59 protein-coding genes (1 of these 59 running past the window's edge) are annotated in these 57,671 nt (G+C 35.5%); 25 read left to right on the forward strand and 34 right to left on the reverse strand.

Going from position 1 to position 57,671, the window contains the following annotated elements:
• The 17 genes from BBH99_RS18435 to tssO form a co-directional block, all read right to left on the reverse strand.
• Positions 1-802, reverse strand: an 802-nt coding sequence (locus BBH99_RS18435; RefSeq protein ID WP_131799231.1) for an AAA family ATPase, incomplete at its 3' end; no start/stop codon positions are given.
• Between the two features lie 277 nt (positions 803-1,079).
• Positions 1,080-1,751 carry a hypothetical protein gene (locus tag BBH99_RS18440; protein ID WP_066699210.1) on the reverse strand — a complete coding sequence of 224 codons (672 nt, stop codon included), beginning with the start codon at positions 1,749-1,751 and terminating at the stop codon, positions 1,080-1,082.
• A gap of 299 nt (positions 1,752-2,050) precedes the next feature.
• Positions 2,051-2,380 (reverse strand): hypothetical protein, encoded by a 330-nt coding sequence (locus tag BBH99_RS18445; RefSeq protein ID WP_066699215.1) that lies wholly within the window; start codon positions 2,378-2,380, stop codon positions 2,051-2,053.
• Positions 2,381-2,428: 48 nt separating this feature from the next.
• Positions 2,429-4,132 (reverse strand): lipase family protein, encoded by a 1,704-nt coding sequence (locus BBH99_RS18450; RefSeq protein ID WP_066699218.1) that lies wholly within the window; start codon positions 4,130-4,132, stop codon positions 2,429-2,431.
• A gap of 39 nt (positions 4,133-4,171) precedes the next feature.
• Positions 4,172-4,849: a hypothetical protein gene (locus tag BBH99_RS18455; protein WP_066699221.1), complete on the reverse strand. Its 678-nt coding sequence runs from the start codon at positions 4,847-4,849 to the stop codon at positions 4,172-4,174.
• Positions 4,849-6,213, reverse strand: coding sequence for a zinc metalloprotease (locus BBH99_RS18460; protein WP_066699229.1), 1,365 nt, complete (start codon positions 6,211-6,213; stop codon positions 4,849-4,851). The genes BBH99_RS18455 and BBH99_RS18460 overlap by 1 nt, the downstream gene beginning before the upstream one ends.
• Before the next feature lie 118 nt (positions 6,214-6,331).
• The gene (locus BBH99_RS18465; protein ID WP_228390842.1) at positions 6,332-6,919 is read right to left on the reverse strand and encodes a hypothetical protein; all 588 of its coding nucleotides are present in this window, start codon (positions 6,917-6,919) and stop codon (positions 6,332-6,334) included.
• 24 nt (positions 6,920-6,943) lie between these two features.
• Complete coding sequence (locus BBH99_RS18470) at positions 6,944-7,549, reverse strand: toxin-antitoxin system YwqK family antitoxin (protein WP_228390843.1); 606 nt, start codon at positions 7,547-7,549, stop codon at positions 6,944-6,946.
• A 47-nt stretch (positions 7,550-7,596) separates the two neighbouring features.
• Positions 7,597-8,220, reverse strand: a complete 624-nt coding sequence (locus BBH99_RS18475; protein WP_066699230.1) for a toxin-antitoxin system YwqK family antitoxin — start codon at positions 8,218-8,220, stop codon at positions 7,597-7,599.
• 24 nt (positions 8,221-8,244) lie between these two features.
• Positions 8,245-8,781 (reverse strand): hypothetical protein, encoded by a 537-nt coding sequence (locus BBH99_RS18480; RefSeq protein WP_066699231.1) that lies wholly within the window; start codon positions 8,779-8,781, stop codon positions 8,245-8,247.
• Between the two features lie 71 nt (positions 8,782-8,852).
• A complete protein-coding gene (locus BBH99_RS18485; protein WP_228390844.1) occupies positions 8,853-10,127 on the reverse strand; it encodes a hypothetical protein in 1,275 nt (424 codons plus the stop codon).
• A gap of 131 nt (positions 10,128-10,258) precedes the next feature.
• Positions 10,259-12,190 (reverse strand): type VI secretion system Vgr family protein, encoded by a 1,932-nt coding sequence (locus BBH99_RS18490; protein WP_066699239.1) that lies wholly within the window; start codon positions 12,188-12,190, stop codon positions 10,259-10,261.
• A 169-nt stretch (positions 12,191-12,359) separates the two neighbouring features.
• The gene (gene tssD, locus BBH99_RS18495; RefSeq protein WP_066699241.1) at positions 12,360-12,767 is read right to left on the reverse strand and encodes a type VI secretion system tube protein TssD; all 408 of its coding nucleotides are present in this window, start codon (positions 12,765-12,767) and stop codon (positions 12,360-12,362) included.
• Positions 12,768-13,172: 405 nt separating this feature from the next.
• On the reverse strand, positions 13,173-15,578 hold the full coding sequence (gene tssR, locus BBH99_RS18500; protein WP_066699243.1) for a type VI secretion system protein TssR domain-containing protein: 2,406 nt from the start codon (positions 15,576-15,578) through the stop codon (positions 13,173-13,175).
• A gap of 47 nt (positions 15,579-15,625) precedes the next feature.
• Positions 15,626-16,537, reverse strand: coding sequence for a PKD domain-containing protein (locus BBH99_RS18505; RefSeq protein WP_066699246.1), 912 nt, complete (start codon positions 16,535-16,537; stop codon positions 15,626-15,628).
• Between the two features lie 51 nt (positions 16,538-16,588).
• Complete coding sequence (locus BBH99_RS18510; protein ID WP_066699249.1) at positions 16,589-17,116, reverse strand: type VI secretion system transmembrane protein TssO; 528 nt, start codon at positions 17,114-17,116, stop codon at positions 16,589-16,591.
• Positions 17,117-17,128: 12 nt separating this feature from the next.
• Entirely contained in the window at positions 17,129-17,638 is a 510-nt protein-coding gene (gene tssO / locus BBH99_RS18515) for a type VI secretion system TssO (RefSeq protein ID WP_228390845.1), read from the reverse strand.
• Between the two features lie 204 nt (positions 17,639-17,842).
• Between tssO and BBH99_RS18520 the strand changes: the two genes are divergently transcribed.
• From BBH99_RS18520 to BBH99_RS18545, 6 genes are all read left to right on the forward strand, one after another.
• The gene (locus BBH99_RS18520) at positions 17,843-18,514 is read left to right on the forward strand and encodes a response regulator transcription factor (protein WP_066699253.1); all 672 of its coding nucleotides are present in this window, start codon (positions 17,843-17,845) and stop codon (positions 18,512-18,514) included.
• Between the two features lie 261 nt (positions 18,515-18,775).
• Positions 18,776-19,066: an HU family DNA-binding protein gene (locus BBH99_RS18525; protein WP_002984212.1), complete on the forward strand. Its 291-nt coding sequence runs from the start codon at positions 18,776-18,778 to the stop codon at positions 19,064-19,066.
• Positions 19,067-19,434: 368 nt separating this feature from the next.
• Positions 19,435-20,997, forward strand: a complete 1,563-nt coding sequence (locus BBH99_RS18530; protein WP_066699255.1) for an Rne/Rng family ribonuclease — start codon at positions 19,435-19,437, stop codon at positions 20,995-20,997.
• Positions 20,998-21,066: 69 nt separating this feature from the next.
• Entirely contained in the window at positions 21,067-22,458 is a 1,392-nt protein-coding gene (locus tag BBH99_RS18535; protein ID WP_066699257.1) for a T9SS type A sorting domain-containing protein, read from the forward strand.
• Positions 22,459-22,580: 122 nt separating this feature from the next.
• Positions 22,581-23,057 carry an OsmC family protein gene (locus tag BBH99_RS18540; RefSeq protein WP_066699266.1) on the forward strand — a complete coding sequence of 159 codons (477 nt, stop codon included), beginning with the start codon at positions 22,581-22,583 and terminating at the stop codon, positions 23,055-23,057.
• Between the two features lie 379 nt (positions 23,058-23,436).
• Entirely contained in the window at positions 23,437-23,925 is a 489-nt protein-coding gene (locus BBH99_RS18545; protein ID WP_228390846.1) for a response regulator transcription factor, read from the forward strand.
• A gap of 254 nt (positions 23,926-24,179) precedes the next feature.
• Here the strand turns inward: BBH99_RS18545 and BBH99_RS18550 are convergent, their stop codons facing one another.
• The 6 genes from BBH99_RS18550 to BBH99_RS18575 all read right to left on the reverse strand — a co-directional run bounded on the left by BBH99_RS18550 (position 24,180) and on the right by BBH99_RS18575 (position 29,648).
• Positions 24,180-25,691, reverse strand: coding sequence for a carboxypeptidase-like regulatory domain-containing protein (locus BBH99_RS18550; RefSeq protein ID WP_066699269.1), 1,512 nt, complete (start codon positions 25,689-25,691; stop codon positions 24,180-24,182).
• Between the two features lie 11 nt (positions 25,692-25,702).
• A complete protein-coding gene (locus BBH99_RS18555) occupies positions 25,703-27,067 on the reverse strand; it encodes a CsgG/HfaB family protein (RefSeq protein ID WP_066699272.1) in 1,365 nt (454 codons plus the stop codon).
• 26 nt (positions 27,068-27,093) lie between these two features.
• On the reverse strand, positions 27,094-27,504 hold the full coding sequence (locus tag BBH99_RS18560; RefSeq protein WP_066699273.1) for a curli production assembly/transport component CsgF: 411 nt from the start codon (positions 27,502-27,504) through the stop codon (positions 27,094-27,096).
• Between the two features lie 11 nt (positions 27,505-27,515).
• The gene (locus tag BBH99_RS18565; RefSeq protein ID WP_228390847.1) at positions 27,516-28,250 is read right to left on the reverse strand and encodes a curli production assembly/transport protein CsgE; all 735 of its coding nucleotides are present in this window, start codon (positions 28,248-28,250) and stop codon (positions 27,516-27,518) included.
• Positions 28,251-28,257: 7 nt separating this feature from the next.
• Positions 28,258-28,656 (reverse strand): hypothetical protein, encoded by a 399-nt coding sequence (locus BBH99_RS18570; RefSeq protein WP_066699274.1) that lies wholly within the window; start codon positions 28,654-28,656, stop codon positions 28,258-28,260.
• A 173-nt stretch (positions 28,657-28,829) separates the two neighbouring features.
• Entirely contained in the window at positions 28,830-29,648 is an 819-nt protein-coding gene (locus BBH99_RS18575; protein ID WP_066699281.1) for a hypothetical protein, read from the reverse strand.
• Positions 29,649-30,044: 396 nt separating this feature from the next.
• Here BBH99_RS18575 and BBH99_RS18580 point away from each other — a divergent pair, with 396 nt between their 5' ends.
• The 4 genes from BBH99_RS18580 to BBH99_RS18595 are packed head-to-tail and all read left to right on the forward strand — an operon-like array spanning position 30,045 to position 33,305.
• Positions 30,045-30,674 carry an NUDIX hydrolase gene (locus BBH99_RS18580; protein ID WP_066699282.1) on the forward strand — a complete coding sequence of 210 codons (630 nt, stop codon included), beginning with the start codon at positions 30,045-30,047 and terminating at the stop codon, positions 30,672-30,674.
• 27 nt (positions 30,675-30,701) lie between these two features.
• A complete protein-coding gene (locus BBH99_RS18585) occupies positions 30,702-31,508 on the forward strand; it encodes a lysophospholipid acyltransferase family protein (protein WP_066699286.1) in 807 nt (268 codons plus the stop codon).
• Between the two features lie 15 nt (positions 31,509-31,523).
• Positions 31,524-31,961 (forward strand): hypothetical protein, encoded by a 438-nt coding sequence (locus BBH99_RS18590; protein WP_066699288.1) that lies wholly within the window; start codon positions 31,524-31,526, stop codon positions 31,959-31,961.
• A 6-nt stretch (positions 31,962-31,967) separates the two neighbouring features.
• Positions 31,968-33,305, forward strand: a complete 1,338-nt coding sequence (locus tag BBH99_RS18595; protein ID WP_066699291.1) for a UDP-N-acetylmuramate--L-alanine ligase — start codon at positions 31,968-31,970, stop codon at positions 33,303-33,305.
• Positions 33,306-33,389: 84 nt separating this feature from the next.
• Here the strand turns inward: BBH99_RS18595 and BBH99_RS18600 are convergent, their stop codons facing one another.
• The 3 genes from BBH99_RS18600 to BBH99_RS18610 form a co-directional block, all read right to left on the reverse strand.
• Positions 33,390-34,001, reverse strand: coding sequence for a hypothetical protein (locus tag BBH99_RS18600; protein WP_066699294.1), 612 nt, complete (start codon positions 33,999-34,001; stop codon positions 33,390-33,392).
• Positions 34,002-34,139: 138 nt separating this feature from the next.
• Positions 34,140-35,198: an NAD(P)H-dependent flavin oxidoreductase gene (locus tag BBH99_RS18605; protein ID WP_066699297.1), complete on the reverse strand. Its 1,059-nt coding sequence runs from the start codon at positions 35,196-35,198 to the stop codon at positions 34,140-34,142.
• 175 nt (positions 35,199-35,373) lie between these two features.
• Positions 35,374-36,249, reverse strand: a complete 876-nt coding sequence (locus BBH99_RS18610; RefSeq protein ID WP_066699299.1) for an aldo/keto reductase — start codon at positions 36,247-36,249, stop codon at positions 35,374-35,376.
• A gap of 455 nt (positions 36,250-36,704) precedes the next feature.
• Between BBH99_RS18610 and BBH99_RS18615 the strand changes: the two genes are divergently transcribed.
• The gene (locus BBH99_RS18615) at positions 36,705-37,172 is read left to right on the forward strand and encodes a GNAT family N-acetyltransferase (protein ID WP_066699301.1); all 468 of its coding nucleotides are present in this window, start codon (positions 36,705-36,707) and stop codon (positions 37,170-37,172) included.
• Here BBH99_RS18615 and BBH99_RS18620 read toward each other — a convergent pair.
• Together BBH99_RS18620 and BBH99_RS18625 are read right to left on the reverse strand one after the other, a co-directional pair.
• Positions 37,146-38,045 carry a LysR family transcriptional regulator gene (locus BBH99_RS18620; protein ID WP_066699304.1) on the reverse strand — a complete coding sequence of 300 codons (900 nt, stop codon included), beginning with the start codon at positions 38,043-38,045 and terminating at the stop codon, positions 37,146-37,148. The genes BBH99_RS18615 and BBH99_RS18620 overlap by 27 nt on opposite strands.
• A gap of 40 nt (positions 38,046-38,085) precedes the next feature.
• A complete protein-coding gene (locus BBH99_RS18625; protein WP_066699306.1) occupies positions 38,086-38,832 on the reverse strand; it encodes a metallophosphoesterase family protein in 747 nt (248 codons plus the stop codon).
• A 298-nt stretch (positions 38,833-39,130) separates the two neighbouring features.
• Here BBH99_RS18625 and BBH99_RS18630 point away from each other — a divergent pair, with 298 nt between their 5' ends.
• From BBH99_RS18630 to BBH99_RS18655, 6 genes are all read left to right on the forward strand, one after another.
• Entirely contained in the window at positions 39,131-39,745 is a 615-nt protein-coding gene (locus tag BBH99_RS18630; protein WP_066699309.1) for an NAD(P)H-dependent oxidoreductase, read from the forward strand.
• A complete protein-coding gene (locus tag BBH99_RS18635; protein ID WP_066699315.1) occupies positions 39,745-40,032 on the forward strand; it encodes a putative quinol monooxygenase in 288 nt (95 codons plus the stop codon). The genes BBH99_RS18630 and BBH99_RS18635 overlap by 1 nt, the downstream gene beginning before the upstream one ends.
• Before the next feature lie 80 nt (positions 40,033-40,112).
• Positions 40,113-40,790, forward strand: coding sequence for a type 1 glutamine amidotransferase domain-containing protein (locus BBH99_RS18640; RefSeq protein WP_066699447.1), 678 nt, complete (start codon positions 40,113-40,115; stop codon positions 40,788-40,790).
• 280 nt (positions 40,791-41,070) lie between these two features.
• Positions 41,071-42,054, forward strand: a complete 984-nt coding sequence (locus BBH99_RS18645) for an aldo/keto reductase (RefSeq protein WP_066699319.1) — start codon at positions 41,071-41,073, stop codon at positions 42,052-42,054.
• Positions 42,055-42,422: 368 nt separating this feature from the next.
• A complete protein-coding gene (locus BBH99_RS18650; protein WP_123873222.1) occupies positions 42,423-43,391 on the forward strand; it encodes a cyclase family protein in 969 nt (322 codons plus the stop codon).
• Between the two features lie 100 nt (positions 43,392-43,491).
• Complete coding sequence (locus BBH99_RS18655; protein WP_066699322.1) at positions 43,492-43,980, forward strand: VOC family protein; 489 nt, start codon at positions 43,492-43,494, stop codon at positions 43,978-43,980.
• Between the two features lie 179 nt (positions 43,981-44,159).
• Here the strand turns inward: BBH99_RS18655 and BBH99_RS18660 are convergent, their stop codons facing one another.
• The 3 genes from BBH99_RS18660 to BBH99_RS18670 all read right to left on the reverse strand — a co-directional run bounded on the left by BBH99_RS18660 (position 44,160) and on the right by BBH99_RS18670 (position 45,676).
• Positions 44,160-44,603, reverse strand: a complete 444-nt coding sequence (locus BBH99_RS18660) for a carboxymuconolactone decarboxylase family protein (protein ID WP_066699327.1) — start codon at positions 44,601-44,603, stop codon at positions 44,160-44,162.
• 5 nt (positions 44,604-44,608) lie between these two features.
• Positions 44,609-45,040 carry a DoxX family protein gene (locus tag BBH99_RS18665; protein ID WP_066699329.1) on the reverse strand — a complete coding sequence of 144 codons (432 nt, stop codon included), beginning with the start codon at positions 45,038-45,040 and terminating at the stop codon, positions 44,609-44,611.
• Positions 45,041-45,103: 63 nt separating this feature from the next.
• A complete protein-coding gene (locus BBH99_RS18670; RefSeq protein WP_066699331.1) occupies positions 45,104-45,676 on the reverse strand; it encodes a Crp/Fnr family transcriptional regulator in 573 nt (190 codons plus the stop codon).
• A 65-nt stretch (positions 45,677-45,741) separates the two neighbouring features.
• Between BBH99_RS18670 and BBH99_RS18675 the strand changes: the two genes are divergently transcribed.
• Complete coding sequence (locus tag BBH99_RS18675) at positions 45,742-46,107, forward strand: DUF1304 domain-containing protein (protein ID WP_066699334.1); 366 nt, start codon at positions 45,742-45,744, stop codon at positions 46,105-46,107.
• A gap of 110 nt (positions 46,108-46,217) precedes the next feature.
• Here the strand turns inward: BBH99_RS18675 and BBH99_RS18680 are convergent, their stop codons facing one another.
• Positions 46,218-46,595, reverse strand: a complete 378-nt coding sequence (locus BBH99_RS18680) for a winged helix-turn-helix transcriptional regulator (RefSeq protein WP_066699452.1) — start codon at positions 46,593-46,595, stop codon at positions 46,218-46,220.
• 102 nt (positions 46,596-46,697) lie between these two features.
• Between BBH99_RS18680 and BBH99_RS18685 the strand changes: the two genes are divergently transcribed.
• Together BBH99_RS18685 and BBH99_RS18690 are read left to right on the forward strand one after the other, a co-directional pair.
• Positions 46,698-47,690 carry an NADP-dependent oxidoreductase gene (locus tag BBH99_RS18685; protein ID WP_066699337.1) on the forward strand — a complete coding sequence of 331 codons (993 nt, stop codon included), beginning with the start codon at positions 46,698-46,700 and terminating at the stop codon, positions 47,688-47,690.
• 4 nt (positions 47,691-47,694) lie between these two features.
• Entirely contained in the window at positions 47,695-48,171 is a 477-nt protein-coding gene (locus BBH99_RS18690) for a cupin domain-containing protein (protein WP_066699338.1), read from the forward strand.
• 300 nt (positions 48,172-48,471) lie between these two features.
• Here BBH99_RS18690 and BBH99_RS18695 read toward each other — a convergent pair whose 3' ends face one another.
• Together BBH99_RS18695 and BBH99_RS18700 are read right to left on the reverse strand one after the other, a co-directional pair.
• Positions 48,472-48,897 (reverse strand): thioredoxin family protein, encoded by a 426-nt coding sequence (locus BBH99_RS18695; protein ID WP_228390848.1) that lies wholly within the window; start codon positions 48,895-48,897, stop codon positions 48,472-48,474.
• 50 nt (positions 48,898-48,947) lie between these two features.
• Positions 48,948-51,017: a TonB-dependent receptor plug domain-containing protein gene (locus BBH99_RS18700; protein WP_066699345.1), complete on the reverse strand. Its 2,070-nt coding sequence runs from the start codon at positions 51,015-51,017 to the stop codon at positions 48,948-48,950.
• A gap of 122 nt (positions 51,018-51,139) precedes the next feature.
• Here BBH99_RS18700 and BBH99_RS18705 point away from each other — a divergent pair, with 122 nt between their 5' ends.
• The 5 genes from BBH99_RS18705 to hppD all read left to right on the forward strand — a co-directional run.
• Entirely contained in the window at positions 51,140-52,291 is a 1,152-nt protein-coding gene (locus BBH99_RS18705; protein WP_066699347.1) for a homogentisate 1,2-dioxygenase, read from the forward strand.
• A gap of 184 nt (positions 52,292-52,475) precedes the next feature.
• Entirely contained in the window at positions 52,476-53,987 is a 1,512-nt protein-coding gene (locus BBH99_RS18710) for a succinate CoA transferase (RefSeq protein WP_066699351.1), read from the forward strand.
• A gap of 297 nt (positions 53,988-54,284) precedes the next feature.
• Positions 54,285-55,559, forward strand: coding sequence for an acetyl-CoA hydrolase/transferase family protein (locus BBH99_RS18715; RefSeq protein WP_066699356.1), 1,275 nt, complete (start codon positions 54,285-54,287; stop codon positions 55,557-55,559).
• 138 nt (positions 55,560-55,697) lie between these two features.
• The gene (locus tag BBH99_RS18720) at positions 55,698-56,492 is read left to right on the forward strand and encodes a hypothetical protein (RefSeq protein WP_066699360.1); all 795 of its coding nucleotides are present in this window, start codon (positions 55,698-55,700) and stop codon (positions 56,490-56,492) included.
• Between the two features lie 236 nt (positions 56,493-56,728).
• A protein-coding gene (hppD, locus tag BBH99_RS18725) for a 4-hydroxyphenylpyruvate dioxygenase (protein ID WP_066699362.1) crosses the window boundary here: on the forward strand, positions 56,729-57,671 show its 5' portion. Its footprint extends 188 nt past the window's final position; the window shows 943 of its 1,131 coding nt (coding positions 1-943); its start codon is at positions 56,729-56,731; its stop codon lies off the right edge, out of view.

Below are 57,671 nucleotides of genomic sequence, written 5' to 3' on the forward strand. Positions count from 1 at the left end.
CTTCTATTGCTCCTTTATAAGAAGTTCCTGCTAATAATGCTCCAGTGTTCAGTTCCAAAAGAGTTCCGTTTTTAAGCATTTCCGGAACGTTTCCTTTTGTAATTTCGATAGCAAAACCTTCTACCAATGCTGTTTTCCCAACTCCAGGTTCCCCAATGATGATGACGTTCGGCTTGCTTCTTCGGCAAAGGATTTCTACCAGCATTCTCAATTCTTTATCTCTACCAATGATGTTTTCAAGATCTCCTTTTCTGGCCTGTGCTGTTCTGTCAACACAATAGCTTTTAATGGATGGAAGGGATGAATCTGTAAAATCTGACCCATTGGAAAATAATGAGGCAAAGTCTCCGTTTTCAGAAACGGTAAACGGAGTATCTTTTCTATATAAGTTGAAAATTTCATGTTCTCTCAGTGGCAATGATTTCAATTGCTGAAGTGAAAACACTACCTGAGGTTTTACAATGGCAGTAAGAATACAGATTGGAGTGATCTCATCCAATCCCAGTTTTAAACGGATATCATCGGCTTCTTCTATAAGGGTATCTACAGCATCATCCTGCCCAACCTCATCAGGTAAATGGCTGGTTTTAGGATATTCTTCAATACGTACATCTGCCCATTCGTAAAAATAGCCGGGATCTTTATCTATGCTTTTTAAAAATTCATTAAGACCAATATCTTTATGCATCAGGGCCTGCAGAATGTGCGGGCCTCCATAAGTGCCATTATAATTTTCCCTCGCTATCGACTGAGCAATATGAAATAGCTGCTTTACTGTTTCGTTGGTTACTAGTACTCCCATTTATAATTTTTCTTATATTAATATTTGCGTTCTGTTTACTATTCTTCCAGATAATTTGATGTTCTTTTCTTTTTTTTGAACCTGGGCTTTGATTACTGATGTTTCAGAAATCAAAAGTGGTTCTTTTATTTTGCTAAAATTAAATATTTTATTCTAATTGTGATAAAGATAGTTAATTCTTCAATTAGAGAAGTAATAACCGTCGTTTTTTATCTTCTCAACTTTTTTGAACTGATTATTAAATCCCATATTCCCTTTCTCAGAACTTAATTTCCCTTTATATATCCAGAAAATACAGCAGAATAAGACTTAGCCACTGAAGTCCGATATAGATATAGAAAATCATGGCTGAAGGTTCTGCCAATTCATGTAATTTTTCGATCAATTTGGTCTTGATGATGTCATAAAAGTCTACATTTTCACCTCCTAAATTCAATTCATCAAATTTCACTTTATTTAAAGCATAGCCTAACACCCGTTTAAGAATTTTATTTTCTGAACTATTTTTGAATTCATTAACCAATCTTACTTTTGCCAATGCATAATCTGTACTATTGCGTACCACCACAGGCTCGTTGTTTTTGATTTTACCAACCACCTTATCAATAAAGGGAACTAAAATTGTCTTGGAATGATCCTGAACAAGTCTGCTGATAATTCTCGACATTCCATATTTTGTAGAGAAAATAGCAATACAAAAGGGTGCTGCAATCATTAACAGATAAAACAAACCTGCAGATAGGGGTTTGGCCATCACAGTTACCGTCAGAAATGCAAGGGTGCCACTATGTCCTAATGATGAGCCTAAACTTTCTGCCATTATATAAATTCCCAGAGAGAAAGTAATAACTGTTGAAAGGATTCCTATGGCATAAATCTTAAAGAGACTGAAGATAAATACAGCTGATAGCTTAGAAAGGTATTTAAAATGATCTGTGATCTTATTCATTAGTGTTTAATTTGATAACATGGTTTTTGTTTGTAAAAAATACAAGCTTTTTTACAAGTGGTACAATATAATGAATATTTTTATTGTAAAAGAATCCGTAATAATCCCATATTTTGGTAGAACATTTTATGAATAACTAACGTATTGCTGTATACTGAAACCTGAGCCTTACTATTAAAAGCCACTATCATCAATAATAACAAGAAAAGAAATATTGCCTACCTTGACTTCATAAAGCATTATTAGCATAAGGTAAATAAATGGTCTTACGTTTTATACAGCCACTCATCCCTTCATATTTATTTAGCCAAAGGATCATCTATCAGGCCGCTGATTCCTACATACCAGAAAAAGGCATGGTACATAAAATACAGGGCAGCTACTACAATGATTGCTATCAGAATCTTCAAAATGGTGTTTTTTGCCACTCTCATAAACAAAAAATGAGCTGCCGTTAATAACAAAGAAACAGGAATTGAAAATACAACTCCAAATTTCAAAATAATTGTTACAATAGATCCTGCATTTACTTCTACTTCAGGCAGGTCAATGCACAGGAATGCTACTATAATGACATTAACGAGTAAGAAAAGTATCAGAAATTCGGCAATAAAAGATTTTAAGCTCATGACAATATTGTTTTAAATCCGGAATTATTATTTTGTGTAAAGTGCAAGTTATAATGTCGCTTTTTTCTTATAGCCTGGATTTACTCCTGAACTGAATGCACTTTTTAATCCCTGCTCTACCTCCGGCCAAAACTGAGTATGGCTTAAACTGTGTGCAGCCATCGCTAAATAAGGTACCGTACCTGGTCTCTTCATCATATCTTTGATCTCTTTTTCATCTTTGGCGGTTACCAAACCAGCATTGTATTGTTTTACAAGTTCAATATAAACGCCCAGGTTTTTCCTTAATATTTTGATCTGTGCATCAATTTCTCCTGTAAAATAGATTTCTGCCCCATGCAATGCATAAGTTACATATCTTGCTTTCTTAGGATCTACAAACTGGCTCAATAGTCTCATTAAAACTTCCTGAAGGTTATTTTTCTGAACTGCATTTGATGTATCTGCAATAAACTTACTGCAAGCAGCTTTTTTGTTTCTGCTGTGATAATCATCTTTAGTTGTAATATTGACATCTAAAATCGGAAGGGCTTTTGTCTGAAGCTTCGGAGACCAGGAGGTTACTTCGATACTATCGGTAATTCCTGATTCTGCGGCAAAGACTTTGGCTAAGAAATTCAATATAAAACTATCTGTAACTCCTGTTGTTATACTGAAAAGATTATTGATAACCCTGATTCCGGCTGCAAGGTCTAAGTCTTCAAAAAATTCAGATCTACCGTAACCTCCACGGCGCCCAACACGGTTTGCATTGAATCTGCCATGACTAACAAAGGTCCAGTGCTGGAAAGTTTTCAACAATGTGATAAACTGATCCATTTCCCTTGTTAAGTTCGGTTTGGTTGGTTTTATATTTTCAAGATACTTGACAAATTCTGCTGTGAGCTGATTAATTCCTGATAATCCTCTGGCTGTTGCCGTCCAGAGTTCCGGTCCTTCGGTATCATTATCAATCCAAACATTCAATAAATGTTTAAAAGCAGCTGTATCTACCGTTCTTAAAGTATCTATCCCGGTCTGAAAGCTACTCATCTGGAAGTTTCTCAGGAAAATTTCCAGGTTTACCAGACTGAAATCTGCAATCAGCTGCTGAGTCAGATCATATTCGTTATGAACATTGATGATCTTACACTCTTTATGCAGTTTGCTATGGTTTAGCTGATGTTTTTTCTTGAAGAATGGTGTTGATAAATAAGTAATACTCTTCACCTTCCATGGTTTAGGATATTTTGAATCTGTAGCAATAAGTTCTGTAAACTGATTGATCACATTTCCTCCATGTGAATGCCCTATAAGATGGATATGAACTTCCTGGTTTTTCCAGAATTTATATACTCTTAAAAAAAGATCTAATAACCGCTCAGCAGCTAAGTTTCTTTCTTTTGTATCATTATCACCTGACCAGCTGAAGAAATCTCCTTCAATGTGAAGGTCTAAATATTGTGGTTTAAGGTCTTTTATTTTATTCCAAAAGTTGGTTTTACTGCTTCTCCAATAGTCTGTATTGGCCTGATGCTTTAACCCTGCTGTGTTTATAGGGTCTGTTGTTCCGGCAACAAACATGACAATATCAATGACTCTTTTTTCTGTCTTTGGCGGGCTTTTAGGATCCCCATATCTTACCCCCTTCCCTACTCCAGTTTCGGTTACGGTCTCTCCGGCAGAAGTAATAATACTTTCTTTGGCATACATATTATGCCCTTCCTCAGAAATTTTGGTATAAGTTCCTTTTACAATTCTCGTCCTGCTCATAGCTTATTGATATTACAGTTTTCGTAATGATCTTAAATTTTATTTTTCACTGATGATTTTGCCGGTATTGGCATCCATCTTATAGACAACGGGCTTCCAGACATTAGGCTCACCAGGAGATGTTTTCATGATTTCCAGCAATTCTTTTTCTGAAAGTCTTTTTCCTTGAGTTATTGAAATATTCCAGACAGGAACATCCTGATCGTATACAATATCATATTTATTCGTTCCGTCATCATTTAATCTTCCTTCCCCAGTTTTAAGGTTAATATATCCTTTTTTATCCAAAAAACTCAATACATCCTGATATTTGATCTTTCCATAGTTTTGATCTTCATCTACTGTTTTTTCAAGATTTCCGTCTTTATCATAGTATTCGGATTTTTCTACTTTCACGGTTTCACTTATCCTGGTTTCTTTTTTCTTCAGATTTCCGTTAGGGTAAAACTCTTTATAAACATATAGAAATGATGGTTTAGGAAGTAACTCTTCCAAAGTTCCCGCTTCATCTTTTTCCGGAGCAGACATAGATAAAACAGTATATCCGTTTTTCAGTTCCAATGTTCCGTTGCTTTCCTGATATTTTTTAAACAAAGCAAAATCAAATTTTTCAACCATGGTACTCGTTTTATTATTTTTATGAGTCTCTTCTTTTTTAGACTGGCAGGTACATATTACAAAGCATAATATGGAAAGGTAAATTAATAATTTTTTCATTACAGCATAATTTTAGAGTTCAACACTTTCCATTGCCACTTAAAAACACTGATTCTTGGGATTTGTATATGATGACAATAGTCCATAAGGTTATTTGTTTTATAAGCTTCATAGGTATATTTGGCTGGAGCATTTCCATCAAAAGTATGGGGTAATCCTAATGCATGCATTAATTCATGGGCAACCGTTTCTTTTGAATGGGTATAAAACTGAACCGTAAAAGTGGTATTAAAAAATGAGAAACCATTAGTATATGAAGCAATTTTACCATTCTTCCATCCCGGATATATATCTTCTATAAAAAAGACTTTAAAATGTGAATCGTATTGGCTGCCATATTTATCCCGGAATTTCTCTTCCAGATAGTCTCTTAAGCCACTGGAGTTGTTTATATAATACTTTCCATCAATCTTTTTACAGAATTTGAATCTGAAGGCATTATACAGGAAGTTCCCCGTACAGTCAATAGAAAAAGAATTTTGAATGGTTGGAGAGACCAATGCCTGATTCAGACATTGTGTAAAATATTGCTGACTACCCGGTTTCGGTTTTCCAACCTTAATCACATCATCAATATCTGTTTTTACAGAAATAAAAAGGGCAGAAATCTTTTTGACATGAGCAGCAGAGTTGGGATGAATGATTAAGGCACCACAGATTTCTCCATCTGCTTTTACATACAGCATCTGTTCTTTGCTAAACTGTTCCTTACAGGTTATTTTCAGATAATTGGGCTTGTCATATTTCCCTACTTTAATGACTCCGATCTCTTTAAGATTGAGTGAAAGGTATTTTTCTGCATCTTTATCTTTGAACTCAAAAGTCAGCTTTTGAGGTTTCTCTTTAATTTCAATTTTAAGGGTTAACAATGCTGATTTTCCTTTCAGTAATGTCAAGACCGGTATTGGATACAGGTAAGGTTTTTTATTGACTTTCTTCCAGGAAATGGAAAGACTTTTATAGCTTTTCAGCTTTTTGTCATACATATTGAGATCTTTGTGGAAATTGGTATTCCAGCTATTCCCATTTTTAAAAACGGTAACATTATCAGCTTCATAATATTTTCCCATGACGGCCCCGAACCAATTATCTCCCGGCTGCCCTGAGTCTCCTTCTCTTAACCAATCAAAACCAAAATCAGGATTATCTTGATATTTATCATGAGGTCTGAATTTCACTACACATTTAGCCACTACTTTTCCGGCAGGTGGCATTGAGGGGTTTCCAAAATTTACCCCATCAGTGACACCGGTTTCAGTAATAGCAGCTCCGGCGGTAGTAATAATATTCTCGTTAGAATACATACTGTGTCCTTCCTGAGATATTTTGGTATAAGTGCCTTTTACGATTCTCGTCCTACTCATGGCTTAATATTAAAAAATTTCCGTAATTATGATTACTCTTTTTTACATTTTGTGATAAAAAGCTACTCCAAAATAGCATTTTATTAGTTCTATTCCATAAGTCTTATTATAATATTCATTAGCTGCTTACAAAAGGAACTACTTTTTTCTCCAACTCTTTACCTGTTTGCCCATCTAAAACTACTCTTTGTATATCTCCACCCGGGATAAGATATTTTATTACCCATACTTTTTTACCATTAAGTGTTTCCTTTCTTACCTTAGTATAGTAACCAGATTCATGATATCCCTTCGGAAGCTCAATTTTATTCTTTTCACAATATTCTACTACTTTTTCTGGAGTAAAGCCATACCCTTCATCTGTATTTTCTTCCTTTACAAGCTTACCTGACTCATCAAAATAATACCAGATGCCAACCTGAGAACCTTCATTGAAGGCGATACCTTTGTTTTCAATATTTTTAGAGGAATAGTAGTTTTTTACTATTATAAAATAACTATCCTTAAAATATTCTGTATAGCCAGAGCCTATTTTAGCAGAAACAAATGTTGCTGTTTTGTTATCATTAATAGTAATATCTTTCAGCTCTTCTGTATTGATTATTTCAAATTTATTATCAACAGTTGGTATAATAGTTTTATTTATCTTCTGCGATTTACAAGAAAGAAACATCAATAAACTTAGAAAAAACATTACCTTTTTCATGAAATTGTATTTTGAAAATATTCACTAGCTGCTTACAAAAGGAACTACTTTTTTCTCCAACTCTTTACCTGTCTGCCCATCTAAAACTACTCTTTGTATATCTCCACCCGGAATAAGGTATTTTATTACCCATACTTTTTTACCATTAAGAATTTCTTTTCTTACCTGAGTATAAAAACCCGATTCATGATATCCTTTGGGAAGCTCAATTTTATTCTTTTCGCAATACCCTACTACTTTTTCAGGAGTAAACCCATATCCTTCATCTGTATTTTCTTCTTTAACAAGCTTACCTGACTCGTCAAAATAATACCAGATGCCAACCTGAGAACCTTCATTGAAAAGCAATCCCTTACTTTCTATATTACCATCACTATAAAAGAATTTATTTAGCTTAAAAAAGGAAGAATTTATATATTCTCCTTGTAAATATCCTTTGCTTTGCTTATCCTGACGTAACGTACAAACATTCGTCATTATAAAATAAGTTCCTCTAACTGCATTACTTTTAAACGCTTCAACATCAAACTTTTCAAATTTACTATCAACAGTAGGTAATATATTTTTTCTATTCTGAGATTTACAAGAAAGAACAATCACTAAACTAAGGAAAAACAATATTTTTTTCATACAGTTCAATTTTGTATTGTTATTAGCTCCTTTCTGTAAAAACAAAATTAATTATTAATAAATTCAGATTCTCTTCGTGAGATTATTTTACCAGAAGTACCATCCAAAATTATGCTTTCAACAATATTAAATTTCTTTTTCCATTCTATTTCCCAAATAGGTTTTTCTTTTTCTATTCTTCGGGTAATTGTGGTATGAAATCCTGTACTTTGCAATACAGGTCCTTTTGTTAAAGGAATGCCTTCTTTTTCACAGAATTTCAGAATATCCTCAAATGTGAACTTATAAGGTTTATCATAATCAATCTCCTTGATAAGCTTTCCATTTTCATCAAATTCATACCAGATACCTATTTGTAAACTTTCAGTATTATTTGAAATACCTTTAGTTTTAATATTACCATTTGGAAAATATACTTTTGTTAATGTATAATAAGAATTTTGTAAAGTCATAGAATAACTCTTGCCATAATTCGCGACATTCATTTCTAAATAAGAACCATTATCTAAAGTTTCACTGGGATAACTAGGGTTTTTATTATACAATTTCTTATATAGAATTGTATCAAAAACTTCAAATTTACTATCAATAGTAGGTAATATATCTTTAATATTCTGCGATTTACAAGAAAAAACCATCAAGAAACTTAGAAAAAATATTACCTTTTTCATGAAATTGTATTTTGAACATATTCACTAACTGCTTACAAACGGAACTACTTTTTTCTCCAACTCTTTACCTGTCTGACCATCTAAAACTACTCTTTGTATATCTCCACCCGGAATAAGGTATTTTATTACCCATACTTTTTTATCATCAAGGGTTTCTTTTCTAACCTGAGTATAAAAACCCGATTCATGATATCCTTTGGGAAGCTCAATTTTATTCTTTTCGCAATACCTTACTACTTTTTCAGGGGTAAAATCATATCCTCCATCTGTATTTTCTTCTTTAACAAGCTTACCTGACTCATCAAAATAATACCAAACACCTATGGGTGAACCTCCATTAAAAGCAATCCCTTTTTCTTTTATATTCCCACTTCTATAAAATAGAATATTCTTATTGAACATACTATTATTATCATATTGTTGCCTTATGTAGCCAAATGACTGTCTGTCTTCAATAATTATATCATTATCAATGTTTTTTACAAATGTTCCTCTTGTAGAATTTTTCTCAAAATATTCCACATCGAATTTCTCTAAAGATCTATCAATTGTTGGTATCATTTTATTATTTTTTTGAGACTGGCATTGTATAAATATATTAATCAATACCATTAGAATAATTTTCCTCATATCTACTTAATTGAATTGTTAGCCTGTTTCCATTGCCAATAAAATAGTGAACACCTATTACTGTTGTTGCCCGAGCCTAAACGATGTGAATAATCTAAAAGATTGTCAGTTTTCTTAAACTCATATGTAAACAACGCATCTGATGTAGTTTTTTTATTGGTGAAAGTATGAGGTAAATTCATTGCATGCAGAAATTCATGAGCTGCAGTCTGGTCATTTTTACTTTTGAATACAACAACATAATCAGCTCCAGGAGATGAATACCCTGATACATGCCCTCCCGCTGGATTATAGCCATTTTCATCAAAATAAAAGGCTTTAAAATGCTTATTATATTTACCTGGATATGTTTTCTCTAATTTATTTTTTAAATAGCTAACTAACGACTTACCTCCGCTAGATTTACCAGAATCAATCTCACTATTCGTAATAAAATCATTAAAGTCTTTTTCAGCGGTAAGATCTAACTCCACGATAATAGAAGAATCAGAAAGTTGGATATAAGCCTGTTCAAGATATTGATTAATTCGGCTTTTCTCAAGAGTAGCATTTGGCTTTTCTTCTTTTTTTGACGATATAGCAGGTGTTCTTATTTCAACAAAAACAACATCTTTCTTCTTATGTTTTGCTGCATCATTAGCCCAGACGCTTATCTTTCCTACTATTGCTTCTACAGTTGTTCCCTTATCGTCCTTAAAGGCTTTTAACTCTATTGTCTGATCTGTAGTAAACTCTTTAATGCATTTAATAGTTACTTCAAAATCATTCAAAGAGATTTTTTTCTTTCCTTTAATTTCAATTTTATTAGGAGTATAGGTGAAATAATCAGACTTTGTAAACTCCAGATAATCTGCTTCATCTTTAATCTCCGCAAAGAAAGTTATTTTTGCTTCTCTATCTTTCTTCAGCGAAAGCCATGGAATATAATATTCTTCTGCTACTTCTTTTCCGGCTTTATTTTTATATGTTTTCCAAGGTATAGAAAAAGGTTTATACTCTTTTTTTAAAGTATTAAACATAGTTTCATCAGCCTTAAAAGCTCCATCATATTTGTTAACATAAGTAGGTTGGGAATTATCTACTAATTTTTTATATGTTGAATCAAAATACTGATAAGCAACTACATCTTTAAATGAATTATCATTAAAAAGTTTAGTATCGTCTAATCTTATCCAGTCAAAACCAAATTCCCCTTTCCAGTTTTTATTGGGACGAAATTGCACAATCAACTGTATAAGCTGTTCTAATGGTGGAGAATCAGGCTCATTGAAGCTCACCCCTTTAGATTCTCCTTTTTCAGTAAACCATTTAAAAGCACGGGAGATAATACTCTCCTGTGAATACATATTATGGTCTTCCTGAGTTATTTTATTGTAAGTACCCTTTACAATTCTTGTGCGGCTCATCGCTAATGGGCTTTAGATTTCTCACCACTATTATTTTGTACTTCCTGTTGTGCATGTTTATTGATAGAGGCATTGGATGTAATATTCATTTCTTTTTCAGAAATTTCATTACGCCCTTTTTTGGTTTCGCTGTGTACATCTCCCTCAATAATTTCAGTCAGTTTTCCGGTAATAAACGTACTAGCATTTCCAATAACTGAGGTAAGTTTCATTGCCCCTACACTTTCAGTATTATTCAGCCCTATGCTGTCAGATTTATTCATTCCTACTGTTGTTGTCATGTTTTCACCAACGTTGATGTTCATGTTCTTACAGTTCAGGGTCATCGTTTCCGGTGCAGTGATATTGATATTGCTTCCGGTAGTATCCAGGTGGATTTCATTGCCACTTTTATCTGTGATAATGATGCTTTCATCTTCAGTGAAAACAATTCTGTGCCCGCTTCTTGTCTGGATCGATTTTACACGGTTGTCTGCACCACCACCAAGGCCAATTCCACCATGGAACATTCCTCCCATAACAAACGGACGGTCCGGATGACTGTGTACAAAGTTCACCATTACCTGATCTCCTACTTCAGGAATTGCAACATACCCACGGTTTTGGGTAATCTGGTCAGTTCCCCCGGCATCAGGACTCATTACTCTTACAAAGTGAGTAGTATCATTCATCTGCCAGTCGAATCTAACCTGTACTCTTCCCTGTCCTTCCGGATCTGCATTGGCAATTACCGTTGCAATCTGTGGTTGTGCAATAGGAACTGTAAATTCAGGTTTTGGTAAAAATCCTGTATCTGCAGCTATAGATTCAAAGCTTCCTTTATAGTGTCCGATGGTATCAATTTCGTGAACAGCTTCGGTTACCATCACTTTGGTAAAATAAGATGTTTCGTTGCTGTCCGGTTTTCTCATATGAATATCTACCACACATCCTGGGTGAAGAAATGGTACTGTAGTAGAACCTGAAACAGAAAATACACTCACAGCTTCACTTCCGGCAGCACTTTTCTGAGAGTTTTCTACATCCAGATGGGTTGATGCCTTAATAGGAGCCACCTGAAGAGCCGGCGTTTTATATATTTTATCGTTATGGCTGTATGCTGTTTTGGCCAGATCTCCCAAATGGTTGATTGGAGTTTCACCGGACGTCAGCTTTTCATTTTTACTGCTGTTATAGCCGTAGTATTGTGGTTTTGTATGAACTGCTTTTAGCTCTACCCTGATGTCATCAGCATTACTCCCATAAGTAAGCTTTATAGGCTTGTTCTGAGGGGGAAGTTTTCCAAAGTGAAGAACTTCTCCATCGTAGTAAAATTGTTCTCCATAGGCTTCTGCCATTCTTGCAAGATAGTTATAGTGTGTCTCATTGTATTGGCTGCTGTAGATAATCTGAGAATAATCATTGGTATCCACTCTGATATCAAAGCGTCCTTTATCAATTCCCTGTTTGATTACTTCTTCAGCAATGATTCCCATATTAACTGGTTGTCCACCACCAAAACTCTGGATATGCGGTGCACCATCTAACAGAATTGTTGGGCTGTATCCTGAAAGCACAATATTTCCAAGACTCATCTTTTCCTGGCTGAATCCTACTTTGGTAATCAATCCTACGAAGTTTCTTTCGGGACTGTTATCAATATCTTTATAGGAAATAATAGCGGTAAGACGTTTCCCCAGAAATTTATTGGCTTCCTCAAGGGTATGGCTTTGTCTGTCTCCCAATGCATCGTGAGCAAGGGTAAGACTGAACTCGTGATGGTGACTCGCTTTTTGCTTAAGCGTGAAGTGTTTGTAATATTTAATAATTTTTCCCTCCACAACCAGTGAAAGTTTTACCAACCGGTTGATCCCTGCATGGTGGTTTTCGGATACCCCATCTGCATTCTGTGATGGACGGAAAGAAGAACCCTTTGTCTTTGTTTCGGTTTTCATATGCTTGTGTTTAGTTTAGTATTAAAGATAGTAATATTTTACGAAACAGCCAATATATCAATGATATATGAATAATTAATCAATATAAAATTTGATGTCAGGCAAAAAAAGACCGTCTTTAACAGTGACAGTCTTTTTTTCGTATGAATGTTGATAATGTGTAACAATTTTAGCTTGTTGGCCAAAGTCCGGCATATTCAGAATTACCATAAGTGATGGTTTCAGCACTTACTACGAAGCTGATGAACATACTGTTGCTGTCTACAGCATCAAATTCCACCTGGTGCTGGATAACATACCCGTTTTGCCAGTTCAATGTGATTAATGTTCCTTCTTCGTGAGATTTATTGAAAGTAATTTCTCCTACTGTTGGCTTATATTTTCCGTTCAGTAAACTTTCTAAGATATCTGATTTTTCAGTAGCTTCTACTGTAACTTTGATTAGAGCGTTAGAAGGATCTGATGCTACACGTCCTGATACGTCTGTTGATCTTGATACGCTGTAGTTCATTTTTAATAATTTCTGACCTTCTCCGTTATTGAATTTTAAGATTCCTCTCGAATTTCTTTCTGCCATGATTGTAAATTTTAACCGTTAGTAATATTTTGTGATTCAGTGATTGTATAGCAAATATAAAGGGTCTTTTCCTCTAAAAAAAACTTTTCACCATAAATTTGAAAAATTGTAGTAGTTCTACGACTTTTTGTAGTAATTCTACGATTCTGGATTTATAAATCATCGCACAACTGTCATGAATAAAGCATTTTAACATTTCTCCCCAGTTAAGAAAAAAATATACTTTTACACTAAGTCGAGAAATAAACAATACTATCTATTGAAAAAAACGTTTTTTTTACTTAAAAATGTTCCATCAAAAATCACAGAGAAAACCATTGTGTAAAATAATATAAAATAACCTCTGTATGTAAACAAAAAAGCAGAAGTAAGTTACTTCTGCTTTTATTATGATAAAACTAACAATTAATGTTTAGTATATTCCGGAGCTTCTGTTTGTGTCATGGTTGGAGTAAAGTATTCGTTCAACCAATAGAATGTTTGCCCGTTTTGCTGAATCTTCACTGCCGGATTATTTCTGTGATTCAACATTCTTTCTGCCAGATCCTTATAGTGATGGAAATAAGTCCTTACCGTTTCGTTACGAACTATTTTTGATTTCTTCCATCCTTTCAGTTTGTACTTGGCCAATATCTCTTCTTCAGAAAGATCAAATCCGGTACTCATACCAATAGCATAAGACATTGGCAGTTCATAAAGGTCTCCTTTGTCCAGGAATTTGATGGTTGGATTGTATTTTTTCAACAACCTAACATATTCTTTAATAGCTTTTGACTGGCTGAAACCTGGTTTATCTGGTTCTGTATTTCTGTATACTTCAGAATAGAAAGCTTTAAGATTATCAAATTCAGATTCAGAAATAAGGATTCCTTTTTCTATACTTGGAGTAATTTCTTTCAGTTCTTTCGGTAAATACCCTTTCACAAGGAACGGGTTTCCGTAATTAATCAGCTGTGCGGCAATTCCAGCAGAAACAGGGTTAGTAAGTCCCGGATACAGATATTTGTATTTCAAATCCACATCTGTTTTTCCTGCTCCTACAGAAGAATGGAAATAGGCATTAAGGGATTTATCTACATTCTGATTATCTAAAGTAACCTGTGCAATAAGACTGTCTACTGATTTCTTAAGGAATCCAGGAGTGGCTACATCTCCTTTCTTAGGGAAAATAACAAATCCCTGAGACATACTTTGTTTAGGATAATCCAAAGAGAAAAATCCTTCATCACCTTCTATCAGACTGAAATTGTTCTTGGTAAGAACATCAGATTGATTAATAATCTTTTGCTTTTTAAGTTCAGCAATATTTTTAGCAGTATTGGTTACTACGTTTTCTGCCATCAATACAAAATCATTATAAGTATCTGAAGATCTTGCACTGGTCTGGAACATAATTAATCTTGCCTGAGCCTGAGTAAGCGAACCGATTACACTGTACATATTTCCACTTTGGTTAGCAGAAGTTCCCACAGTAACTACAATATTGGTTTCATCCGGAACATTGGAAAGTAGATTTCCGGCTGCAGAAAGAGCTTCTCCTACAGGTTGGTAACCATTATTGCTGGCACAGTTCATTTCATTCGTTTTCTGATCAATAAATGTTGTTATCTTACTGTAATCAGTACTTAGGTTGGAAGCTGCAATATTATTACCACAAGGGTTGTTTTTGTATAAAACAACTCCATATTTTACATTATTGAAATACGATGGTTTTTCAAATCTAAGCTGAAGATCCTGTAATAATGATTTTACAATTGGAGCATAAGGTGCATTTCCGGCACTGATATCCAATGCAAAAACGATGTTAATATTTTTATCTCTATCTGTAATCTCTCTGTAACGATCAAAATAAATAGGCTCTCCTAAAACATTAAAAACATAGTTCTTGCTATAATCAAGAATATTGGTGAAATATTTGGTTTTGGAATCCGGAGTGGGAGTTTCGTTTAAAGCAAGGGTTACCGGGAAAATATTTTCCAATGGTTTTCTCTTATTGACATCTGTAAGGAGAATAGCAGTTCTGTTCTCTGCATCTGATCCTGAAGCTCCCGGATATCCTTCATGCACTCCCAGCTCAGTATCTGTGATACCTGTTGGATTTTTAAGCTTAATGGCCGAACGCTCACCCCATGTAGAAATTACGTTTGAACTTACCCATCCGTAAAGGCTCTTACCAATACTATCGATATCAACAGACGGCTTTTTACCTACCAGGAATCTTTTGTTATTTTCAGCCTGCTTGTAAACGTATACCATCTGGCCGTTAGGGATCTTAACATTAGCGGCTTCAATAAGGCTTGGTGAATTAAACACCATGATAGAATCATTCTTATAGTATCTTTCAGCGCTTCTGATAACCTCACTGTTATTAGGCACTACTGCTACTCTTACAGGATATCCTGTTCTTTCACTTTTTAGAGAGTGATTCCATAAAAGCAGGTCAGATTCATGAATCCAGCCATAGGTTTTAATAGATTTTGAGGAAACTTTTTTCATTAAGGCATCCGGAACATATTCCGCTACCTTCACCATTCCGTCTCTATGTTTCAGAACCATTAAAGGTTCCAGGAATTTTACTTCTTTATATGATTTTTCGTCATCTTTATCCAAATAAGCCGTATTTCTTGATCTGTCTGAAATAACGATCCATGGAACGGATTTTTTAGGATAACCGTTGACAACTGTTGAATTATCTACCTGCCCATATTGAGAAGGTTCAGGTGTTTTTTTTGACGGAAGCTTTACCTGGCAACTCGTCAATAATACTGATAATCCTATGTAATATGCTGCTAGAGGAAATTTATTTTTCATCCTATTTTATCTTTTTATGATTGGCGCATCCGGAGAACCGGATGGTATTATTTGCTTTGGTTTATATCTACTTTCGTTACACAATTTTGCGTATCATCTAAATTCACCTTTACAGTCTGAATGACAGTATTTTTGTCAAACTGAAGACCTGCACAGTACATATAGAAGTTATTTACTTTACTGTCATTTACTTTTACCACTGTGTTTTCATTATTACACAGGTAAGTTTTTAACAGGTAATTGTAATGCATATTAAAACTGTTACCATTCGCGATCTGCTGTAGGTGGTATTTGAAATCGTTATCAACTTTTGCATAAGAATCTTCTACTGATACTTCATCCTGCTCCAGAGAGTTATATGCCGGAAGGATTTTGATACGGTGATAAATAGGTTCCTGACTTTCTTCTGTATACAGGGTTACCACATAGTCTCCCGGTTTTTTATAAGCATAGATAGCCAGCTTGTCTTTAGAGTCTGTATTTCCCGTTTCACCAAATTTCCATGCAAATTGTGATGCATTGGAAACAGCACGGAACTGTACGTTCTCATTTTGCATTGCCTGTGTCTGAGCTTCTATGGTTGTTTTAGACTTTACACTATCCTTAGGCTGTTTGACGCTTCTTGCCGTCACCATTACCGGAAATGATTTGGTGTATTTGTTGTCAACAATCAAACTTACCTGATAGTATCCAGGTTTATTATAGAAGTGGATCCCACTGTTTTTATCAGAAGTTGTTCCGTCTGCAAAGTTCCATCTTTTGGTTTTGGCAAACTGGGTTTTATCTTCAAATAAAAGAGTATCTCCTACCGACAATGTAGATGGATAAACTACTGCAACAATATCATCCGCAGAATGGATCACTTTTTTCTGCAGCCATAATGCAACAAGTGCTGCGATGAGCAATGTTGCAATAACACCGATAATAATGTTCTTTTTGTTTTTTTGAAAATAATTCATAGTTAATAATTGTGATGTGTTTTATTTAAAGTTCCTAAATTCATTCTCCTTTTACTGGGTACGAGCATTCAGCTCACTTTGGCGTCGATAAATTTTCTCCTGCTTATCTTTAAATCCTATTCTGCATTCTTCAACTTGCTTTTCAAATCTCTTGATATCTTCTGAAGTGGTTGAAATTACCTTTTTATCTTCGTAGTACATTTTGTAAAATTTGGCAATTTGAGGATAAGCATCTTTTCGGGTATCAATAATATTATCATGACGTTTAAAATAGTCATTCAGATCATTCACACCTACAAAGATATTGTTTTCCACAAAAGGCTGAGGAGCTTCATCGGTAAGCTTCGTGATCATGGTATATGTACTGTCCATGATCGGAATAATGATCTTTTGGTGCTGTTCAAATTCAGCTTTCTGTTCAAGATTCTGAATTCCTCTTACATCTTCGTCGGAAAAAGGAGATTCAAATCCTTTTAAAAAGATAACCCCTAGAAATAACATGGCAGTGATAAGCATCAGTATTAAATAAAAAAACTGATAATGCCTCTCCTTTTTAGATAGTGTAATTTGTCCTTGCATATCTTTATTTTTTTATCTTCTTTTACCTCCAGTGAAATGTCTTGTAGGATCTTTTCTAAGCTCATTATTGGCTCTGTTTACTTTTCCCATACATTCATCCAGATCTCTGAGAACAGTTTTCTTTTTGTATTCTACATCGCTAATCTTAGTTTTCAGTGCAAGCATAGGTTCTATCTGCTTCATTAATGCTGCATAATGCTTAAAGCTTTGGGTACTGTCTTTTCCCATAATACTTTTAACACCTCCTACGTTATCCATAATACTGGTTCTGAGAAAAACCTCATTCTCCACCTTGTTGATATCAAGCTGGGTCATTTTTTCGTAAATTTCATCTACATTACTCTTCAGCAGATCACTTCTACGCATTAGTTCCCTGTAAGCTTCAGCTTCACGACTTATCCCCTCACGTTGTATATCATAGCTCTTAAAGAAGAGGTACAAACAACTAAAGGATACCATAGACAAAACGACAAAAGAAAGGATAAACTTCCAAATGCCCGTTCTGACGTCAGATTTGTTCAATTTTTTTTCCCTGTTCGAAGACATATATTTGCGATTTGTTTGGCCTGTGAAAGTATAAAAAAAATTTTTTATGCACAATACGTATTTTCCCCACTACGGTTTCGTGAAATCCCGGTTTAAATTAATATTAATTTTCTCTTTAATAAGTTTTTCATAAATTAGGCCTCTAAATTTTAAATATCATTCGCCAAATCGATATTAAGAATGAGTAAAATATTATCTAATACCGTGCGCTTTTCTATAGCAGACAGCGATTTTTATTTTAAGAAAATAATGATCAAAACCCTGATGGAAAACCCTTTCTATATGCTGTTGAACGACTGTAACAATGGCCACGAGCTGGTGAACAGAATATACAGAAGACAGGAAGATGTATTCATTATTGAGCTGTTTATGCCGGTATTGAGTGGAATTGAAGCCATTAAATATATCAGGAAAAACAACTCAGAAACACCTATCATCACTTATTCCGGTACTTACCAGGAAGATATGGCTGAGATTCTGTCGAAAATTCCTAATATATACTACTGTCAGAAAAACAGCACCATTATTAAGGATATTATTAAGGGGAGCATTGCTTCTGACGAGTTTGATTACAACGCTTATTCAAAGGAATGGGAACAACAGCCGCTTGCCGTACAAGAATATATGGACAGGCAGAAGAAAGGACAGGAAGAACTTTCTCCGGCTGAGATACAACTGATGAGATTCTGCTATGAAGGTTTCAGTAATAAGGAAATTGCAGAAAAACTGAACCTGAGTACAAGAACGATTGACACTTACATTAACCGACTGACGGAGAAACTGGGATTAAAAACGAAACTTCATCTTATCCGTTTTTGTGTGGAAAATGGATACTACAATTCCAGTATGTAGTGATGATGAGATAGATGAAATATAAAATGGAAGCCTTTGATAAATTGACTGTTATATATTTCTCATTTTAATCATGATTGATAATTTTTCACCATGATAGTGTAATATTATTTTATTGTTAAATTATCTCCAACCTGCGTTAATATAGCATATGCATTAATAGCTCAACTGTTTGAATAAAAATATTTTGCCACTAATTTGCTAGTATTCAATTTTTTTAACTAAATTTGCACACCTAAAATTTAAAATTAAAATAAGGAAATGACAAAGGCAGAATTGGTAAACACCATCTCAAATAAGTTGGGAACAGAAAAGAATGAAACACAGAAAGTTGTAGAAGCTTTTATGCAGGAGATCAGAACTTCTATGTATAATGGGGATAACGTTTATCTGAGAGGTTTTGGATCTTTTATCATTAAAACAAGAGCTGCTAAAACAGGAAGAAATATTTCTAAAAACACTGCGATTGAGATTCCTGCTCATAACATTCCTGCTTTCAAACCTTCAAAATCTTTTGTTGAGAAAGTAAAAACGAAAGTTGCAGTAAAATAAGAACATTAACTGAATATTAACTAGTTACTAAAAAATTAAAATTATGCCAAGCGGAAAGAAAAGAAAAAGACACAAGGTTGCGACTCACAAAAGAAAGAAAAGAAGAAGAGCGAACAGACATAAGAAAAAATAATCTCTTTTTTTCGAGATTTACAATATAATAATATAGTTGGTGGTTTTAAATTTTTAAAGTTCGCCGACTATATTTTTGTTTGCAACTATAAGATTCCGCGGAAAACGGATGGTTTCAAATATTATTTTAACAAAAATATAATGGTTTTCATTCTAAATCCTTATATTTAATAGATGAATTAATCTAGAACAATACCAATTTCCTAAAATCTTAACAATTTTTATCTGATAACAAAATGAAGAAAGAACTAATAGTTTCGCATGAAGATGATCTTACAAAGATTGCACTGCTGGAAGACGGAAGACTATGTGAACTTCATGAGCAAGAGGACAAAAGCGATTTTATAGTTGGAGATCTGTTTATTGGAAGAGTAAAAAAACTGGCCCCTAACCTGAATGCAGCATTCGTAAACATAGGATATGATAAAGATGCATTCCTGCATTATCAGGATCTGGGACCACAATACCTTACCTACAGGAAGTTTTTAAAAGATACGATCTCTAAAAAACAAAACTCTTCAAGCTTAAAAAATTTCGAGATACAGCCCGAAATAGATAAAAACGGAACGGTAGACAAAGTTATTGCAAAAGACGATCTTGTTCTTTTACAAATTACCAAGGAACCTATTTCTACAAAAGGTCCCAGAATTTCTACCCAGGTTTCACTTACAGGACGTTTTTTGGTTTTAATTCCATTCGACAATAAGGTTTCCATTTCTAAAAAAATCAAAAGTTTTGAAGAAAAGGAAAGATTAAGAACTCTGATTGACAGCATTAAGCCTGAAGGTTTTGGAGTCATTATAAGAACTGTAGCCGAAGGAAAAAAGGTAGCTGACCTCCATAACGATATGAATCAGCTGATTCAAAAATGGGAAAGCACCTTTAAAAACATCCAGAAAAACAAAGTTCCGTCTAAAGTTTTAAGCGAAGAAGACAAAGCTTCAGCTATTTTAAGAGACAATTTTAATCAGGATTTCGTGAATATCATCTGCGACGATGAGCAAATGGTGAATGAAATGACAAATTACGTTGAAGTAATTGCGCCTGAAAAGAAAAATATTGTCCAGTTTTATGATTCTCATATTCCACTTCTGGAATATTACAATGTTGAAAAACAGCTTAAACAGAGCTTCGGAAAGCATGTAAACATACCAAGCTCCAAAGGTGCTTATCTTGTTATTGAGCATACAGAAGCCCTTCACGTCGTAGACGTTAACTCCGGAAATAATATTACAACCGGAACCGCTGTCAATAAAGAACACGCTCTTAAAGTGAACAAAATGGCAGCCACTGAGATTGCCAGACAGCTCCGCCTCCGCGATATGGGAGGTATCATTGTGATCGATTTTATCGACATGCCTAACTCAGAGCACAGAAGAGAGCTCTATGAACACCTTAAAGAGGAAATGAAGCGCGACAAAGCCCGCCACAAAATCCTTCCTCCAAGTAAATTCGGTCTTATCCAAATTACCAGACAAAGAAACCGTCCGGAAAAACAGATCGAAACCAAAGAAGAAAACCCGAACAAAGACGGAGAAATTGTAGCTCCTATTGTAATCGTGGAAAGAATGGGTGAAACATTAAGAAATATCCTGCAGAAAGAGAAAGGAAAAATCTACCTGCATGTACATCCGTTCGTAGAAGCTTATCTAACAAAAGGCTTCCTTAAAAGCATCCAGATGAAATGGTTCATGAAGTATAAAAAATGGGTAACCATTGTTCCAAGGGATTCTTTTAAATATTTAGAATACAGAATTTACAATTCCAAAAAGGAAGAATTGATAGAATTCTCTAATTAAGACAAAATTTAAACCTTCAGTTTGACTGGAGGTTTTTTTATTATATTTGCAACAGAAAACTCAAACAAAATGAAAAAAATTTTATTAATGGCTACTTTGGTAGTGCAGGGTATTTCTGCCCAAATTATTTCTAAAGACCCAACTTTCGCCACCAATGGTATTTATTCTATAACAGAAAATATAGCATGGTCTCAAATTGTTCAAAATTCTGATGGCAGTATTTTTTTCACTTATGATAAAACCAATGCTACAACCGGGCTTAGGGAATCTTATTTATCAAAGCTTACTGTAAACGGAGCTATAGATCTTTCTTTTGGAACCAACGGAAATATCCAACTTCCCTATTCTGCCAACAACAATCAATTAAAAAAACTATCTGATGGAAAACTTCTGACTTTTGGCTTTTCTGAAGCAGGAGCTCACGTAACCAAAATACTTCCTAGCGGACAACCTGATACTAGTTTTGGGAGCAACGGCACCTCAATGGTACCTGCCCTATATTCTGATGGCAATGAACGTTCTTACGGACTTGTACTCCAAAATGATAAAATCATTGTTCATGGAATTGATTTTTCAAATGAGCAGGCTCACCAACATAGAATATACAGATTAAACAGTAACGGAACTATTGATACCACTTTTGGAAACAATGGCTCTGTCTTTATACAGGGAACCTGGTCAATAGGATCATTTGTATTACTTGATAATCAAAATAATATCACAACACTTACTAATGGTGGTATTATGGAGAAGTTCGATTCCAATGGTAACCCTATCACCAGTTTCGGGAATAATGGTGTTTTACAGATGTCTTCAGGATTAGGCTTTGCGGGTACGGTAATGATGGACAGCAATAATAAGATTGTATATTCAAATCTTCAGGATGAAATCTTCAGAATTAATTCAGATGGTACTCCTGACCCTACTTTTAATTACAATCTACCTGCCTATTCAGGAATTAATGGAGGTGCCTGGATTTTAAACATTATTGAAAAAGATGGTTACTACTATATTGGCGGAAGTGGTGAAGTAGATTTCCCTCATACAGCATTTATTTCAAGGCTTACCCAGAATGGAAATATAGACCCCGGCTTCAGTTATTACTCTGAAGGAGACTCCAATTTGGGGGGAATTGTTGATATGGTCGTAAATAACAATAGTATTATTACAATTGGTGGTCTACATGTTGTAAAATATATAATAAACAATACAACGCTTGCCACAAAAGAAATTATAAAAAAGAATAATGATATTACTTTTGAAAATCCCGTTAAACAAAATCTGATTTATCAATCTAAAGAACAAGTAGTAAAAATAGAAATAGCTACTGCCGACGGAAAGCTTATAAGAACCATAAAAGACTCCGGGTCTTCTCTTTCAGACTTACCTAAAGGAATTTATATTGCTAAAGTTACTTTTGAAAACGGCAGCATTACCACCAAAAAACTTGTTAAGAATTAAAACTTAACCTCCGGTAAAATCCGGAGGTTTTTTGTTACCTTAGTGCCTCTGTTCGATGCTTTTAAGTTTAGGCTAAAGCCCATCTCTATTGAATATAATCATAATATCTTTCAATTTTATTTATGAAAAATCACCATTACAAAACAACTATTAAATGGACGGGAAATAAGGGAACCGGAACCAGCGGCTACAGAGACTATGAAAGAAGCCATAGCATTTCAGTAGAAAATAAAACTGTTATTGAAGGTTCATCTGATCCGGCCTTCCGTGGAGACAAAACGAAACATAACCCCGAAGATATGTTCCTCTCTTCCCTTTCATCCTGTCATATGCTCTGGTATCTTCATTTTTGTTCTGAAGCAGGGGTTATTGTTACAGATTATATTGATGAAGCTACAGGAATTATGGAAGAAACGGCTAATGGCAGTGGATATTTCACAGAGGTAACACTTCATCCTATTGTTACTGTTGCTGAAGAATCTATGATAGAAAAGGCAAAAGAACTTCATCATAAAGCCAATCAATTTTGTTTTATTGCCAACTCTGTTAACTTCAGCGTAAAACATATCCCCGCCGTGTTAGTTAAATTAAAAAAATAAATTAAAAAACACACTCAAAAACACCAGTATTATTAAACATTTTATAACAATAACTCTAAAATAATCATCGAAAATTCAACAAAAAGAGATTTATTTAATGAATAATTAATAAAAATAACATTTTACTATTAAAATATTCATATAAAAGTTAAATTATCTATCAATTTACTTCATAATGTCAAGTTTTTTTCTTATTTTTATATAAACAAAACTAACCATGATGAAAGCAAGATTAACTATTTTCGATGAGCCCATGTTATATACTGAAGGGTTATCAAAATTATTAATGCAGAGTAAAATTTTTAATAGTATTAACATCTGCAATTCGTTAGAAACACTCTCCCAACAATTAAGAGATCAGCCGTCAGAAATACTCATTATGAGTTCCAATATACTTATGCTTACTGAAATATGTAAATACGTGGAAAGTATTACAGCGGAACATCATCATATCAAAATTATTATCATAGGCAGCTGCTATGATGTTATAGACATCAGAAAACTTTTCAATAAAGGTATCAAAAGCTATCTCGATAAGACCTGTAGATATGACGAATTTTTAAAAGCCATTCATGCTTTATTACTGAACGAAATTTATATTTGTGACCATGCTAAAGAAAGAATGTTCAATTTCATTAGTAATGAGCAACAGAAACGAAATTTCCATATCAGAGATCCCCTTACCCGTCGTGAAATTGAAATTCTGAAATTAATTTGTGAAGGTTTTAGCAGCAAAGATATTTCCGAAAAGCTCTTTATAAGTATCAACACGGTAGAAACACATAGAAAAAAAATTCTTTTAAAACTCAACGTAAAAAACACTGCGGGCGTCGTAAAATATGCTATTGAAAATCATATTGTAGACTGATTGATCACTTCAGATCATTAAGCTAAAAAAATTCCAAACCTTACGGTCTGGAATTTCTTTTTTGCCTATTCCCAAATTCCTTTTAATAAAAAGTCCGGCAAATAACTGATTATTAATATTGAAAGAAATCAATAGTGAATGGTTAATTCGCTTCGCTTGTCAATTTTTTTATATACCATGAAACTTCTTAATTCACTTGCGAAGCAAAATTCACCATTGACTTTTCTATGCTTTAGAGTAAAGCCTCTTTTCTCCTACTCATAATCCGGCATTTCTCCGTTACTGAAAAGTGTGGAACGTGAAAGGTCTGTCATACTACTGTTCAGGTCTATGACCATTATATTTCTTTGTGAAATATTATCGTTGGAAGTATTCATAAAGATCACCTGTGCATTATTGGGTGAAAATCTTGGGTCCAGATCATTGGTTCCCATCGCTTTTTCGCTTTCGGAAGATATATCATTTATTGCATTACTTGTTAAATTATAAATGAAAATATGAGAGTCTAACTGACGATAATTTCCGCTTCCATCCTGGTAATCTGATACATCATAGGTAAACAGAAGAAGCTGGCCATCCACAGAGAAATTCAAACCGCCAGTGGCTCCGGCAGATCCGGATACTACGGTTTTAAGAACATTTCCCATCATATCGATAACATAAATATTGGTATTATATCCGTTGTAGTCATTGGTTTTTATAGCAATCTTGCTTCCGTCATAGCTCCAGTCGCATTCCGAAATCATACTTCCATCCGGAGTGGTATATACCAGAGTAAGACCACTTCCATCTTTATTGATCCTGTATAATTTATTAAAATTTGAGTACAATAATTCTTTACCATTGGTACTCCACGCAAAATCCATTTCGTAGGTATTAAAACCAGCTACAGGAACTGTTGTTACTTTGAAAGGATTGGAGCCATCCGGATTGGCGGTGTAAATATGGGTACTTCCGCCTTCGGTTCGGAGAAAAGCAATAAGCCCTGCATTATTATTTTTCCGTGGTCGCCAGCTGTTGTAAGAAAAATCTGTGAACTGAAAATTGTTTCCCTGCTCATCACTGGACATAATCACAAAGTTCCCATTCAGTTTTTTTACATAATGATATCTGTTGGCTGGAACTGTATTGGTAGTAAATTTAGCGGTCTGGCTTAAAACTGGCTGGTGAATGCCGTCCGAAACAGACACCTGCCAGAAGTAACTTACACCAAACTTCAGATTTGATAGTGTATAATGATTCACTTTCAAATCATTAACCTGAATCACATTAGTGTCAAGATTATTTTTAATTGTTAAACTATATTTTAAAACATCTGCTGTATCCGGATCTGTTGCGCTCCAGGTGAGCTCTACGCTTAATGGCTGGTTGACCGCATTATCTATCGGACTTAAAAGCTGCGGCGTGGTAGGTGGAGAGTTTAATGAAGTATCATCATTCATTTCAAATACCACTGTTACCACCTGGTTTTGATTCTGCATATTAACAGACTGAAAATTGGTAATATATCCCGAAAGTTCTGCTTTTACCGAATAATTACCGATTGGCATGGCCGTAATTTCAAAAGTACCATCAGTACCGCTGAAAACAGTCTGCGTGGTAGGGTTTGTGAAGATTTTCACATTAGCAAGCGGCACATTACTGCCTCTTTTCACTACTTTTCCTTTTAATGTTCCTGTCTGAGCCTGTTCTACAAGGTCTTCATTGCATGAAAACAGACAAAAAATCATAATGAATATGCCAAGTATTTTGATTAAAGTTTTCATAATTTGTGTTTTTATTTGTTTCCAAGGTAAAAGTTGATTCCCAATGCAAAGCGTAAGGCCTGATCTTTTCTTTTTCCGTTCACAAGCCCTTCCCAATTGTCTTTAAAGCCAAGATCGTATTGTGTAGAAGCTCTCAGTGAGAAATGATGATCAATCATATATTCAAGCCCACCCCCAACTTGTGCTTTGTACTGAGGCTTATATTTAGAGTAGAATGCTCCTGCCCCGCCATAGATGTATGGACTGAATCTGTATTTAGGGAAAAGAAGATATTCAACATTCACTTCAGGGCCAAAGTAGTTTCTTTTTACAATATTTTCATTTTCGAGGGTAAAATAGTTTCCATTAACCTCTACATTAAAATTAGGAGTAAGAAAATATTTAACACCTACTTTTCCACCGATATTCATTTTAGGATTCACATAATCATCTTTCACCTTCTGAGCTTCCACGTTGGCAAATACAGAAACTTTCTGTCTGTAATAATCGGGATATCTGTTTCCGATCACTCTTCCGGTATTATTTTCCTGTTCTTTATTGTATTCTTTAATCAGTGGCTGATAAGCTGTTGTATCATCTATAGCTTTCCCCCATATTTTATCCTGAATTCCTTCTACAATAAGTGATTTTACCGCTTTTTCAATAGCTTCGGTTACGGCTAATTGAACAGGCTCATTTTGCGTTAATCCTACTTCAGCTTCCAACAGTCTTTCTGTATCTATATATCTGAAAAAACTGCCATTTACACTGGTTGAAAGAATGGTTTTGGAAGTATAGACCGTTTTGAGGATCTCTCCGTTAAGTGTGGAAACAGCGCGAAGATAAATGGTAATTCTGTCCTGACGGTATTGGGTGGATGCTCCAATTCCGAAGTAACGGGCTCCAAGGCCTCCTGTAAGAATATTACTGTCATAGGAAATGACTCCTCCTTCCAGAAGAATTCCGGCGTATAGAAGCGGAGGAAGTGACTGAGTGTTTTTATCAGCATCTTTTATATATTCCTGACGTGTGGAACGGATGATTTGCCTTTCATTAAGCAGGTTAGCTATATTTTCTCTTTCAATAGGAATAAACCAGCGGCTGTCTTCAAGCGCTTTGATAAGAATGGTAGTAGTTCCCTGTGGCACCGCAGTACTCCAGTTATTGCCATTTTCGGAAGGTTTATATTGACCGGTCTGGTCTCTGAATTTATAAACTCCTACAACTATTTTTTCTTTAGGTAAAGGAAGTTTCTTCAATTCTGCTGTGGAAGCGGTTACCTCTCCCATCGTTGGCTTTTCGGGATCCGAAGGTAAGCCGAATATTGAACTACAAGCCTGTAAGATACATAGCAGAAAACTACAGAAAAAGATTCTGGTGTAAGTGTAAGTTCTCATGATAAGTTTGGTTTTAAGTTTCTTTGTTATTTTGGAATTACGATCTCGGACTGATCGCCTGTACCGGTATCCAAAATATTAATCAAAAGTCCCTGATTGGTATTGGTGATCTGTAGATAAAGTGAACCGAAAAGATAATTCCCCGGTTTTATATTACCATTACCAAACTGGTCTTCAAAAAGTTTTCTTGAAAGTTCACTAAGGATTTGTCTGTTCAGACTCTGGGTGAAGCTATCAAGAGAATTCATACGGTCAAGCAGATTAGTATAATCATTTTTTTCATCAAACGGATTCTGTGCATTGGCTGAGCTCAAAAGCCACTGATAATTAAAGGTATCTCCTCCAAATGCTGGATTAATCGGCTTATAAACGAGTTGCTGAGATTTCCCCTGGAAAATACCCACAATAAAAATCAAAATAATAACAAAAGTTTTCATAGTGGACGTTTTTAATAGATAAATTCATTTTTTATAAGGTTTTTCTTTGCTGCAAATTCCTTGATATATTTCAGGCTTACAGCTAGTTGTTCTTTTAAATAATCTTCTCCGGGATTGGTCATAAAGCTGTAGATGATCTTATCTTCCATCTGAATATTGATCTGACCGCTTGTTCCGCGAAGAGGAAGTTCAGAAATAGTAATAGCACTGCTGCTTTTATCCGGAAGCTGGCTGTATTGGATATAAAACATATCGTAAAAGTCTTTTCCAACCTTGGTTTTGGTTTCATCAATAGTAAGCCCCTTAAGTTCATAAACCGCATCAGCCTCTGCCTTAGCTGCCTTTTTTTTAAAAAGGTCACTATTAAGTTCTAAGCTGTCTTTGGCTACCAATGTTTTAAATTGTTCGTCTCTGATGTAAAGAAAGGCTTTCAAAGCATCTTTTGGTTCAAGATTTACACTGATCTCAGATAATATCTTTACTTCGTTTGGATTTACAGAAAATTTACCACTTTGCTGATTGTTGGAAAGGTTTCCTCCATTTCCTTTTTTTATTGATATTAAAAGATAGTTCAGTTCTTTATAGATGGCTGTATTATTAACTACTACTGCTTTTATCCTGATCTGATTTTCCAGTGTAGCGCTCTCAATTCTTGCAGTTACTTTTTTATCTTCCTGCCCATAAGCCATCATAGACAGGAAGAAAAAAAAAGTATTCAAACTCAGGATAGATAAAAGTTTCATCATTTGTGATTTAATAATTTCTCATGAAAACGGTTCTGTTATCTCCCTTTACATTGATCTGAATACCGTCTGAAATGCTGTTGCTTCCCGTAACATCAATGATATTATTACTTCCTTGCGTAATAATAGCAGCCTTGGTTTCCTTATCTGCGAATGAATTGATAAAATAAAGAGCGTTATAGTCTCCAAGTTGCTTTACAGTAATAATGGTTCTGTTATTAAGAGAAAGTTCAGTATTATTATAGTCACCCATCTGAATAATATCGGAGTAACCGGCATTCATCTCCATATTCTGTCTGTTGATAAGATTTAAGATTGTATTACTGTTAACCTTATCCCAGTCAATTTTCTGAGCCTGCAGTGGCAATACCATACAAAGAGCGAAAACACTCCATCTTAAAGTAAACATGGCATTGATATTTAAATTAAAAACTAGACTATTAGAGAATGGAAGAAAATGTTCCTTTAAAATCCGGACCTTAAATCATAATTTTTCAGATAACATTTACTTTTTATAAAAAGGAGAAACCAACAATCTTTAGCTTCTCCTTTCAATTTTAAAGATTGCAGTATAAAAAGGACTTAGTTAGATTGATTGACAACCATAGAGTTTCCGTTACCTATCTGAGTTCCAAGATGAAAATGGGAATCACCTGACTGAGTTACCCAGCTGAAGTTACCATTACCCAACTGAAAATCAACCGCTGTGTTAGAATCTCCTAATTGAACTTGAAATAATTCATTTGCACTACCCACCTGTAATCCTACAGCAGTATTATCATTACCAATCTGTGCTGCAATTGCTAAATTACCACTACCCAATTGAGTATGATTAGCACTGTTATCATTACCAGCCTGATATTGAACAAGCATATTATTAGCACCTAACTGAATACCATCAGCTTCGTTTCTTCTACCTGTCTGGATCTGATAAGCCATGTTTCCACTACCTACCTGAACGGCTGAAGCATCATTTCTTCTACCATCCTGATATTGGAATACACCGTTACCCAAGCCTATTTGCACAGAAGAAGCATCATTTCTTCTTCCAAGTTGGGTTTGTTCAGTTGAATTAAAAAGACCAAACTGCCAGGTTGAAGCGTTATTTCTATTACCTGTCTGGCTCACATCATTTGAGTTTCCGATACCGATTTGATCTACATCTATTGAGTTTCTGTTTCCATTACTCACTGCTGTATTCATATTGATGACACCTATCTGATCAATATCTGCAGTATTACGGTTCCCAGTCTGTGTTAGAGAGTTCATGTTCAAAAGACCTGTTTGGTCTACAGTAGCTACGTTCAAGTTTCCAATTTGGGTAGTCACATCAATATTAGACTGAGCAAACCCGAAACTCATGGCCATTAGTGTAAACACACCTGTAAGTAAATTTTTCATCTTAGTAAAAATTAATTGGTTAATAGTATGACAAAGGTATATGCTACATCAAAATCAAAAACCACCATCAAAGTGTAAATTATAAAAGTCACTGTTTTTGGTTCTTAAGCTCACCATTTCTGGTATTTAAAGAATCACGGATTTCAGTTACGTAGAAATACGGCATACCGCATGTGAATGATGAATGGTCAATTCGCTTCACTTATCAATTTTTATAGGGAACAAGCATTCACTATTAGCGTTTAAAGTTCAATGTTTAAGATTGTCCTTTAAAAAATAATATCCAACAACCATTCACTATTCACTTACAAAGCAAAATTGACTATTGACTGCTCCTATTGGTTAATTAATGTTAAGGCTCTTATTTCTTCAGGAATATATTGTTAAATTTGAGCTATGGAAAATTTTGGAAAAGATTTATTAAGGAAAATAAAAAGTGTAGAGCTTCCCGGCGAACCTGCCCATGGTATATTCTCTCCTCCTTACCGTCCCGTTTTTACATACGATGAAGTGCTTGCAAAAAACCCGAAGTTTGCCGCAGTGAATATCGTATTATATCTGAAAAATAATGAATGGTATTTTCCTCTGATCCAAAGAACGATCAATGAGCACGACAGACACAGCGGGCAGATCTCATTACCTGGCGGAAAGCGTGAAGAAATGGATCAGGATTTTGCTGAGACCGCAGTTCGTGAAACTTCAGAAGAAATTGGAATTGATAAACACTATGTGAGAATTATCAGGGAAATGTCTCCCATCTATATCCCGCCAAGTAATTTCTACGTATATCCCTATATTTCATATACTAAAAAGAATCCGCTCTTTGTTCTCCAGCAGACTGAAGCTGTTGAGACCATTGAGTTTCCGGTCACTTCTTTTTTAAACCTGTCAGATACTCCTGAAATTATGGCCCTCCCAAGTGCCGGTGGAAATGAAGTTCCTGTTATCAATTTCAACGGATACATTATCTGGGGTGCTACAGCAATGATATTAAGTGAATTCAGCCAGTTGTTGAAAAAAATGTAACTTTGCACTACCGTGTTTAATTGAAAAATGGCGAAGAAAAATATTTTCACCGATGCATTCGGAACACCTTATTTTTTAAAAAGGTTTATTATTTTTATTTTAGGAGTTGTATCCTACAGAAGATTCAACGGCTTTAATAAGTTGAAAATAACCGGAACAGAGCACCTTGTGGATCTTCCGGATTCCAATGTATTGTTTGTATCTAACCACCAGACCTATTTTGCAGATGTAGCTGCAATGTATCATGCTTTCTGTGCCGTAAATAATGGATATTTAAATACGATTAAAAATCCGATCTACCTCTTGAACCCCAAGATTGATTTTTATTACGTAGCAGCAGAAGAGACCATGAATAAAGGTATTCTTCCTAAAATTTTCAAGATTGCAGGAGCTGTAACTGTAAAAAGAACCTGGAGAGCAGAAGGAAAAAGTGTCAACAGAATGGTAGACATGAGTGAGGTAGATAATATTATGAAGGCACTGGACAATGGCTGGGTAGCAACCTTCCCTCAGGGAACCACATCTGCCTTTGCCCAGGGACGAAGAGGTACAGCCAAATTGGTAAAAAACCAACGCCCTATTGTAATCCCGATCAAGATCAATGGATTCAGAAGGGCTTTTGATAAAAAAGGACTCCGTGTAAAGGTAACCGGTGTAAAACCTACCATGGAATTCAAGGCTCCGCTGGATATTGATTATGATAATGAAAAAGCACCGGAAATCCTATTGAAGATTATGACTGCCATTGAGCAAACGGAAGACTTCAATGTATTACACAATTATGATGAAGAACTTAAAGCTAAAAAGTTAGAACAAAAGGACTCAAATAATTAAAGTAAAGTAAAAATTATGAACAGAATAATCGGAATTTTATTCGCCATCATAGTATTTGTTTCGTGCAACAGCCAGAAAGTATATTCAGATTTCGACATCAGCTATTCGAAAAGTGGCGGCTTTGCTCCCGTATATGAAAATCTGCTTATCAAAGGAAATAATGTACACTACTCTTTTGAAGGCCAGGGAAAAAAATACAAACAGGATTTTAAAATCTCAAACGAAGATCTGAAAAAACTGGATCAGGTTCTTTCCCAGAATAATTTCAGAAGAATACAGGAAGACCACAAAAAATTATACGATAATATTTCTACGTCCATCAACATTAAAAAAGGACCTAATGAAGGCAGTAAATCAGATGCCAGTATGATTACTCCTAATTATCAGACTAACTGGAATAACATTCTTGAGGCTTTCCAGCAGATCATTAATACTAATGTTAAAAAACAGTAAATACAATTGAAAACCCACTTCATTGCCATTGGCGGAAGCGCCATGCACAATCTTGCCATCGCATTAAAAGATAAAGGATATCAGGTTACCGGTTCAGATGATGCTATTTTTGAACCATCAAAATCCAGATTGGAAAAAAAGGGAATATTACCTCAGGAAATGGGTTGGTTCCCGGAAAAAATCACTCCGGATATTGATGCTGTAATTCTTGGAATGCATGCTCACCAGGATAATCCTGAGCTGGCAAAAGCAAAGGAATTGGGGTTAAAGATATATTCTTATCCGGAATTTTTATACGAACAGTCGAAAGATAAAACAAGAGTGGTTATTGCCGGATCACATGGGAAAACAACCATTACTTCAATGATTCTCCATGTTCTGAATTTCCATCAGAAAGATGTAGACTTTATGGTGGGCGCTCAACTGGAAGGCTTCGACTGTATGGTAAAACTTACTCAGGATAATGATTTTATGGTACTGGAAGGTGATGAATATCTTTCCTCTCCTATTGATCTGCGTTCCAAATTTTTATTATACCAGCCGAATATTGCTTTAATGAGCGGGATTGCCTGGGATCACATCAATGTTTTCAAAACATTTGATGATTATATTGAACAGTTCAGAAAGTTTGTAGCAAGTATCACTCCTGGTGGCGTTTTAGTGTATAATGAAGAAGATCCGGAAGTAGTGAAAGTAGTGGAAAATGCTGAAAATTATTTCAGAAAAATCCCTTATAAAACTCCTGAATATGAGATCAGCAACGGGAAAGTATATTTAAAAACTGAAATGGGAGATGTTCCGCTTTCTGTTTTTGGAGCACACAACCTGTTGAATATGGAAGGGGCAAGACACATCTGCCAACAACTGGGAATTATGGATGAGGATTTCTATGAAGCCATCATGAGCTTTAAAGGCGCATCAAAACGTCTTGAAAAAGTAGAAAGAGAAGATAAAGGAACATTGTATAAAGACTTTGCCCACGCTCCAAGTAAGGTAAAAGCTGCTGTAAAAGCATTTAAGGAACAGTTTAAAAACGAAAAGAAATACGGTTTCCTTGAACTTCACACCTATTCCAGCTTAAATCCGGCCTTTTTAGAGCAATATGACCATGCTATGGACGGACTGGATGAAGCTATCGTTTTCTATTCTGAAGATGCTTTAAAGATCAAAAGAATGGAACCTATCTCTCCGGAATTCATCAAGGAAAAATTTAAAAATGAAAACCTAAGAGTTTTCACCAATGCTGAAGATCTTCACGCTTACTGGAATACACTGGATAAAACCAATGGGGTTTATCTGATGATGAGCTCAGGAAACTTTGGCGGACTGGATTTAACAAAATAAACAAAAAGCTTCAGAAATAATCTGAAGCTTTTTTATTAGATATTTTTTCTATTTTTCACCAAAAGAACAGTTTGTAGTCTGCTACTAATCATTCAATTTTCTGTTGTGAGTTAATTCAATACTTTTGATGGATCCTATCGGCGCAATTTTTATCGTATTATTTCCTTTTGTCAGATAAATATAATACATACTGTTTGATCCTATTAGATATACCTGCTCAGAATTTTCATCACCATTATTTAATGTATAGTCATATTTAAGACTTTTTTCCTTTATCCTTTTTGTTAATGCCATTCCTTCACCCCAACCTATCCCTACAAAGAAAGACAATAGCATCATGGCTGTAAATCTTACAAACATATTGGTAAAATGATTTTCAACAGCCTCTTTGCTCATATTTTCATGATCTTTAAGTGCTGCCATTTTCTGTGCCCATTTTTTATTTTTATTACTTTGTTTCGATAAATACGCTGGAAAAGCAAATGAGAACACAATGATGATGATAAGCGCAATCAGTATAACCGGATGAGAAGTTAAAGTTGCAATCGGACTTATAAGGATGTCCATAATTGTTGAGTATTTTAGAATATTAATGCCTATCTGATAGTAGAAGACACTTTCTTTTAAAATTCCCATTACAACAAGAAATAGATAGCCGAACGGAAGTGATCTCTGAATTCCCTCTGAAAATTTCATTTTTTCGATGGTTTAGTTTTTTATATATAATCAAAAAAGATATTCCTGAAAGAAATTCATAAAAAAGCTTTCCGGTACATCAGAATAATACTGAGTTACGAAAATATAAAATTACCGCCAGATTAAAAACATATTGATCTATCTTTCATATTCTTTAATCAGGTTTTTCAAAATCTCCTCTGTAGAATATTCGCTATATTGATGGATAGACTGCCCTACCCAAATTCCCACAAAATCTGTATTCTGCTTAGATTTTGCAGCTTTACGCAATGCGTTTGTCAGTTTATTCTGATAAGGATATGGCAGGATATATTCGGAATTTTCAACAGCTTCAATATATTTATTCCTAACTCCTCTGGCATATCTTCCAGAAAAGCTTTTCGTTAATATAATCTCATCTTCTCTCACACTTTTAAGCCTTTCTTTCTCAAAAGGCTCCAAAGCACTCTCCTGAGAGGCTAATAGAAGGTTTCCCACCTGAAATGCCTGTGCACCCAAATCTTTTACGGCCTGTAAGGTTTTACCATTATAAATTCCACCCGCATAAATCAACGGAACCTTCACATGATCGTAGACTTGTGATAATAAAGATAATCCTCCAATCTGCGGAACATGATCCGGATCAAAGGTTCCTCTGTGTCCGCCCGCTTCTGTTCCCTGTACGCAGATGATATCAATTCCCGATTTTTCTAATATTAATGCTTCATTCACAGAAGTACAGGTGCCAATTAAGGTGACTCCATTTTCTTTCAATTTCTGAATACTTTGATCATCCAGATTTCCAAAAGTAAAGCTTAAGATCTTACAGTTTTCCTGAATGATTACATCAACAAGGTCATGATAAGATCTCACTTTAAGGTCTTCCAGATCAGGAAGATTGACTTCGATACCATTATCGTTTGCCAGTTGTTCTAAAAACTGCCTGGTTGTAATAAATTTATATTTTAAAGCATCTGTAATTTCAGGAATGTAATGCACAAAAATATTAGCAGCAAAAGGTTTATCCGTTAATTTTCTTGTCGCTCTGATTAGTTCAACAGATTCATCTGCTGAAAGATCAGCCAATGCTAAAGAGCCCAGACAACCTGCACGGGCTGCAGCAGCTACCATCTCCATAGTACTCACTCCAAACATCGGAGCCTGTATAATAGGATATTGTACTCCTAGTCTTTTACTGATTGTATCTGGCCAAAACATAAAAAAGTATTTAATTAAAAAGGTACAAAAAATAAGAACACCTCAATTTCAATAGGATATGACTTTGCTCACCCTCCATTAGAAAATAAAATTCCCACAGATTTCACAAATTCCACGGATTAAAAAATCTGGCTTATCTGTGTATTCTGTGGGAACTATCTTAATCTCTTATTTTTTAGATATCTGCTACAGAGTTCAGCATTTTCTTTTCCCATTCAGGATCTTTTGGATCGAAGAATAATCTTTTCCCTGTATCTAAAGAACGAACAACATTCATTTCATCCTCTGTCAATTCAAAATCAAATACATTAAAGTTTTCTTCAATTCTTGATGGGGTTACAGATTTCGGAATCACGACAAAACCTTCCTGTAAATGCCATCTCAGAATGACCTGAGCTACTGTTTTGCCATATTTTTCTGCAATGGCTTTCAGATCAGCATTGCTTAAAAGGTTGGCATTTCCGTTTCCAAGCGGACTCCAAGGTTGTGTTACAATATTATTTTCTCTGTCATACACCTGTAATTCTTTCTGTTGGAAAACCGGATGCAGCTCAATCTGGTTGATTACCGGAAGAATAGATGAATTAGCTTTTAACTCTTCAAGCTTTTCAATAGTAAAATTACAAACTCCGATCGCTTTAATCTTTCCTTCCTGATATAACTCTTCCAAAGCCTTCCATGTTCCTAAGAAATCACCATATGGCCAATGGATAAGATACATATCCAGATAATCCATCTGCAATCTGTCCAGTGTTCTCTGGAATGCTCTTTTAGCTTTTTCATACCCGTGATCCTGAACCCAGACTTTAGAAGTGATAAACAAATCATCTCTGTCTACTCCACTATTTTTCACGGCAGCTCCAACAGCCGTTTCATTCTGATAGATCGCAGCTGTATCAATCATTCTGTATCCTGTCTGGATAGCTTTAATGACTGCATTTTCACATTCTTTCAGATCCTCCATCTGCCATACTCCAAAGCCTAAAGCTGGAATATCCACTCCGTTATTTAAAGTCACTACAGGCTGCCCTGTATAGGTTTTCTTTTGCATAAGTCTTTATTTTAATGATTAATATAAAGTGATGAAACAAAATTGCAATAAAAAAACGGAACTATGGCTTACCAATTTTACTGTTTTTTGTTAAAAAATGTTATTTAATGAGTGTTTACAAATATGTTGGAAAATCGCAAAGACGCAAAGAATTTTCATTTAACCACGTTATAAGGGGCAAGAATTTTATCTACGATAAATTTTATACCGCTCATTTTAATGCCATGAATACATGAATAACATGAAACAAGTCTAATTTTAAGCATATAACCTATTTAATGTGGTTCAAAAAGAACATAGAACCAAGTAATTTGTGCATTAGTGGCAAAATACCAGCAAGTCATCCTCATTGAAGATTTTAGTTATCACTGATTAAGCAGGTTTCGCAGATCTTTTTATCTATTTTTGTATCAACTTTACATCATTCCACAAAAAAGAAGGTTAAAAAAACGTAGATGGAGCAGTATACTTTTAGTAAGATTGAAAAAAATTCAGAGATCCCTTATGAACTATTATTATTAGCGGATGAAACTGTTGAGGCCATCAATCAGTATATTTATAAATGTGATATCTATCTGCTTCATGATGACACTGGGAGCATTGCTGTTATGGCTTTATGCAAAAACAGTGATACCGAACTGGAAATTAAAAATATCGCAGTGATTGAAAGCTACAGAAGCAAAGGAATAGGAAGTATTTTAATAAAAAAAGCCAAGGAAATAGCTCTCGACAACCATTATAAAGTCCTAAGTGTCGGAACTTCAGATACCGGATTTCAGCAGATCAGGTTTTATGAGAAAAACGGTTTCAAAAAAACAGGGATACGTAAAGATTTCTTTATTGAAAATTACCCATCCCCGATTTATGAAAACGGTTTGCAAATGCGGGATATGATTTTACTTACCCATCATCTTACGGAATAGTCCTTTAATATGCTCTATCTCCGTTTGATAATTGGTTTTCTTTCTACATCCAAAATACAAAGTGTTTTCCAGCTTTTTCTTTCCTTCCCAGATCAGCTTAATTTCTCCGCTTTCGATTTCATTTTTGCATAAGAAATCCGGGACAACTGCTAATCCAGTTCCTCCTTTCAGACAACGTATGATTGAGTTTAAGTTCGGAACAATATAATTTGGTCGGAAATTCGGCTTATGACCGAAGTTTAAAGTCCAGTATTGGAAAAGATGCTCCATATCACCGGTGGTTCCGTACCATTTTTCGTTCTTCAGCCACGCTTCGATCTGTTCTGCATCTTTTGTTTTTAAGACCTTTTTGAAAGCTTCCGTATCTACATCTTTCCCACCAACCAGAATGATTTGCTCTGAAGAAAATGCTTCATGTTCTATATTGGGTGAAGATCCTTTTTTCGGAGTGATGATAAGATCCAGAATTCCTTTATCCAATTGATCCAGCATTTCAGGATATTCTCCAAAACTGATAATCAGGTTGAAAGGCAGCGAAGAAACATATTGCTCCAATGTCGTTTGAAAAGTCTCAAAACACATTCCCACACTGATGGTTGGGGTATGTTTTTCCGTAGATTTCTGGAAATTCTTCTCCACATCTTCCAACTTAGTAAGAGGTTCTGCTACGGCATTGAATAATACTTTTCCTCTTTCAGTAGGAATCATTTTTCTGCCGGTTCTGTCGAATAATTTATATCCTACATACGCTTCCAGTGAGCTTAAATGTAAGCTTACTCCGGGTTGTGAAATGAATAAGGCATCAGCTGCACCTGTCAATGTCCCGGTTTTATAGATCGCTTTAAAAGTACGATACCATTCTAAATTAACCATGACTCAATTATTAATATTCTGATGCAAATTTACAAAATAATTATAATATTAATACATTTTCATTTCTTAAAAAGGAAGCATAATAATCCGGAATCCCGCTTTCATCGATCTGGAGGGCGGTTTCTTCAAGTGGATACTTTAATTGAATAATTTCAGGAACAATCTTTTCATCATCCAAAGTCAATATGGCATAAGAGGCTAATCTATTTGCTTCTTTGGAGCGCCCAACTGAACCACAATTGACAGCCCATTTCTTATTTTCAAACTGTTTTGTAAAGGATAAATGAGTGTGTCCCATCAGAATAATATCAGCCTTTGAATCTTCCAGCATATTAGTAAAAACCTCATCGTTTTCCGATTCATATAAATAAGTATCATTACTTTCAAGGCTGGAATGCACCAGCTGAATATTCCAATGTTTGTTCCCAATTTTATAATTTAATTTCAAATGAAAAGGGAATTCGGAAAGAAACTTTTTGTTTTCTTCTGTAATATGTTTTTTAGAATGATCAATCGCAATAAACCTTGCCTTTGTTTCTTCTTCAGAATGTTTAGCTAAAGGGAAAACAGGAAGATCAAAAGCAATTCTTTCATCATGATTTCCGAGGATACAGGGGATATTTAAACTTTTAATCCTTTCTATCACTTCATTTCCCCAAGGAGCAAAATCTACAAGATCGCCCAGGCAGAATTTCTGATGAATTCCTCTCTGCTCAATATCCTTCAACACCACTTCCAATGCAGGAAGATTCCCATGCACATCACCAAAAACTGCTATCTGTATCATTATCTGTCAATTTGTTAATCAAATGTACGGGACAAATGGAAGTTCCAGTTCAGATATAGCATGACATTTTACCATAGTAAAGGTTAATTTTTGCATCATAAAGTCAATCGTCAATTTTGCTTAGCAAGTGAATAGTGAATGATTATAAGCTATAAAAATTTACAAGCGAATTCACCATTCACCATACAGAAATTTGAATAATATAAATATTCTGATACATTACTATAATTTATATTATTTTTATTATACAATGCTCCACAGTAACTTTGCAGAGTAAAATTTAAACAATCATAAAAAAATGAAAAAAGTATTAATCATCAACGGAGGACAGAATTTCGGACATTCCGGAGGAAAATATAATCAGACTATCGCAGAAAACACATTAGCTGTTCTTAAAGAATTTGATAATGTAGAAGTAAAGGTTACCAATGTAAGTGAAAATTATGACAAACATGAAGAAGTACAAAAATTCGTTTGGGCAGATTATATCATTTACCATACTCCAATCTGGTGGTTCCAGCTTCCGAACGGATTGAAAAAATATATTGATGAAGTGTTCACAGCAGGTCACGCTAAAGGTATTTATATGAGCGACGGAAGAAATGCTGCAAACCCTGAAATCAACTACGGAACAGGAGGAATGCTTGGCGGAAGAAAATATATGTTAACAACAAGCTGGAATGCTCCTGCTACAGCCTTTACCCTTCCTGGAGAGTTCTTTGATGAGAAAAGCGTAGACGAAGGACCTTTATTTGGTTTCCACAGAATGAACGCTTTCGTATCTCTTGAAAAAATGGACAGCTTCCACTTCCACGACGTAGAGAAGAATGCTAATGTAGAAAGAGATATGAAGCTTTACAGAGAACATGTGAAAAACGTATTTGAAAAAGAATTAAAACCAGAATTAGTATAATGAAAATTCACCTTACCGCAGTTATTAAAGCCAAAGAAGAATACCGCTCAGAAGTATTGGAAGTTCTTCAGAATATGGTAAAAGAAACAAGAAAAGAAGAAGCCAACGAACTGTATAACCTTCACCAGGGCATCGAAGACAAAAACCATTTTGTATTCTACGAAATCTGGAAAAGTGAAGAAGGATTGGAACAGCATAATGAGCAGCCATACATTAAAGCTTTCGGCGCTTTGATTGATGAAAAACTTCAGGAAGTACCTCAGCTTTATATTACCAATCTCATTTAAGTATGAAAAAACTGGCGCTTTTATTTCTAAGCCTTTTCACAATAGGATTTATTCAGGCTCAAAACCAAAAATCTATTGATATGAAAAAGAAAATTTTGTTCGTCGTAACCAGCCATGACAAAAAAGGCAGCACAGATGAAAAAACAGGATATTATCTGGGCGAAGTTTCTCATCCATGGGAAGTTCTTCACAAAGCAGGATATGACATTGACTTTGTAAGTCCAAAAGGCGGAACTCCACCAGTAGACGGATTTGATTTAAAAGATCCTATCAACAAAGAATTCTGGGAAAACAAGGAATACAAAAACAAGATCGATCATTCTTTAACACCATCACAGGTAAACCCAAAAGAATACTCAACGATCTTTTATGCTGGCGGACATGGAGCAATGTGGGACCTAACAGATAATAAAGAATTAGCAAATATAGCTTCAATAATTTATGAAAATGGTGGTATTGTAGCAGGTGTATGCCATGGCCCGGCAGGGTTGGTGAATATCAAACTGAACAATGGAAAATACCTTGTAGATGGGAAAAAGATCAATGCTTTCACTAATGAAGAAGAATCTGCCGTAAAATTAACAGATGTTGTTCCTTTCTTACTGGAAAATAAACTGAAAGAAAGAGGAGCAAAATTTGAAAAATCCGGACTTTGGCAGAATCATGTTGTTTCAGATCAAAGAGTCATCACCGGACAAAATCCACAATCTGCAAAGAGCGTTGGAGAAGCAATTTTAAAAGAATTAAATAACAAATAATTGTAACCATAAATCGAAGATTCGACGAGGTCAAAAGACACAAAAGATTTTTAACACTTAAGTAAACAGAAGTGATGATGCAGACTGCTGAAAAGAACACTTAAGTTTTTCAAAATCTCCAATTTTCACGAGTATCTAATCGAACGACTGAAAATTCCCCTCCTCTGGAGGGGTGGCAAAAATTCAAAGAATTTTTGACGGGGTGGTTTACAAAACGTCCACAAGATCTTTTACGACTTTCAAGGTTTAACACAATAACAAATTTTAAAAACAAGAAAAAATGGAATACAGAAAATTAGGAAATACAGATTTAGAATTATCAGCAATCACACACGGAGCTTTTGCCATCGGTGGTAACATGTGGGGAGGTAATGAAAAACAGGATTCTATTAACTCTATTCACGCCTCATTGGATCATGGAGTAACTTCTATTGATACGGCACCTTTCTACGGTTTCGGATTAAGTGAAGAAATGATTGGTGAAGCGATTAAAGGAAAAGACCGTTCAAAAATCCAGCTGTTAACTAAATTCGGTTTGGTATGGGACGGAAGCAACAATGGAAAAGGAGAATTTTTCTTCGATGCTGAAGATGAAGGGAAAGTAATTCCTGTCTATAAATTCGCTTCTAAAGAAAATATCATCAAAGAAGTTGAGGAAAGTTTACAAAGACTGGGAACAGACTATATCGATCTTTTACAGCTTCACTGGCCAGACAGTACAACAGCCATCAGTGAAACTATGGAAGCTATGGAATTATTGATCCAACAGGGAAAAATCCGTGCTGCTGGGGTAAGTAACTACAGTGTTGCCCAAATGGAAGAGGCCAACAGAACATTGAAATTAGCAAGCAACCAGGTTTCTTACAGTATGCTGAACCGTGCTATTGAAAGCGATCTTGTTCCTTACTCTTTAGAAAACAATTCAGGGATTATCGTATACAGCCCAATGGAAAGAGGTCTTTTAACAGGTAAATATTTCAGGGATAATAAATTAAAAGACAACGACCACAGAAACGGTTATTTCTCTCAGTTTGATTTAAATAAAGTTAAAACGTTCCTTGAAAAAATTGAACCTATTGCTCAGGAAAAAGGAGCCAGCCTTTCTCAATTGGTATTAAGATGGACTACTTTACAACCAGCCATTACAGTAGTATTAGCAGGAGCTAGAAATGCAGAACAGGCTATTGATAATGCAAAAGCAATGGACATCAACCTTTCTCAGGAAGAATTAAACTTTATCAACGCTGCTTTAAGCGAGATTTAATATAAAAGCTGGGAGATGGAAGCTGGAGGATGGAAGTACTGACAGGTGATCGAGAACTTCCAACCTTTTGATCCAAATGATTATCAGACTGTAAGAAGAAAATATGAAGTTGAAAACACTAGCGTGTATTGTTAACTTACAGTCTGTTATTTTGAATAATTACAACAACTTATTTAATACAATATCAGTTGTTAACCGACTTCAAAAACCTCCCTCTCCCCTCCTCCAGCTTCCCTTCTCATTTATCAAAGGAAAGCAAAACTGGAAGCACATCTTAATAAGTAGAATGCCAGTTGTTCAAAGACTGCACCAACTCCCCTCTTCCAGCTTCCAGCTTCCTTTCTCTTTAACCTATACATCATAAAAAAATGAAAAAGAATCTGATTAAAATATTCGGGTTAGTAACCCTATTGACAATAAACAGCATTGAGTTAAACGCACAAACCCTTGTTAATCCTGAAGACCAATCATGGTATCCTTCTGCTTACGGAGCTCAGGATGAAATCGGAGCAGCCAATTTATTAACTCCTGAAGTGGTAAAACAGGCACTAGGACTAGTAAAACAAGGTAAAACATTGGCACTTGCTGTTCCTATTGATAAAAATTTACCAGCTTTCAGACACAGAAGCTTCAATCTTTACAACATCCAACCTGGAGAACAAGGTGGAAAAAGTATTGGTCCTAATAAGTTTACATTCAACGACGAATTAGTGAACGGATGGACCGGAGTTGGAACTCAGTTAAACGGTATCGGGCACATTGGTATTGATAATGTTTACTATAACGGAAATAAAGCCACTGATTTTGTAACTGTAGAAGGGGTGAAAAAACTGGGTGTTGAAAAAGTACCGCCATTTGTTACCAGAGGTGTAGTCCTTGATATGGTGGCTCACTACGGAAAAGCTGTTGTACCCGGTGGAACAGAATTCACCGTTGAAGATATTAAAGCTGTTTTAAAGAAACAAGGGCTTACCTTAAGAAAAGGAGATGTTATTCTTTTCAATACAGGATGGCTTGAACTGGTAGGTAAAGACAACAAACAGTTCTTAGAAACAGAACCGGGAATTGGAATGGATGCTGCCAAATGGCTGGCTGCCCAAGGGATTGTTGCTTTCGGTGGTGATACGTGGGCTTCTGAAGTTTATCCCAATCCAAAAAGTAAAGAGGAATTTCCAATAAACCAATATATGCTGGCCAAAAAAGGAATCTACAATTTAGAATTGATTGACAGCCGCCCATTAGTAAGACAAAAAATATGGGAATTCCTGTTCGTACTGGGACAACCTCTTTATGTAGGTTCTACTCAGGTGAATGTGAATCCGGTTGCCATTTATTAATTTCTTTCTCAGTTCTCAGGAATAATACGTAAATTAATATTCCAAATCTGAAGTACTGATCACACAATTTTTTAAAATATCAATTACAAAATTTTAAACAATGGAAAGCACAACAAAAGGGTTCACACGCGCCAACCACGTAGGAATCACTGTAAAAAATTTAGAGAAATCAATTGCCTTTTATGAGGCGTTGACCGGAACTAAAGTTTCTAATATCGATGTTATCGGTGGAGAAAGAATGGCAAAAACACAAGGTCTTACAGACACTAAAATAAAGTTTGCCAACCTTAAACTAGACAATATTAACCTTGATATTCTTGAATATGTAATTCCTGAAGCTGAACAGGCTTCTTACTCCAACAATCAGATCAGTGCGATGCACCTTTGTTTTGAAGTTGACAGTATTGATGAAGCTATGCAGAGATTAAAGGAAATTGGGGTTGAACCAGACGGAGAACCCATTGTATTTGAAGAGGCAGACGGACTGAAAGCCGGATACGGAACTGCAGTTGCTTATTTCCAGGACCCTGACGGAACCAATCTCGAGATTATCGCTCCACAAGGGCCTTTCCAAAGAAAGAATCCATAATTCATCACGAAGAACAAAGCTAAAGTAACCTCCGTATACAAACTTAATATTTACCATTAAGATTTATTTTAGAATTAATACCACGGAACTTTCCGCTTTGCTATTCACCTCATAAAAAAGAGCTTTTCAGTGTTGAAAAGCTCTTTTTTTGTTAATAAACCGATATCAATTCTCTCTTTCTATTTTGCAATTGGCATATGCGTACTGATTGCAATTCTGTTCCATGCGTTGATTGTTACAATAGCCATGATGATCTGAGCAATCTGGTTATCATCAAAGAATGACTTTGCTTTTTGGAAGGTTTCATCACTTAATCCTTTGTGGCTGATCAAAGTAATTTCCTCAGTCATTGCCAAAAGCACCTGCTCTTCTTCTGTAAAAAATTCTTTAGCTTCTGTCCACCCATCTAAAATAAAGATTCTTTGTGGTGTCTCCCCATATTTAAGAGCATCTTTCGTATGCATGTCAAGGCAGAATGCACATTTATTAATCTGGGAAGCTCTGATTTTAATTAATTCCTTTTGAATATGGGTTAAAGAAGTGGTTTGTAAGTATCCTTCTAATCCCATCATCGCTTTGTAAGCTGCTGAATCTACTGTTGCAATATTTAATCTTGCGCTCATAATATTTATTTTTTGGTTAATTGATCTATACTAAAAGAATATTGTGGCTGAACAGCCAACAAAAGAGCTGCCGCACTTCCCACCCAGACCGAGTAATTGAGAGATGCCTTAGAACCTAATGCAATTGTCATTGATACTGCGAAAATCAATAATAAAATACTGCTTCCATAAGCTGCAATTCTGGTTTTAAAACCTATAATCAACATCAATGGAAAAAGAATTTCTAAAAATGTAGCGGCATAAGTTGAGAACGTACTTAAGGCTTCAGGAAGAAAAAAAGTTAGTGATCTTGTATATTCTTTGAAGCTCTCCATATTTCCCCATGAAGAATTTTCAGGACTCCACCACCCGAACCGATCTGCTACTGCAGAAAGCATCGTTACAGCAAGAGCCAGTCTTAAAAATAACTGCGGAAATTCATTTTTTGTACTTGTCATTGCATTCGCTTTTAATTACATGACAAATTTCCGACTTCTGATCCGTAAAAAACTTAAACTGGTTTAAGAACGTAATTTGGCTTTAATTTCACTCAGATATTCCGGAGTAAAACCAAGAAATGAAGCAATAAGATACTGAGGAATTCTCTGAATAAACCAAGGGTACAATGTACTGAAATGAACATACAGTTCTTCTCGCGAATACTCTGTCAGATAACGAAGTTTTCTTTCAGAAGCAGCATACGCTCTCTGATAAATAATCCTGAAATACTTTTCCATCAAAGGATGTTTCTCCAATAATAATTCATGATTTTTAAAATCAATGACAAGAATCGTAGACTTTTCCACAGACTGAATATTAAAATCCGTCTGTATCTGTCTTTCATAGGCAAATGTATCGGTAATCCACCAGTTTTCAATTGCAAACTGAGTGGTATGCTCTACTCCTTTTTCATTGATAAAATATTTTCTCAGGCAGCCTTCCACCACAAAATACATATTTCTGCATACCTCACCTTCCAGCATCAGGCTTTGCTTCTTCTTCACCTTCAAGACTTCAAAGAATGAAGAAATAGAAACATACTCTTCGTCTGTTACCGCAATGAATTTATTTAAATGAGCCTTGAAATTATCCATCTTTTGAATTGAATACTCAAACTTAACTTTATTTTTTTAGTTTTACAATCACAAAACATGAAATCATGGAAGTCATTGCTAAAATTCTCATCGCTGTTGTTGCAGTGGAACATCTCTATATTCTTTGGATGGAAATGTTTGCATGGGAAACCAAAGGAAAAGAAGTTTTCAAAGCTGCCCTGCCAGCAGAAATGTTTAAACCTACAAAAGGATTGGCTGCTAACCAAGGGTTATATAATGGTTTTTTATCTGCCGGGCTTATTTGGTCTTTTCTTATTAAAGATCCACAATGGCAAGACAATGTTGCTTTGTTCTTTCTAAGTTGTGTAGCTGTAGCTGGCATCTATGGAGCTATTTCTGCTACAAAGAAGATCTTTTTTGTGCAGGCATTACCTGCAATATTAGCTATCATTGCTGTTTTACTGAAATAGTCTGCTGAAACAAAATTAATACTCTCGCAGATTGAACAGATTATGCAGATCTTTTTTTATCTGTGAAATTTGTGGGATCTGTGGGAAGTAATTTTTTTTATTGAAATTTATTACCCCATTGAAGCTTTAATCTTCTCTCTATGAAGTAATCCCCAATTTACAAGTGTTTCTGTTACCGGAAATACAGATTTTCCATATTCTGTAACCGCATAAGTGACAGTAATGGGTTTTGTATCCTGAATAGTTCTTGTAATCAGAAGGTTTGTTTCCAATTCCTTCAGTTCTTTACTCAGCATTTTTGCAGAAATACCATCAATGCCACGTTCCAGCTTTTTAAAATGAATCTGCTGATCCGTTCTGTTCGTCAGATACCTTAGAATCATTAACTTCCACTTTCCACCCAATACATCAAGGCTATCACGCATTGCGAACAATTCTTCGGTACAGGTAGCTTCTCTTTCGGTTCCGTTTTCTTTAATTTTTGCCATAATGGTTTCATCAAGGTAACTAGTTACCATTTGTTAACTAGTAGCAAATATAAACTATTCCCGTTTTACATTTGTACAACATAATTAACAATATTCACCTATATGAAAGCAGTGATTTTAAATAAGGATTTTAAGCTTGAAAATGGCTTTGCTGAAAAACCTCAGCCTAAAAATAACGAAGTACTCATTCAGATCAAAGCAAGCGGATTCAATCCTATCGATTACCAGATGCTGGAAAATGAACTGGAAAGAAAATTAATCAGTTCACCGATATTAGGAAGAGAATTATCAGGAATAGTTGTAGAGAAAGGTGCAGATGCCACTCAGTTCAATATTGGAGACGAAGTATTCTGCGGAAGTGGTTCTATGGGAAGTAACGGAACCTATGCAGAATTCATCTCAGTTCCGGAAGTTATTGTCTCGCTCAAACCGAAAAATATTTCCTTTGAACAGGCTGCTTCTATTCCATCAGCAGGATTAACTTCCCTACAAATTTTTAAAAGGCTGAAACTACAGCCGGAACAAACAATTTTGATTACTGGTGCTGCGGGAGGAGTTGGTTCTTTTTTAATTAAAATTTTACTGGCTCATCAAATTGAAAATTTTGTCATTACTGTTGGGAGTAAAGAAAACAAACAGATGTTTCTTAACCTTGGATTAAAAGACCATCAGATTGTTAATTACAGAGAATCCAATCTTGTAGAAAACATTTTAAAAGCCAATCAACATAGACCTTTTGATATTGGAATTGACCTGGTTGGAAATTACATGGCTGAAGTAACAGCTCAAGTATTAAAAATCAATGGAACTTATGTGGATGTAACGGCTCTTGTTACCAAAGAAGCTCATGAAATTCTCTTCAACAAAGGAACACTGATTATGAATATCTCCAATTATGCCTACAGCATGGTAAAACAATATGATTACTATAAAAACAGCCTGGAAGAAATTGCAGGATTAATTGAAAACGGGGCCATCGTTCCATCTCAACATAAAATAATAGGTGATCTTTCTTTGGAAACTGTTCTTAAAGCCCATTTTATCCTTAAAAATAACCAGACTCAAGGTCATAAACTCATCATGAAAAACTCATAAATCCATGAACAAAATACCAAGACGCATCGTAACCGGAATGAAAGACGGGAAATCTATTATTACAGAAGATCAACAGGTTGAAAATGTAGTAGAACATTTTCCGGGGCTCATTATTTCAGACATCTGGAATACTCAGGCAATGCCGGCAAGTTTAGAGGATGAAAGAAGAATTCCAAACACTGGATTTCCACAAACTCCCAAAAACGGAATCTATTTCCGGTATGTAGTCGTTCCACCGGATAAAGACCTAGGCGTTGAATTCAAGAAAGGAGAACCTCATCCTATGATGCATCAGACTCCAACCTTAGATTATATTATCATTCTTTCCGGCGAACTTTATCTGATGATGGATGAAGGAGAAACGCTCTTAAAACCTGGAGATATCGTCATCCAAAGAGGTACCAACCATGCCTGGAGCAACAGATCTGATGAACCATGCATACAGCTTGCCATTTTGATTGATGCTGAAACTAAAAGTTAAAAGATTTCCCGCAGATTACACCAATTCCACAGACAAAAAAAGATCTGCATAATCTGTTCAATCTGCGAGAGTATTAATTTTGTTGGAAAACACCAAGGGCGCAAAGATTTTTAAATAAAATACTGTTTTTAAGGCGTAAGAAAATCTAGGATTTCCAGCAATGTGAAGCTATGCTCATATTTTGCTACGAATGGGTGAACTATTTGATTCTATACGTGAGATTATATTTATTTTTATTCGTGAATTCGTGGCATTAAAATGAACGGTTTAAAATTTTATCGCAGATAAAATCCTCGCGCCTTAACGTTTCCCAACCCATTGCAAAGCTGAAATCTCCCGCAATTTTTCTTTCATTTTATCAGGAGTAAGCAATCCTTCCTGATAGTAAACTAAATTCCGGTTTTTATCCAGAAAAATCCACAACGGATAAACAGGCTGTTCTTTATTTTTAGACAGAGCCAGCGCCAATTCATGAATTCCAGAACTTCCATTAGCTAAATATTCAAATTCCTTTCCCTGAAAATTGATTTTTTCTCTGGTCTTTTCAGCCTCGAAATTAACCAGGTAAAAATGGTCATTCATCATTTCAACCAGCTCTTTATCCTTATTGAGTCTAAAGGATTCTATTTTACAAACAGAGCACCAATCCGTATAAAGATGGATTACCATGGGTTTGGGAGATTCTTTTTGCAGACGCTCCACTTCAGAAAAAGTCCCTGTCTTCATCTGGGACAGACAAAGACAGGGCACAAACATTAAAAATAAAGCAAAAGTTCTCATTTCAGTGTATATTTCACTCCCAGGAACCCTCTGATGCCTTGCATAGGCGCATAGCCATATGCGGTATCGAAAGTATAATGGTTCGGGTTGCTGATGGGATCATCAGCATGTTTATCAAACGGGTCAAAAGGTCTCATCAGAGGATCCTTAGGAGTAAAGTTGAATAAGTTTTTCACCCCGCAATAGACTTCAAATCCGGATTTAAAGCTCTTTGAAACCTGAATATTCGCTAAAGAATAGAATGGTGAATATTCAGGGCGGTAGTCATTTGGCAAAACAGGCAATCTCATCGGTCCATAAAACTGTCCGGTGAAATCTATTGTCAGATTGCTTGGGAATTTATAGGTTAAATTATAGGTTCCACTCCATTTTGGAGCATGAAGCTGCTGTGTTTTTTGATTTTCATCATCGTATTTCTGATAGACATCAAGATAGGTTACTCCTAAATTGACACTTAACGGAAAAAAGAAACTGAAATCCACATTCAAAGATGCTCCTCTGGAAATTCCATAACCGTTGAGATTGTCGTAGATGATCTTATTCGGATCAGAATCAAAATCTCCCACAATTTTATTACTGAAATAAGTATAAAATGCAGAAGCATCCAGATTCACCAATCGATTTCCAACAGGAATTTTCCAGATATAATTCACATTTCCGTTCACTGATCTCTCAGGCAGAAGATCTGATTTTACAATAACTTCTCTTGAACCTGTTAATGCAGCGTGATCCTCTGTAAACAGATTCACCACTCTGAATCCCGTCCCAAAATTGAATCTTAACGTGTGATATGGATTCGGGGAAAATTTCCACGCAAATCTTGGAGAATGTACGGAATGATGAACCTTATCATAATCATAACGGTATCCTAATAACAATGTATTTTTATCATTGATTTCCCACTGGTCCTGAACAAATACTCCCCAGATCGGAGATTTCATCGGCGCATTGGTTACTCCATCGGAAGCCAATGTTCCCGGAGTATTGTCATCGTAAAAAGTTCTTTTAAAAGTAACTCCGGCTGTAATATCATGTTTTCCAAAACTTCTATCCCAATAAGTCTGTACAAAGGCTACTTTTTGTAAAGCATTGAACGGATTCGCTCCGTAAAAAGAGTTCTGGTCATGATAATTATAAGAAAACTGAGTGACAATATGCTCTTTCATTGGCCATTCGTACAACCCAAAAACTTCTGCTCTGTTCGTATAAATACTTTCACCATATACCTCATCGCTTCCCCGGAAAGATTTGTTCCATTGCATTTCACCTCCAAAACGGTCTTCATACAAATATCTTAGAGCAAAACTTGCCTGTCTGTTGTCTTTCCTTTTAAAATTCCATTTGTTAAAAATAGAAATCCTGTCCTGTAAGGTAGAATCGGTAAAATTGTCTTTATTCTGATCTATTCTTTCTTTAAAACTGAAATAATTTAAGCTTAATAGTGAAGCCACGTTCTTCCCAAGGTTAAACTTTGTGGAAAGATCCAGGTTATTCTCAGTCCACGAGCTGGTCATCATATCTACACTCAACTTAGGAGCCGTTAATGCATTTTTAGTGATAATATTGATAACTCCTCCCATCGCTTCAGAACCATAAATGGAGGAAGCAGGACCTTTTACCACTTCTATTCTATCTACCAAACTGTTAGGAATTCCGCTCAATCCATAAACTGTGGAAAGTGAGCTGACGATTGGCATTCCGTCAATCAAAATCATTGTGTATGGACCTTCCAAACCATTAATATGAATATCTCCTGTATTGCACACTGAACAGTTCAACTGTGGTTTTACTCCATTCACCATGCTTATGGCTTCAAAAATACTTGGAGTAGGATTTTTCTGGAAAAATTTCTGGCTGTAGATCTCAACAGCCACAGGACTTTTAGACCTGCTCATCGGTTTTATGGTTCCGGTAACCACTACATCATCAATATTACTTGTCTTGAATTCCTTCTTTGAAACCTTTACAGAATCAGTGTTTTTAGGTTGATTTAAAGCTAGACTGTCTGTCTCCTGGGCAAAACAATACGAGGATAAAAAAGTAATAGAAAATAATATTCGCTTCATGAAATTAAAATTGTTAGACAAATCTAACAATTATTTTCGAATTACAAAACTTAACAATAAATATTTGATTGAGCCAATTCATGAAAAATGATTAAATTTGAGAAACTACATATGAAAGTAAAATGAGATATCATCTATCGGGAAACATCCCACAAAAAAGACATACCGTCTTTAAATCTCCGGAAGATAAATTTTACTATGAACAGCTTTTCGGAACGGAAGGTTTTCATGGGATCTCTTCTCTATTGTACCATATTCACCGTCCTACCCAGATCAAATCAATCGGAGAACCGAAAGATGTAACGCCTAAAATTGCGGTGGAGAAAAATATTACACCAAGAATGTTCAAAGGAATGAATGTAACTCCTGAGGACGATTTTCTGGACAGCCGTAAAATCCTTTTGATGAATAACGACCTGAAAATGGGATTGGCCAAGCCAAGAAAATCAATGGATTATTTCTACAAAAATGCAGAATGTGACGAGCTTTTGTTTGTACATGAGGGCAAGGGGATTTTAAAAACTTTTGTGGGAGATCTTGAATTTGTAACCGGCGATTATCTTATTATTCCGAGAGGAACTATTTACCAGGTAGAATTGCAGTCTGAAAATACCGTATTCTTTGTATTGGAAAGCCATTCTCCTATTTACACTCCGAAAAGATACAGAAATGAATTCGGACAGCTTCTGGAACATTCTCCATTCTGCGAAAGAGACATTATTGCACCTACTTTCAAAGAACCTAAGGACGAAAAAGGAGAATTCCTGATTAAAGTAAAAAAAGAAAACCAGATTACCGATTTCATCTATGCCACGCATCCTTTTGATGTGGTAGGCTGGGACGGCTATTTCTATCCTTATAAATTTAATATCAAAAACTTTGAACCGATTACAGGAAGAATTCACCAACCGCCACCGGTTCACCAGAATTTTGAAGCCCATAACTTTGTAGTATGTTCATTCTGTGCAAGAATGTATGACTATCACCCGATGGCCATTCCTGCCCCTTACAATCACTCCAATATTGATTCTGATGAGGTATTATTCTACACAGAAGGTGACTTCATGAGCCGCAACCATATCGACTTAATGGATTTCACACTTCACCCTGGAGGAATTGTTCATGGGCCTCACCCGGGAGCCATGGAAAGAAGTATCGGTAAAAAATTTACTGAAGAATATGCCGTAATGGTAGACCCTTTCCGACCGTTAAAAATTACGGAAGAAGCTTTAAAAGTGGAAGATCCGTCTTATAAAACTTCATGGTTAGAATAAAACAGTAGAATATCTTTCTTATCATTGAGAAAAACTATTAGTAAATACATACAAAAGACGCCTTAAATCCTTTATTTAAAGCGTCTTTTTTCGTAAATTTGTAAGGTATGGTCCACATATACGGCCATCATTATTTTTCATATCGCATCCTAAGTAATGGTGGTTTAATAAAAATCAATATTACATGTTAGAAAGAATCAGATTAGAAAGTCTACACGAAAAGGTAACTACAGCCGAGAATGCTGTAAAAATGATTAAAGACGGTATGACCATTGGGTCTAGCGGCTTTACAAAAGCAGGTGACAGCAAAGCCATTTTGCCGGCACTGGCGGAAAGAGGAAAAACAGAAGACCTTAAAGTCACTTTAATGACTGGAGCTTCACTGGGACACGGCACAGACGGAAAACTGGCAGAAGCCAATGTTTTAAAGAAAAGAATGCCATTCCAGGTAGATCCTACTTTAAGAAACAAAATCAATAAAGGAGAAATTCTCTTCATCGATCAGCATTTAAGTGAAAGTGCCGAATTTCTTCACACCAAAAACCTTCAAAGCATTGATGTTGCCATTATTGAGGCTGCTTATATTGAAAGAGACGGAAGTATTGTTCCCACCACTTCAGTGGGAAATTCAGTAACCTTTGCCGCTTTGGCTAAAAAAGTAATTATTGAAATCAATACCGAAGTTCCGGAAGAAGTATACGGAATCCACGATATCTACCAAGCGGAAGATTATCCATATAGAAACGTTATCCCAATCGTAGCTCCATGGAATAAAATCGGAAGAAAAAGTATTCCTGTAGATCCTAATAAAATTGAAGCTATTGTTTTCACCAACCTGAAAGATAGTCCTGCCGATATTGCTGAACCGGATGAAAAAACAACAGCCATCGCCCAACACCTTCTTAGATTCTTTGAAAATGAAGTTCAGTTGGGACGTCTTACAGATAGATTATTACCTCTTCAGGCAGGAATCGGAAAAGTGGCCAATGCTGTGCTTACCGGATTTAAAGACAGCAATTTCTATGACTTAACCATGTTTTCTGAAGTTCTTCAGGACAGCACTTTTGACCTGATAGATTCAGGTAAGTTAAGTTTTGCATCCGCATCATCCATTACTGTTTCTCAGGAATGCTATGAAAGAGTACTGGGAAACCTTTCGAAATATAAAGACAAGTTTGTTTTAAGACCTCAGAATATTTCCAATACTCCAGGACTTATCAGAAGATTAGGAGTAATTGCCATCAATACAGCCATTGAATTTGACATTTATGGAAATGTGAACTCTACCCATATTGGCGGAACAAAAATCATGAACGGAATCGGAGGTTCCGGAGACTTTGCAAGAAACGCTTACTTAAGTATTTTTGTGACTCAGGCAGCTTCCAAAGGAAATAACATTTCTCACGTGCTCCCAATGGTTTCCCATACAGACCACACGGAACATGATGTTGATATTCTGGTTACCGATGTTGGATTGGCTGATTTAAGAGGATTAGCCCCAAGAGAAAGAGCTCAGAAAATTATTGACAACTGTGTACATCCTGATTACAAAGAAGAATTACAGTCTTATTTCGACAGAGCCTGTGAACGTGGCGGGCATACGCCACACTTATTGGAAGAAGCCTTCAGCTGGCATTTACGCTTTTCCGAAACAGGAAGTATGAAACAAAAAGTAGAAGCTGAGGTTTCCAATTAGGAGTTTTTACCCGCTTAAAAAACTATAAAAGGATCAGATGTTATGCATTTGGTCCTTTATTTTTTTATTAAATTTAAATACTTACACAATTAAACAACATTGTCATTCATAATTATTAAATAATGGACTTAATAAAACTATTATTTATTAAATTTATATAATTCGTTACTATGATAAAAGTCTTTTAATATCCCTTGAAAGAATTAAAATAAATAGAGATATTAAGGGTATCTTTGAGAGAGGTTAGGCATTTATGAATAAAAATTAGTCAGGAATTTTATAATAAAAAGATAAAATATGAATAATTACATCAGCGCAGAAGAAGCGATATATACAGTAAAAAGCGGTAACCGCGTATTTTTTCACGGCAGCGCATGTACTCCCAATTACCTGATCGACGAGCTGGCAAGACAGGCTCACAGGTTAGACCATGTAGAAATGGTTTCCATTACCCAACAGGGAAATATAGAAATTGCAAAACCGGAGTACAAAGACAAATTCTTTATCAATTCCTTATTCGTGTCTACGCCGGTTCGTGATGCTGTAAATTCAGACAGAGGTGACTTTGTCCCTGTATTTTTAAGTGAAATTCCTATTTTATTCAGAAAAAACATACTTCCGCTTGATGTTGCACTGGTAACTGTTTCTCCACCGGACAGACATGGCTTCTGTACTTTGGGAACATCAGTGGATATTGCAAGAGCTGCTGTAGATACAGCAAAAACCATTGTTGCCGTAGTTAATCCCAGAATGCCAAGAACCCATGGAGACGGAATGATTCACGTCAGCAGGATCCATAAACTGGTTTGGCATGAAGAGGAGCTTCATACCGTAGATTACAGTTCAAAAGTAGGTCCTGAAGAAATGCTGGTGGGAAAAAATGTAGCTGAACTTATTGAAGACCGCTCTACCCTGCAAATGGGAATCGGGACAATTCCTGATGCAGTTTTACAATGTTTGCACAATCATAAAGACCTTGGAATTCACACAGAAATGTTGAGTGATGGAGTGATAGACCTTATTCAGAATGATGTAATCAATAACAAATACAAAGGTTACAACGATAATAAAACCATTACCAGCTTCTGTTTCGGAACCAGAAAGCTATATGATTATGTGGACGACAATACTGTTTTTGCTTTCAGAGATGTAAGTGAAGTGAATTTCCCTATCAATATCATGAAGAACAAAAAACTGGTAGCCATCAACTCTGCCATTGAAATTGATCTTACCGGACAAGTATGCGCCGATTCTATCGGAACTTTGCAATACAGCGGTATTGGCGGCCAGATGGACTTCATGCGTGGAGCAGCTTTAAGCGAAGATGGAAAACCTATTATTGCGATCACTGCAAGAACTAAAAAAGGAGTTTCAAGGATTGTTCCTTTCCTGAAACAAGGAGCAGGTGTGGTAACTACAAGAGGCCATATTCATTATGTGGTTACAGAATACGGTACCGCTTACCTGTATGGAAAAAACCTTCGCCAGAGAGCACAGGAGCTTATCAGCATTGCCCATCCTGATGACAGGGAAATGCTTGAGAGAGCCGCCTTTGAAAGGTTTAAACACTGATAATCAAACAATAACATATTTTAACTTTAATTTTTATTCGGAATTTAAAAATATATCTTTAACTTATACCAGTAAATCATAAAAATGCCCTAATATTTTGGCAGTATTTTTGATAAAAACCTTTTTAAAACAAGGAAATTGAAGACTATATATAATTCGATACGAGAAGAAGTGGTAAAGCATTCGAAGGTAAGGAATTCTGTTTTGGGGAATGTGAATGAATGGAAGAGAAGCCATTATATTATTCTTTCCGAAATCATTAAAGATGAACTTTCTGAAGCTGAAGAACTTAAAGGGGGTAAAAAGTTTGAGATCGGGACTACGATTTCCCATGTTACCCTGCAGCGTTTTTTTGAAAACGATTATCAGGATAAAACCCACAGTGATTTAAGATTTTTAAAAACCCTGGATAAAATATGTATTTTCCTGGGCTACAAAGATCTTAATGATTATATCCTTTCCATAAGACATAAAAATAAAGATCATGATGAAACTGATGACCTGTCATTTATGACCAGGTTGGTATATGATTATTGCGCCAGGGCTTTTGAATTCTGTAAAGCGTTTCCCAACCATAATACTGAACTTTTCAAAGACCTGGTATTTGATGATTCTCCGTTTCTGGAAAGAATTTCACAATTCAGTAAAGAGCTTTGTGAAAAAGACTTCCAACTGGTCACCAAGAATAACCGATCTAATTATGAGGTTTTTGATATTCAAATCGTTACCGATGAACCCAACAAAAAAATACTGGAGACTCAGGAATTCTGGAACCTCTTATTCAAAGTGGGAGAAACCGGGGAAGAACATTTTGTGAACCAGCTCAGTACACAGATTTATTTTTTTAAGAAAATAGATGATACCTGGAAAATCTGGGACAATTATAATCCTGATGCAGGAATGCTGAACAGGAAAATTGAAACTACCGTATAAATAAGAAAGCCGCAGATGATCTCTGCGGCTTTCATGTTCGAAATATTTTTTTCTCACTTGTCTTTTGTATGACAAATGTAGGCAGCATATTTTAAACTTAAGAAACTTAAATATACTTAAGTGAACACTTCTTGAACTTTATGTTAAATATCTTCAATGAATCAGCGGTAATATTTTCGCTATATCCAAGAATTTTGTAATTTGCATACCAATAAAATAAAAGTAAAAAGAAAAATATGTCAACACTTACATTTGCCGAGAAGATTGCTCAAGCAGAGAATTTCTTACCGATTAACGGTACAGATTATATTGAGTTTTATGTAGGAAATGCAAAACAGGCTGCGCATTATTACAAAACCGCATTCGGTTTTCAGTCTGTAGCATATGCGGGTCCTGAAACAGGAGTGAGAGACCGCGCATCTTATGTGCTTCAACAGGGAAAAATCAGATTGGTACTTACTACAGGACTGAAGTCTGACTCTCCTATCAGTGAACACGTAAAAAAACATGGTGACGGAGTAAAAATTTTGGCACTTTGGGTAGATGATGCATATGCAGCTTTCGAAGAAACTACTAAAAGAGGTGGAAAGCCTTATTTAGAGCCAGTAACTTTAACTGACGAGCACGGTGAAGTAAGAATGTCCGGAATTTATACTTACGGAGAAACTGTTCACATGTTTATAGAAAGAAAAAATTATAACGGAGCTTTCATGCCTGGGTACGAGAAATGGGAAAGTGACTACAATCCTGAAGAAGCTGGTTTATTGTACGTAGACCACTGCGTAGGAAATGTAGACTGGAACAGAATGATCCCAACTGTTGAATGGTATGAAAAAGTAATGGGATTTGTAAACATCCTTTCTTTTGATGATAAGCAGATCAACACAGAATATTCTGCATTGATGTCTAAAGTAATGTCAAACGGAAACGGATATGCAAAGTTCCCTATCAACGAACCTGCAGAAGGTAAAAAGAAATCTCAGGTAGAAGAGTATCTTGATTTCTATGAGGGAGAAGGAGTACAGCATATTGCAGTAGCAACAAAAGATATCATCCACACAGTAAGTGAATTGAAAAAACGTGGTGTAGAGTTCCTTTCAGCTCCACCAGAGGCTTATTACGATATGGTTCCTGAAAGAGTTGGCCATATTGATGAAGATCTTAAGAAACTTCAGGAGT

The sequence above is a fragment of the Chryseobacterium contaminans genome (genome assembly GCF_001684955.1).
Taxonomy (GTDB): Bacteria; Bacteroidota; Bacteroidia; order Flavobacteriales; family Weeksellaceae; genus Chryseobacterium; species Chryseobacterium contaminans.

Bases quoted from the DNA above. Each gene is read 5' to 3' on its own strand.
- BBH99_RS18440 (WP_066699210.1), bottom strand. From the start codon at position 1,751: ATGAATAAGATCACAGATCATTTTAAATACCTTTCTAAGCTATCAGCT.
- BBH99_RS18445 (WP_066699215.1), bottom strand. From the start codon at position 2,380: ATGAGCTTAAAATCTTTTATTGCCGAATTTCTGATACTTTTCTTACTC.
- BBH99_RS18450 (WP_066699218.1), bottom strand. From the start codon at position 4,132: ATGAGCAGGACGAGAATTGTAAAAGGAACTTATACCAAAATTTCTGAG.
- BBH99_RS18455 (WP_066699221.1), bottom strand. From the start codon at position 4,849: ATGAAAAAATTATTAATTTACCTTTCCATATTATGCTTTGTAATATGT.
- BBH99_RS18460 (WP_066699229.1), bottom strand. From the start codon at position 6,213: ATGAGTAGGACGAGAATCGTAAAAGGCACTTATACCAAAATATCTCAG.
- BBH99_RS18465 (WP_228390842.1), bottom strand. From the start codon at position 6,919: ATGAAAAAGGTAATGTTTTTTCTAAGTTTATTGATGTTTCTTTCTTGT.
- BBH99_RS18470 (WP_228390843.1), bottom strand. From the start codon at position 7,549: ATGAAAAAAATATTGTTTTTCCTTAGTTTAGTGATTGTTCTTTCTTGT.
- BBH99_RS18475 (WP_066699230.1), bottom strand. From the start codon at position 8,220: ATGAAAAAGGTAATATTTTTTCTAAGTTTCTTGATGGTTTTTTCTTGT.
- BBH99_RS18480 (WP_066699231.1), bottom strand. From the start codon at position 8,781: ATGATACCAACAATTGATAGATCTTTAGAGAAATTCGATGTGGAATAT.
- BBH99_RS18490 (WP_066699239.1), bottom strand. From the start codon at position 12,190: ATGAAAACCGAAACAAAGACAAAGGGTTCTTCTTTCCGTCCATCACAG.
- tssD (WP_066699241.1), bottom strand. From the start codon at position 12,767: ATGGCAGAAAGAAATTCGAGAGGAATCTTAAAATTCAATAACGGAGAA.
- tssR (WP_066699243.1), bottom strand. From the start codon at position 15,578: ATGAAAAATAAATTTCCTCTAGCAGCATATTACATAGGATTATCAGTA.
- BBH99_RS18505 (WP_066699246.1), bottom strand. From the start codon at position 16,537: ATGAATTATTTTCAAAAAAACAAAAAGAACATTATTATCGGTGTTATT.
- BBH99_RS18510 (WP_066699249.1), bottom strand. From the start codon at position 17,116: ATGCAAGGACAAATTACACTATCTAAAAAGGAGAGGCATTATCAGTTT.
- BBH99_RS18520 (WP_066699253.1), top strand. From the start codon at position 17,843: ATGAGTAAAATATTATCTAATACCGTGCGCTTTTCTATAGCAGACAGC.
- BBH99_RS18525 (WP_002984212.1), top strand. From the start codon at position 18,776: ATGACAAAGGCAGAATTGGTAAACACCATCTCAAATAAGTTGGGAACA.
- BBH99_RS18530 (WP_066699255.1), top strand. From the start codon at position 19,435: ATGAAGAAAGAACTAATAGTTTCGCATGAAGATGATCTTACAAAGATT.
- BBH99_RS18535 (WP_066699257.1), top strand. From the start codon at position 21,067: ATGAAAAAAATTTTATTAATGGCTACTTTGGTAGTGCAGGGTATTTCT.
- BBH99_RS18540 (WP_066699266.1), top strand. From the start codon at position 22,581: ATGAAAAATCACCATTACAAAACAACTATTAAATGGACGGGAAATAAG.
- BBH99_RS18545 (WP_228390846.1), top strand. From the start codon at position 23,437: ATGAGTTCCAATATACTTATGCTTACTGAAATATGTAAATACGTGGAA.
- BBH99_RS18550 (WP_066699269.1), bottom strand. From the start codon at position 25,691: ATGAAAACTTTAATCAAAATACTTGGCATATTCATTATGATTTTTTGT.
- BBH99_RS18555 (WP_066699272.1), bottom strand. From the start codon at position 27,067: ATGAGAACTTACACTTACACCAGAATCTTTTTCTGTAGTTTTCTGCTA.
- BBH99_RS18560 (WP_066699273.1), bottom strand. From the start codon at position 27,504: ATGAAAACTTTTGTTATTATTTTGATTTTTATTGTGGGTATTTTCCAG.
- BBH99_RS18565 (WP_228390847.1), bottom strand. From the start codon at position 28,250: ATGATGAAACTTTTATCTATCCTGAGTTTGAATACTTTTTTTTTCTTC.
- BBH99_RS18570 (WP_066699274.1), bottom strand. From the start codon at position 28,656: ATGTTTACTTTAAGATGGAGTGTTTTCGCTCTTTGTATGGTATTGCCA.
- BBH99_RS18575 (WP_066699281.1), bottom strand. From the start codon at position 29,648: ATGAAAAATTTACTTACAGGTGTGTTTACACTAATGGCCATGAGTTTC.
- BBH99_RS18580 (WP_066699282.1), top strand. From the start codon at position 30,045: ATGGAAAATTTTGGAAAAGATTTATTAAGGAAAATAAAAAGTGTAGAG.
- BBH99_RS18585 (WP_066699286.1), top strand. From the start codon at position 30,702: ATGGCGAAGAAAAATATTTTCACCGATGCATTCGGAACACCTTATTTT.
- BBH99_RS18590 (WP_066699288.1), top strand. From the start codon at position 31,524: ATGAACAGAATAATCGGAATTTTATTCGCCATCATAGTATTTGTTTCG.
- BBH99_RS18600 (WP_066699294.1), bottom strand. From the start codon at position 34,001: ATGAAATTTTCAGAGGGAATTCAGAGATCACTTCCGTTCGGCTATCTA.
- BBH99_RS18605 (WP_066699297.1), bottom strand. From the start codon at position 35,198: ATGTTTTGGCCAGATACAATCAGTAAAAGACTAGGAGTACAATATCCT.
- BBH99_RS18610 (WP_066699299.1), bottom strand. From the start codon at position 36,249: ATGCAAAAGAAAACCTATACAGGGCAGCCTGTAGTGACTTTAAATAAC.
- BBH99_RS18615 (WP_066699301.1), top strand. From the start codon at position 36,705: ATGGAGCAGTATACTTTTAGTAAGATTGAAAAAAATTCAGAGATCCCT.
- BBH99_RS18620 (WP_066699304.1), bottom strand. From the start codon at position 38,045: ATGGTTAATTTAGAATGGTATCGTACTTTTAAAGCGATCTATAAAACC.
- BBH99_RS18625 (WP_066699306.1), bottom strand. From the start codon at position 38,832: ATGATACAGATAGCAGTTTTTGGTGATGTGCATGGGAATCTTCCTGCA.
- BBH99_RS18630 (WP_066699309.1), top strand. From the start codon at position 39,131: ATGAAAAAAGTATTAATCATCAACGGAGGACAGAATTTCGGACATTCC.
- BBH99_RS18635 (WP_066699315.1), top strand. From the start codon at position 39,745: ATGAAAATTCACCTTACCGCAGTTATTAAAGCCAAAGAAGAATACCGC.
- BBH99_RS18640 (WP_066699447.1), top strand. From the start codon at position 40,113: ATGAAAAAGAAAATTTTGTTCGTCGTAACCAGCCATGACAAAAAAGGC.
- BBH99_RS18645 (WP_066699319.1), top strand. From the start codon at position 41,071: ATGGAATACAGAAAATTAGGAAATACAGATTTAGAATTATCAGCAATC.
- BBH99_RS18650 (WP_123873222.1), top strand. From the start codon at position 42,423: ATGAAAAAGAATCTGATTAAAATATTCGGGTTAGTAACCCTATTGACA.
- BBH99_RS18655 (WP_066699322.1), top strand. From the start codon at position 43,492: ATGGAAAGCACAACAAAAGGGTTCACACGCGCCAACCACGTAGGAATC.
- BBH99_RS18660 (WP_066699327.1), bottom strand. From the start codon at position 44,603: ATGAGCGCAAGATTAAATATTGCAACAGTAGATTCAGCAGCTTACAAA.
- BBH99_RS18665 (WP_066699329.1), bottom strand. From the start codon at position 45,040: ATGACAAGTACAAAAAATGAATTTCCGCAGTTATTTTTAAGACTGGCT.
- BBH99_RS18670 (WP_066699331.1), bottom strand. From the start codon at position 45,676: ATGGATAATTTCAAGGCTCATTTAAATAAATTCATTGCGGTAACAGAC.
- BBH99_RS18675 (WP_066699334.1), top strand. From the start codon at position 45,742: ATGGAAGTCATTGCTAAAATTCTCATCGCTGTTGTTGCAGTGGAACAT.
- BBH99_RS18680 (WP_066699452.1), bottom strand. From the start codon at position 46,595: ATGGCAAAAATTAAAGAAAACGGAACCGAAAGAGAAGCTACCTGTACC.
- BBH99_RS18685 (WP_066699337.1), top strand. From the start codon at position 46,698: ATGAAAGCAGTGATTTTAAATAAGGATTTTAAGCTTGAAAATGGCTTT.
- BBH99_RS18690 (WP_066699338.1), top strand. From the start codon at position 47,695: ATGAACAAAATACCAAGACGCATCGTAACCGGAATGAAAGACGGGAAA.
- BBH99_RS18695 (WP_228390848.1), bottom strand. From the start codon at position 48,897: ATGAAGACAGGGACTTTTTCTGAAGTGGAGCGTCTGCAAAAAGAATCT.
- BBH99_RS18700 (WP_066699345.1), bottom strand. From the start codon at position 51,017: ATGAAGCGAATATTATTTTCTATTACTTTTTTATCCTCGTATTGTTTT.
- BBH99_RS18705 (WP_066699347.1), top strand. From the start codon at position 51,140: ATGAGATATCATCTATCGGGAAACATCCCACAAAAAAGACATACCGTC.
- BBH99_RS18710 (WP_066699351.1), top strand. From the start codon at position 52,476: ATGTTAGAAAGAATCAGATTAGAAAGTCTACACGAAAAGGTAACTACA.
- BBH99_RS18715 (WP_066699356.1), top strand. From the start codon at position 54,285: ATGAATAATTACATCAGCGCAGAAGAAGCGATATATACAGTAAAAAGC.